Origin of the sequence: Curtobacterium sp. MCBD17_013 (genome assembly GCF_003234565.1) — a bacterium.
In the GTDB taxonomy this organism is placed as follows: Bacteria; Actinomycetota; Actinomycetes; order Actinomycetales; family Microbacteriaceae; genus Curtobacterium.
In genome coordinates, this window is record NZ_QKTU01000002.1 from 1 (window position 1) to 57,073 (window position 57,073).

General features: G+C 73.5%; 53 protein-coding genes (1 of these 53 cut by a window edge). 35 read left to right on the forward strand and 18 right to left on the reverse strand.

What is annotated here, in order from left to right; genetic code table 11:
* A partial coding sequence (locus DEI81_RS02600; protein ID WP_111008973.1) for an amidohydrolase family protein occupies positions 1 to 1,277 on the reverse strand: 1,277 nt, incomplete at its 3' end.
* Positions 1,278 to 1,423: 146 nt separating this feature from the next.
* Between DEI81_RS02600 and DEI81_RS02605 the strand changes: the two genes are divergently transcribed.
* Positions 1,424 to 2,053, forward strand: a complete 630-nt coding sequence (locus DEI81_RS02605) for a helix-turn-helix domain-containing protein (RefSeq protein WP_258368461.1) — start codon at positions 1,424 to 1,426, stop codon at positions 2,051 to 2,053.
* A complete protein-coding gene (locus tag DEI81_RS02610; protein ID WP_111008975.1) occupies positions 2,050 to 3,003 on the forward strand; it encodes a PDR/VanB family oxidoreductase in 954 nt (317 codons plus the stop codon). Before DEI81_RS02605 ends, DEI81_RS02610 begins: the two co-directional genes overlap by 4 nt.
* A gap of 78 nt (positions 3,004 to 3,081) precedes the next feature.
* Here the strand turns inward: DEI81_RS02610 and DEI81_RS02615 are convergent, their stop codons facing one another.
* Positions 3,082 to 4,728 carry an APC family permease gene (locus DEI81_RS02615; RefSeq protein ID WP_111008976.1) on the reverse strand — a complete coding sequence of 549 codons (1,647 nt, stop codon included), beginning with the start codon at positions 4,726 to 4,728 and terminating at the stop codon, positions 3,082 to 3,084.
* A gap of 115 nt (positions 4,729 to 4,843) precedes the next feature.
* On the opposite strand from DEI81_RS02615, the gene DEI81_RS02620 reads away from it, so the two are divergent.
* Entirely contained in the window at positions 4,844 to 5,368 is a 525-nt protein-coding gene (locus DEI81_RS02620; RefSeq protein ID WP_111008977.1) for an AAA family ATPase, read from the forward strand.
* Positions 5,369 to 5,408: 40 nt separating this feature from the next.
* On the opposite strand, the gene DEI81_RS02625 is transcribed toward DEI81_RS02620, so the two are convergent.
* Entirely contained in the window at positions 5,409 to 6,842 is a 1,434-nt protein-coding gene (locus DEI81_RS02625; protein WP_111008978.1) for an amidohydrolase family protein, read from the reverse strand.
* A gap of 134 nt (positions 6,843 to 6,976) precedes the next feature.
* Here DEI81_RS02625 and DEI81_RS02630 point away from each other — a divergent pair, with 134 nt between their 5' ends.
* A complete protein-coding gene (locus DEI81_RS02630) occupies positions 6,977 to 8,278 on the forward strand; it encodes an amidohydrolase family protein (protein ID WP_111008979.1) in 1,302 nt (433 codons plus the stop codon).
* Positions 8,279 to 8,305: 27 nt separating this feature from the next.
* On the opposite strand, the gene DEI81_RS02635 is transcribed toward DEI81_RS02630, so the two are convergent.
* Complete coding sequence (locus DEI81_RS02635; protein WP_111008980.1) at positions 8,306 to 8,758, reverse strand: hypothetical protein; 453 nt, start codon at positions 8,756 to 8,758, stop codon at positions 8,306 to 8,308.
* A 293-nt stretch (positions 8,759 to 9,051) separates the two neighbouring features.
* Positions 9,052 to 9,498 carry a hypothetical protein gene (locus DEI81_RS02640; protein ID WP_111008981.1) on the reverse strand — a complete coding sequence of 149 codons (447 nt, stop codon included), beginning with the start codon at positions 9,496 to 9,498 and terminating at the stop codon, positions 9,052 to 9,054.
* Between the two features lie 130 nt (positions 9,499 to 9,628).
* On the opposite strand from DEI81_RS02640, the gene DEI81_RS02645 reads away from it, so the two are divergent.
* On the forward strand, positions 9,629 to 10,183 hold the full coding sequence (locus tag DEI81_RS02645) for an AAA family ATPase (protein WP_111008982.1): 555 nt from the start codon (positions 9,629 to 9,631) through the stop codon (positions 10,181 to 10,183).
* Here the strand turns inward: DEI81_RS02645 and DEI81_RS02650 are convergent.
* Positions 10,077 to 11,081: a hypothetical protein gene (locus tag DEI81_RS02650; protein ID WP_111008983.1), complete on the reverse strand. Its 1,005-nt coding sequence runs from the start codon at positions 11,079 to 11,081 to the stop codon at positions 10,077 to 10,079. The genes DEI81_RS02645 and DEI81_RS02650 overlap by 107 nt on opposite strands.
* Before the next feature lie 79 nt (positions 11,082 to 11,160).
* Entirely contained in the window at positions 11,161 to 11,715 is a 555-nt protein-coding gene (locus DEI81_RS02655; protein ID WP_111009323.1) for a histidine phosphatase family protein, read from the reverse strand.
* A 290-nt stretch (positions 11,716 to 12,005) separates the two neighbouring features.
* Here DEI81_RS02655 and DEI81_RS02660 point away from each other — a divergent pair, with 290 nt between their 5' ends.
* On the forward strand, positions 12,006 to 12,809 hold the full coding sequence (locus DEI81_RS02660; RefSeq protein ID WP_111008984.1) for a ferritin-like domain-containing protein: 804 nt from the start codon (positions 12,006 to 12,008) through the stop codon (positions 12,807 to 12,809).
* A gap of 49 nt (positions 12,810 to 12,858) precedes the next feature.
* On the opposite strand, the gene DEI81_RS02665 is transcribed toward DEI81_RS02660, so the two are convergent.
* A complete protein-coding gene (locus tag DEI81_RS02665; RefSeq protein WP_111008985.1) occupies positions 12,859 to 15,645 on the reverse strand; it encodes a molybdopterin cofactor-binding domain-containing protein in 2,787 nt (928 codons plus the stop codon).
* Entirely contained in the window at positions 15,642 to 16,520 is an 879-nt protein-coding gene (locus DEI81_RS02670; RefSeq protein ID WP_111008986.1) for an FAD binding domain-containing protein, read from the reverse strand. Before DEI81_RS02670 ends, DEI81_RS02665 begins: the two co-directional genes overlap by 4 nt.
* A gap of 282 nt (positions 16,521 to 16,802) precedes the next feature.
* Here DEI81_RS02670 and allB point away from each other — a divergent pair, with 282 nt between their 5' ends.
* The 21 genes from allB to DEI81_RS02775 all read left to right on the forward strand — a co-directional run bounded on the left by allB (position 16,803) and on the right by DEI81_RS02775 (position 39,395).
* A complete protein-coding gene (gene allB / locus DEI81_RS02675; RefSeq protein ID WP_111008987.1) occupies positions 16,803 to 18,179 on the forward strand; it encodes an allantoinase AllB in 1,377 nt (458 codons plus the stop codon).
* A complete protein-coding gene (locus DEI81_RS02680; protein ID WP_375334755.1) occupies positions 18,172 to 19,356 on the forward strand; it encodes an acetamidase/formamidase family protein in 1,185 nt (394 codons plus the stop codon). Before allB ends, DEI81_RS02680 begins: the two co-directional genes overlap by 8 nt.
* On the forward strand, positions 19,346 to 20,992 hold the full coding sequence (locus DEI81_RS02685; protein ID WP_258368463.1) for an AtzH-like domain-containing protein: 1,647 nt from the start codon (positions 19,346 to 19,348) through the stop codon (positions 20,990 to 20,992). Before DEI81_RS02680 ends, DEI81_RS02685 begins: the two co-directional genes overlap by 11 nt.
* Positions 20,993 to 21,073: 81 nt before the next feature.
* A complete protein-coding gene (locus tag DEI81_RS02690) occupies positions 21,074 to 22,321 on the forward strand; it encodes an alanine--glyoxylate aminotransferase family protein (protein WP_111008988.1) in 1,248 nt (415 codons plus the stop codon).
* A complete protein-coding gene (locus DEI81_RS02695) occupies positions 22,318 to 23,595 on the forward strand; it encodes an allantoate amidohydrolase (protein WP_258368464.1) in 1,278 nt (425 codons plus the stop codon). Before DEI81_RS02690 ends, DEI81_RS02695 begins: the two co-directional genes overlap by 4 nt.
* Entirely contained in the window at positions 23,592 to 24,491 is a 900-nt protein-coding gene (locus DEI81_RS02700; RefSeq protein ID WP_111008989.1) for a MurR/RpiR family transcriptional regulator, read from the forward strand. Before DEI81_RS02695 ends, DEI81_RS02700 begins: the two co-directional genes overlap by 4 nt.
* Positions 24,478 to 24,972: a 2-oxo-4-hydroxy-4-carboxy-5-ureidoimidazoline decarboxylase gene (gene uraD, locus DEI81_RS02705; protein WP_111009327.1), complete on the forward strand. Its 495-nt coding sequence runs from the start codon at positions 24,478 to 24,480 to the stop codon at positions 24,970 to 24,972. The genes DEI81_RS02700 and uraD overlap by 14 nt, the downstream gene beginning before the upstream one ends.
* The gene (gene uraH, locus DEI81_RS02710) at positions 24,969 to 25,298 is read left to right on the forward strand and encodes a hydroxyisourate hydrolase (protein WP_111008990.1); all 330 of its coding nucleotides are present in this window, start codon (positions 24,969 to 24,971) and stop codon (positions 25,296 to 25,298) included. The genes uraD and uraH overlap by 4 nt, the downstream gene beginning before the upstream one ends.
* 4 nt (positions 25,299 to 25,302) lie before the next feature.
* The gene (gene pucL / locus DEI81_RS02715) at positions 25,303 to 26,223 is read left to right on the forward strand and encodes a factor-independent urate hydroxylase (RefSeq protein WP_111008991.1); all 921 of its coding nucleotides are present in this window, start codon (positions 25,303 to 25,305) and stop codon (positions 26,221 to 26,223) included.
* Positions 26,220 to 26,903 (forward strand): NTP transferase domain-containing protein, encoded by a 684-nt coding sequence (locus DEI81_RS02720; protein WP_258368466.1) that lies wholly within the window; start codon positions 26,220 to 26,222, stop codon positions 26,901 to 26,903. The genes pucL and DEI81_RS02720 overlap by 4 nt, the downstream gene beginning before the upstream one ends.
* Positions 26,904 to 27,115: 212 nt before the next feature.
* A complete protein-coding gene (locus tag DEI81_RS02725; RefSeq protein WP_181435308.1) occupies positions 27,116 to 27,925 on the forward strand; it encodes a BtpA/SgcQ family protein in 810 nt (269 codons plus the stop codon).
* 80 nt (positions 27,926 to 28,005) lie between these two features.
* Positions 28,006 to 29,223: an SIS domain-containing protein gene (locus tag DEI81_RS02730; RefSeq protein ID WP_111008993.1), complete on the forward strand. Its 1,218-nt coding sequence runs from the start codon at positions 28,006 to 28,008 to the stop codon at positions 29,221 to 29,223.
* The gene (locus DEI81_RS02735) at positions 29,216 to 30,139 is read left to right on the forward strand and encodes a carbohydrate kinase family protein (RefSeq protein ID WP_111008994.1); all 924 of its coding nucleotides are present in this window, start codon (positions 29,216 to 29,218) and stop codon (positions 30,137 to 30,139) included. Before DEI81_RS02730 ends, DEI81_RS02735 begins: the two co-directional genes overlap by 8 nt.
* Complete coding sequence (locus DEI81_RS02740) at positions 30,139 to 30,858, forward strand: aspartate/glutamate racemase family protein (RefSeq protein ID WP_111008995.1); 720 nt, start codon at positions 30,139 to 30,141, stop codon at positions 30,856 to 30,858. Before DEI81_RS02735 ends, DEI81_RS02740 begins: the two co-directional genes overlap by 1 nt.
* Entirely contained in the window at positions 30,855 to 32,411 is a 1,557-nt protein-coding gene (locus DEI81_RS02745; RefSeq protein ID WP_111008996.1) for an amidohydrolase family protein, read from the forward strand. Before DEI81_RS02740 ends, DEI81_RS02745 begins: the two co-directional genes overlap by 4 nt.
* Positions 32,408 to 33,313 (forward strand): polysaccharide deacetylase family protein, encoded by a 906-nt coding sequence (locus DEI81_RS02750; RefSeq protein ID WP_111008997.1) that lies wholly within the window; start codon positions 32,408 to 32,410, stop codon positions 33,311 to 33,313. The genes DEI81_RS02745 and DEI81_RS02750 overlap by 4 nt, the downstream gene beginning before the upstream one ends.
* Positions 33,310 to 35,187 (forward strand): ABC transporter ATP-binding protein, encoded by a 1,878-nt coding sequence (locus DEI81_RS02755; protein ID WP_220035618.1) that lies wholly within the window; start codon positions 33,310 to 33,312, stop codon positions 35,185 to 35,187. Before DEI81_RS02750 ends, DEI81_RS02755 begins: the two co-directional genes overlap by 4 nt.
* Positions 35,184 to 36,044, forward strand: coding sequence for an ABC transporter permease (locus DEI81_RS02760; protein ID WP_111008999.1), 861 nt, complete (start codon positions 35,184 to 35,186; stop codon positions 36,042 to 36,044). Before DEI81_RS02755 ends, DEI81_RS02760 begins: the two co-directional genes overlap by 4 nt.
* 5 nt (positions 36,045 to 36,049) lie before the next feature.
* The gene (locus DEI81_RS02765) at positions 36,050 to 36,976 is read left to right on the forward strand and encodes an ABC transporter permease (protein ID WP_111009329.1); all 927 of its coding nucleotides are present in this window, start codon (positions 36,050 to 36,052) and stop codon (positions 36,974 to 36,976) included.
* Positions 36,977 to 37,050: 74 nt separating this feature from the next.
* Positions 37,051 to 38,640: an ABC transporter substrate-binding protein gene (locus DEI81_RS02770; protein ID WP_111009000.1), complete on the forward strand. Its 1,590-nt coding sequence runs from the start codon at positions 37,051 to 37,053 to the stop codon at positions 38,638 to 38,640.
* Between the two features lie 74 nt (positions 38,641 to 38,714).
* Positions 38,715 to 39,395, forward strand: a complete 681-nt coding sequence (locus DEI81_RS02775; RefSeq protein WP_111009001.1) for a GntR family transcriptional regulator — start codon at positions 38,715 to 38,717, stop codon at positions 39,393 to 39,395.
* A gap of 40 nt (positions 39,396 to 39,435) precedes the next feature.
* Here DEI81_RS02775 and DEI81_RS02780 read toward each other — a convergent pair whose 3' ends face one another.
* Positions 39,436 to 40,926: a sugar porter family MFS transporter gene (locus tag DEI81_RS02780; RefSeq protein WP_220035620.1), complete on the reverse strand. Its 1,491-nt coding sequence runs from the start codon at positions 40,924 to 40,926 to the stop codon at positions 39,436 to 39,438.
* 462 nt (positions 40,927 to 41,388) lie between these two features.
* Here DEI81_RS02780 and DEI81_RS02785 point away from each other — a divergent pair, with 462 nt between their 5' ends.
* The 3 genes from DEI81_RS02785 to DEI81_RS02795 are packed head-to-tail and all read left to right on the forward strand — an operon-like array spanning position 41,389 to position 43,449.
* A complete protein-coding gene (locus DEI81_RS02785) occupies positions 41,389 to 42,105 on the forward strand; it encodes an MSMEG_4193 family putative phosphomutase (RefSeq protein WP_111009002.1) in 717 nt (238 codons plus the stop codon).
* Positions 42,106 to 42,139: 34 nt separating this feature from the next.
* Positions 42,140 to 42,679 carry a DUF3090 domain-containing protein gene (locus DEI81_RS02790; RefSeq protein ID WP_111009003.1) on the forward strand — a complete coding sequence of 180 codons (540 nt, stop codon included), beginning with the start codon at positions 42,140 to 42,142 and terminating at the stop codon, positions 42,677 to 42,679.
* Positions 42,679 to 43,449 (forward strand): SCO1664 family protein, encoded by a 771-nt coding sequence (locus DEI81_RS02795; RefSeq protein WP_111009004.1) that lies wholly within the window; start codon positions 42,679 to 42,681, stop codon positions 43,447 to 43,449. The genes DEI81_RS02790 and DEI81_RS02795 overlap by 1 nt, the downstream gene beginning before the upstream one ends.
* On the opposite strand, the gene DEI81_RS02800 is transcribed toward DEI81_RS02795, so the two are convergent.
* The 4 genes from DEI81_RS02800 to DEI81_RS02815 form a co-directional block, all read right to left on the reverse strand.
* Complete coding sequence (locus DEI81_RS02800; protein ID WP_111009005.1) at positions 43,446 to 45,512, reverse strand: VWA domain-containing protein; 2,067 nt, start codon at positions 45,510 to 45,512, stop codon at positions 43,446 to 43,448. The genes DEI81_RS02795 and DEI81_RS02800 overlap by 4 nt on opposite strands.
* A gap of 6 nt (positions 45,513 to 45,518) precedes the next feature.
* Positions 45,519 to 46,904 carry a magnesium chelatase gene (locus DEI81_RS02805; RefSeq protein ID WP_111009331.1) on the reverse strand — a complete coding sequence of 462 codons (1,386 nt, stop codon included), beginning with the start codon at positions 46,902 to 46,904 and terminating at the stop codon, positions 45,519 to 45,521.
* Between the two features lie 40 nt (positions 46,905 to 46,944).
* Positions 46,945 to 47,775, reverse strand: coding sequence for an oxidoreductase (locus DEI81_RS02810; RefSeq protein ID WP_111009332.1), 831 nt, complete (start codon positions 47,773 to 47,775; stop codon positions 46,945 to 46,947).
* A gap of 146 nt (positions 47,776 to 47,921) precedes the next feature.
* On the reverse strand, positions 47,922 to 48,923 hold the full coding sequence (locus DEI81_RS02815) for an SDR family oxidoreductase (protein WP_111009006.1): 1,002 nt from the start codon (positions 48,921 to 48,923) through the stop codon (positions 47,922 to 47,924).
* A gap of 185 nt (positions 48,924 to 49,108) precedes the next feature.
* On the opposite strand from DEI81_RS02815, the gene DEI81_RS02820 reads away from it, so the two are divergent.
* Positions 49,109 to 50,326, forward strand: a complete 1,218-nt coding sequence (locus DEI81_RS02820) for an MFS transporter (RefSeq protein ID WP_111009007.1) — start codon at positions 49,109 to 49,111, stop codon at positions 50,324 to 50,326.
* Between the two features lie 45 nt (positions 50,327 to 50,371).
* Here the strand turns inward: DEI81_RS02820 and DEI81_RS02825 are convergent, their stop codons facing one another.
* The 3 genes from DEI81_RS02825 to DEI81_RS02835 all read right to left on the reverse strand — a co-directional run bounded on the left by DEI81_RS02825 (position 50,372) and on the right by DEI81_RS02835 (position 53,847).
* Positions 50,372 to 51,355: a L,D-transpeptidase family protein gene (locus tag DEI81_RS02825; RefSeq protein WP_111009008.1), complete on the reverse strand. Its 984-nt coding sequence runs from the start codon at positions 51,353 to 51,355 to the stop codon at positions 50,372 to 50,374.
* 93 nt (positions 51,356 to 51,448) lie between these two features.
* Positions 51,449 to 53,623: a cation-translocating P-type ATPase gene (locus DEI81_RS02830; protein ID WP_111009009.1), complete on the reverse strand. Its 2,175-nt coding sequence runs from the start codon at positions 53,621 to 53,623 to the stop codon at positions 51,449 to 51,451.
* The gene (locus DEI81_RS02835) at positions 53,620 to 53,847 is read right to left on the reverse strand and encodes a heavy-metal-associated domain-containing protein (protein WP_111009010.1); all 228 of its coding nucleotides are present in this window, start codon (positions 53,845 to 53,847) and stop codon (positions 53,620 to 53,622) included. Before DEI81_RS02835 ends, DEI81_RS02830 begins: the two co-directional genes overlap by 4 nt.
* A gap of 76 nt (positions 53,848 to 53,923) precedes the next feature.
* Here DEI81_RS02835 and DEI81_RS02840 point away from each other — a divergent pair, with 76 nt between their 5' ends.
* Positions 53,924 to 54,226: a metal-sensitive transcriptional regulator gene (locus tag DEI81_RS02840; RefSeq protein ID WP_111009011.1), complete on the forward strand. Its 303-nt coding sequence runs from the start codon at positions 53,924 to 53,926 to the stop codon at positions 54,224 to 54,226.
* 46 nt (positions 54,227 to 54,272) lie between these two features.
* Positions 54,273 to 55,184: a zinc-ribbon domain-containing protein gene (locus DEI81_RS02845; RefSeq protein WP_111009333.1), complete on the forward strand. Its 912-nt coding sequence runs from the start codon at positions 54,273 to 54,275 to the stop codon at positions 55,182 to 55,184.
* A gap of 30 nt (positions 55,185 to 55,214) precedes the next feature.
* Here the strand turns inward: DEI81_RS02845 and DEI81_RS02850 are convergent, their stop codons facing one another.
* On the reverse strand, positions 55,215 to 55,841 hold the full coding sequence (locus tag DEI81_RS02850; protein ID WP_375334756.1) for a GIY-YIG nuclease family protein: 627 nt from the start codon (positions 55,839 to 55,841) through the stop codon (positions 55,215 to 55,217).
* Between the two features lie 203 nt (positions 55,842 to 56,044).
* Here DEI81_RS02850 and DEI81_RS02855 point away from each other — a divergent pair, with 203 nt between their 5' ends.
* Both DEI81_RS02855 and DEI81_RS02860 read left to right on the forward strand, forming a co-directional pair.
* Positions 56,045 to 56,449, forward strand: a complete 405-nt coding sequence (locus DEI81_RS02855) for a ribonuclease E inhibitor RraB (protein WP_181435093.1) — start codon at positions 56,045 to 56,047, stop codon at positions 56,447 to 56,449.
* A 152-nt stretch (positions 56,450 to 56,601) separates the two neighbouring features.
* Positions 56,602 to 57,073: the 5' portion of a histidine phosphatase family protein gene (locus DEI81_RS02860; RefSeq protein ID WP_111009013.1), read on the forward strand. Its footprint extends 167 nt past the window's final position; the window shows 472 of its 639 coding nt (coding positions 1-472); its start codon is at positions 56,602 to 56,604; its stop codon lies beyond the right edge, outside the window.

Sequence of the window (57,073 nt, forward strand, 5' to 3'; positions counted from 1 at the left end):
GCGGGAACGGTGTCGCCGGGGGCGGCCGGCGCGGGGGTGGGCGCGGCGACGGAGCGGTGGACCTCGGTGACCGCGACGAGCCGGCCGTGCGCGACGACGAGCCGGTCCGCGGGCGCCTCGGCGACGGCCTCGATGAGGCTCGACGCGGCGATGGCCAGGAACTCGGCCCGCGCACCCGGCACCGCCCCGGCGGGCGGGAGGCCCATCACACTGCGGGCGCCGTCGCTGACGAGCCGGTACGCCTCCTCCGGCGTGAGGTGTCCCGCGGTCACGAGCAGCGAAGCGGTCTCGAGCGCGTCCGACCGCCCGACCGGGTTGAACGGGTCCCGGACGTTGTCCGCTCCGGCCGCCACCCGGACGCCGGCGTCGAGGAGCGCCCGGAGCGCCGTCAGACCGCGCGGCGTCGACACCGGGTGCTGCCAGCCCTGCAGGTACAGGTTCGTGATCGGGAGTGTGATGACGCCGATGTCCGCGGCGAGCACGTCCTCGATCACCTCGGCGCGGCGCTGCGGCGACAGGGTGCCGAGACGCACGCAGTGTCCCGCCGAGTACTGCCGGTCCCGTGGCCAGTCCCGCACCGTCCGCGCGTAGCGGTCGAGCGTGACCGGCCCGTCGAGGCTCTCGTCGGCGTGCATGTCGACGCCGAGTCCGCGACGCGCCGCGATCGCGAGGAGGCGGTCGAGATCCGCGTCCGGGTCGTCGGCGAGGTGCGGGGCACCGCCGACGAGGTCCACCCCGAGGTCGAGCACCGCTTCGACGTGCGCGTCCGGCGCGCGGTGACCGGCGAGTGCGACGAGCTCGATGTCCATGAGGCCGGCGAGTTCACGCCGCACCCGGAGCAGCGCTCGTGCGCCGCGGGTGGCCTGGTCGGTCGTGGCCGTTCCGTCGCCGCTGAGCACGTCGACGTGCGTGCGGACCGCGGTCGTGCCCGTGGCGAGCATCGCGAGGGCCTGGGTGCGGGCCCGGTCGGCGATGTCGTCGACGGTCATGTCCGCCGCGTGGGCGATCCAGGCGCCGATGGCCGAGCCGAGGTCACCGAGCGGGGGGCGGATCCGGTCGAAGCTCAGCGCCTTGTCGAGGTGCGCGTGGGGCTCCGCGGGGGCCGTGAGGAGCAGACGCCCCTCGAGGTCGAGGGTGGCCTCGGCGTCCGCCGTGAGCGTGCCGGCCGGGGCGACCTCGGACACCGTGCCGCCCTCGATCGCGATGTCGACACGGCGCCCGTCGGGCAGCAGTCCGTGGCGCAGGAGTGCCAGTGGCCGGGGCAGTGTCGCGCTCACGGGATCCCTCCGCTCGTGTGCCAAAATGTTGATCGCATCAACATCGCCGATGCTAGGGCGGCCACGTTTCCCGCGCGTTTCGCCCCCGTTGCCGCATGTAACGACCCGCGACGCCGCCCGCAGCGGCCAGCACGATGGAGGAGCCCGTGGTCACCACCGAGGTCGTCGACCCCGGCGCCGCCGGCACGCGCGTCGTCGACGAGCAGGCCCGCCGGATCGGCCAGCACATCCGCGAACTCCGACGTGGCCGGTCCCTGACGCTCGTGCAGCTCGCCGACCGGAGCGGACTGTCGCACTCGTTCCTCAGCCAGCTCGAGCGCGGGCACACCCGGGCGAGCATGGTGTCGCTCGACCGGATCGCCGGCGCGCTCGGGACGAGCCAGGTCGCGCTGCTCGCCGCCGGTGACCCGCAGCTCCGCGAGCCCGACGACCCGCGCCCCGAGGTCGTCCGCGCCCACGAGGGTGCCCGGAGCCCGTTCGCCCTGGGATCGGCCCGCCTGCTCGTGCACGGCGGCAGCCACGCGTTCGAGCCCCTCGAGTGGATCGGCGCGAACACCGACCCCGGCGAGCACTACGAACACCACGAGGACGAGTTCCTCACCGTCGTGGCCGGGGCGGTGCTCCTCGACCTCGCCGGGGAGGTGACGCGGCTCGGCGTCGGCGACTCCGCGTACTACCGCGGCGGCACGCCGCACCGATGGTGCAGCGCCGACGGCGAGCGGTTCCACCTCATCGTCGTCAAGCAGACGCCCGCGCCGACCGGAGGTGCGGCATGAGCGCGCAGGAGGCCCGCATCGCCGTCCGGGTCGCGGCCAGGACCGCGGTGGCCCGGGACGTCGTCACCCTCGACCTCGCTCCGGTGGACGCGGCACCGCTGCCCGCGTGGACCCCGGGGGCGCACGTCGACCTCGAGGTGCGGCCCGGGCTCGAGCGGCAGTACTCCCTCGTCGCCACGACCGCGGACGGGCACTGGCGCGTCGCCGTGCTCCGCGAGCAGGAGGGCCGCGGGGGATCCGCCGCCGTGCACGACGTCCTCGTGCCCGGCGAGACCGTGGCCGTCCGCGGTCCGCGCAACCACTTCGCGTTCGACCCCGCACGCCCGGCGGTGTTCGTGGCCGGCGGCATCGGGATCACACCGATCCTGCCGATGATCGCCCTGGCCGAGGCCGACGGCACCCCGTGGACCCTGCACTACGCGGGACGGGATCGGGCGGGGATGGCGTTCGCGGCGGACCTCGCCGCCGCACACCCCGCCGAGGTCCGGCTCTACCCGGGCGACGAGGGCACCCGGCTCGACGTGCCGGGCCTGCTCGCGGGACCCTCGGACGCGGTCGTCTACGCGTGCGGGCCGCGGCGGCTCGTGGACGCGGTCGTGGCGGCCGGCGCCCACCGTGGCCCCGACGCCGTCCGCGTCGAGCGCTTCACGGCCGCCGATGACGCCACCGCACCGGGGGAGCCGTTCGAGGCGGAACTGGCGCTGTCGGGGATCACCGTCACCGTGCCTCCCGACCGGTCGCTGCTCGACGTCGTCGAGGACGCCGGCGTGCTCGTGCTGTCGTCGTGCCGCGAGGGCACGTGCGGCACCTGCGAGACCCCCGTGCTCGAGGGGGAGGTCGAGCACCGGGACACCGTGCTCAGCGCCGAGGAGCACGCCGAGGGGCGGACGATGATGATCTGCGTGTCGCGGGCGCGCGGCGGCTGCCCCCGGCTCGTGCTCGACCTGTAGGGCCCATCGCTGCCGGAGGGCGCGCGCCGACGACGACTGCGCTGTCGCTGCTCGGCGCGCTCGTCGTCCGCGCGCGCCCTACTGCTGTGACGGGGACGGCGCCGCGTCGATCCGCTGCGCGCGGAGCTCGTCGACGAGTTCGGGACGCGAGCGCATGTAGCGGATCCCGGACTGCGTGCCCCACACGTACAGGCCGGCCGCGAGCACCGCGAGCACGACGGAGTCCCACGGCGCCCCGATGAGGCCGAGGCCGCCGAAGCTCCCGATCGCCGACATGCCGTAGACGACGGCGAGGTACGCGACGAGCCAGATGCCGCCGACGACCTCACCCGCACCGTGGTGCTGCAGGGCGTACGTGACCGCGTACCAGATGAATCCGACGACGATGATCGGGATGGTGAGGACCAGCTCGGACCACGGCACCCAGTAGATGACGAGCGCGCTCACGACGAACGCGAACGGCGCGATCACCGACATCCCGGGCAGGCGTGCCGCGCGGTCAGCCAGACCCGACCGACGGAACGCGACGACCGACACCGATCCGATCGAGAACGTGAACGCGATGAGCGTGCCCGTCACGCCGATGATCGCGTGCCAGCTCGGCAGGGGGAGCAGGAACAGGATGCCCACCAGGAAGTTCGTGATGAGCGCCCGCCGCGGCACGCCGGATCCCGGGTGCACCTTGGCGAACCACGAGGGGAAGAACCGGTTCTTCGCCAGGCCGAACATGTTGCGCGCGTTCGACGCCGTGAAGACGATGCCCGACCCCGACGGCGAGACCATGGAGTCGGCGATGAGGACCCAGTACAGCCAGGTCATGCCCAGGAGCATGGCGAGCTGCGCGAAGGGCGAGTTGAAGTCGATGCCGCTCCAGCCCTTGCCGAGCAGGTGCTGCGGCACGCCGAAGATGAACGCGAGCTGCAGCAGCAGGTAGAGCGCGATCGCCGCGAGGATCGTCGTGACGAGTGAGGCCGGGATGTTCCGGTGCGGGTTCCGGGCCTCGCCCGACAGCTCGACGATGTTGCGGAAGCCGGTGTAGGCGAACACCATGCCCGCGGTCGCGATGGTGCCGAGGGCCGCGCCGATGCCGTACGGGGCGAACCCGCCGCCGGCGGCGAAGTTGTGCGTGCCACCCGCGCCACCGCTGTGCGTGAACCCGCTCGCGAACAGCATGACGATGGTCAGTGTCGGGATGCAGATCTTGACCGCGGTGACGATGTTGTTGCTGCGTGCGAAGAACTGCACACCGAAGTAGTTGACGACGACGAACACCGCCATGAGGCCGATGGCGACGAGGATCCCGGGGAACGTCAGCTGGCCGTGGCGGAAGAGCCCGGGGATGTACGAGCTGGCGTACTGGACGACCCCGGACGCTTCGGTCGGCGGGTTGGCGACGTAGGTGACCCACATGCTCCAGCCCACGATGCTCGCGGCGAAGCGGCCGTTCGAGTACAGCGGGTACCGGACCAGCCCACCGGATTCGGGGTGCACCATGCCGAGTTCGGCGAACACGAGTGCGACCGCGAGCATGACCGCGCCGCCGATCACCCACGCGATGAGCGCTGCCGGCCCCGCCGTCTGTGCGGCGTACATCGCGGAGAACAGCCAGCCCGAACCGATGACGCTGCCGATTCCCGTGGCGACCAGGGACCAGTAGCCGAGCCGCTGCTTGAGGTGGCTGTCCTCGCTCGTGGCGGACTGGGGGACCGGACTCGCGCTGACCATGCACCCGTCGTACCCCGATCCACGTCGGTTGGCACGACTCGAGCCGCCCGTGGACCACGGCGCGCCGACATCCGGGAGGTCCGTGTCGGCATGTGCGACCGGTACAGTCCCGCGCATGATCGTGTGGATCAACGGCACCCACGGTGTGGGGAAGACGACGACGAGCGCGCTCGTGCAGCAGATGCTCCCGGACGCGCGCGTCCTCGACGCCGAGAAGGTCGGTGAGGTCCTCATGGACATCCGACCGGGCCTCCCGGCGACCGACGACTTCCAGCACTGGGCGCCCTGGCGACCGCTCGTCGTCGAGACCGCCCGACGCGTGCTGCAGTACACCGGTGGGATCCTCGTCATGCCGATGACCGTCCTGGTCGAGCGGTACTGGCGCGAGATCAGCGACGGCCTCGCCGCGCATGACATCCCGGTCCGCCACTTCGTCCTGCACGCCGACCAGGAGACGATCCGCGACCGGATCCAGAACGACCCGGTCCTCGGCCCGTCGACGTTCCGCTTCTCGCGCCTGGAGCCCTACGCCGAGGCCGCTCGCACCTGGCTCCACGCCGAGGCGGAGGTGGTCGACACGACGCACATCGACCCGACGCAGGCGGCGCAGCGGATCGCCGCAGCGGTCCGCGCCGGCTAGGGCCGGAGGCCTGCGGACCCGTGCCCACGGGCCTCCCGATTCAGGGCCGCTCCGTGCCCTCGAGCGGGGCCCCGCCGAGCGCGGACAGCCGGGACAACCCCGCCTCGGCGACGAGCCGCTGGGCCAGCGGCCGAGCCCGCGCGACGGCCTCGGCCGGATCGACGCGCGTGACCTCGCCATCGGCGAGGCTCAGCTCGCCGTCGACCCACACGTCCTTGACCTCGCGGCTCCCGGCGACGAACACGACCGCCTGGTAGGGGTCGTGCACGTTCGCCAGCGCCGGGCTGTCGCCGTCGAACACGACGACGTCCGCGCGCTTGCCGGGCTCGAGCGAGCCGATCTCGCCGTCCATCCGCAGTGCCCGGGCGCCGCCGATGGTGCCCATCTCGAACGCTTCGCGGGCGCTCATCGCGGTCGCCTGCAGATCGCGGATCCGGGCGAGCAGCGCGGCGGTCTTCATCGCCTGCAGGAAGTCCTGGGAGTCGTTCGAGGCGGGACCGTCCACGCCGATGCCGACCGGGACGCCCAGGGCGCGGAGTTCGGCGACGGGCGCGATGCCGCTCGCCAGGATGCCGTTCGCGACCGGGTTGTGTGCGACGCCGACGCCGTGCTCCGCGTAGAGCTGCCGGTCCTCCCGGTCCACCCACACGCTGTGCGCGGCGATCACGGGGACGGCGAACATGCCGGTGGCCGCCGCGTGCCCGACGACGGTCTTGCCGGTGCGCTGTCGCGCCGCGGTGACCTCCTCGCGCACCTCGTGGATGTGGATGTGGATGCCGTGGCCGCCGTCCACCGCGTACCCGATGTGCTGCTCCCAGGCTGCGTCCGTGTAGCGGCCGATGGAGGAGATCCCGACGCGGAACGAGCTGTACCGGCTCGCGGCGGTTGCCTCCTCCAGCACACGGAGTTCGTCGAGGATCGGCGCGGGCCCGAAGTCCCGGTCGACGTCACCGGACCCGAACGAGAGCACGCCGCGGAGCCCCAGCTCGTCGAGCGCCTGGACGACGCCCGGCGTGGCGGGGTCGCCCGGGATCGGGTCCGAGCAGAACATGTCGTTCGCCGTCGTCACGCCGCTGCGGAGCATCTGGATGCCCTGGAGCATCGTCCCCGCGTACGCCTTGTCCCGCGTCATGACCGGGTTGACGGGTGCGATGAGTTCCTGCAGCCACTCCCACAGCGTGTACTGCGAGCCGATGCCGGTGATGAGCCCCTCGCTGAAGTGCCCGTGCGTGTTCACGAACCCGGGCGTCACGATGTCGTACGCCCCGCCGCGGACGACCGCGTGTGGGTTCGCCGCCCGCAGGTCGTCGTAGGTGCCGACCGCCGCGATGCGATCGCCGTCGACGAGGACGGCACCGTCACGGATCGCGGCGGGCGTCGGCGAGGCGTCGGAGTGTGCGGGGACACCGGCGACGGGGACGGACTCGGGCGCTCCGGTGAGCACCCACCCGCCACGGATCAGGGTCTGGGCCATGCCTGTGACCCTAGGGGCGACGTGTTCCGGGGATGTTTCCGATCGATCACGAGCGTCGGCGGGTCCCGCCCCCTCGTCATCGCGCCGAAACACACCGCCACCGCCCGGAAACACTGCGCTGCTACAACGGCCCCATGCTCACCGTCACCGGCGCCGTCCGTGTCCTCGTCGATCCCGGCACGGAGCGCGGCGGCGACGTCGTCCTCGAGGACGGCCACGCGGAGTCCTCCACCCTCGACGCGACGGGCTGCGTCGTCACGCCCGGACTCGTGAACGCACACCACCATCTGTTGCAGACGGCGTTCCGCACCCTGCCCGGAACGCGTGGGGTCCCGATGGCGGACTGGCTCCCCGCGATGGCCGCCGCCTACGGACGAGCGGGGCACGACCCCGAGCTGTACGGACTGGCGGCGACCGTGGGAGCCGCCGAGGGCCTCCTGAGTGGCGTGACGACCATCGCCGACCACCACCTCAACTGGCCCACCGACGCCACGCCCGAGGACACCGTCGCGCTCGCGCGGGCGACGGCCGACGCCGTCCGCGCACTCGGCGGCCGACTCGTCTTCGTCCGCGGCTCCGCTCGTGACGACCCGGAGCAGGCCGCGGCGTCGGCCGACGCGATCGTCGGCGCCCTGCTCGACCGGGAGGCCGTGGGCGGCGTCGACCCGGACGGTCGCCTCCAGGTCGCGGTCGGGCCGGCGGGCGTGCACTCCGACGCGCGCGAGACCTTCCTGGCACTCGGTGAGGTCGCCGCGCGCCACCGCCTCCGGCGGCGGACGCAGGCGAACGAACAGGTGGACACCGCGATCGCGCTCGAGCGGTCCGGCCGACGCCCCATCGACCTCCTGGAGGAGTGGGGCTGGCTCGCACCGGACGTCACCATCGCGCACCTCTGCGACGTCACGGACGACGAGATCACCCGACTCGCCGCGGCCGGTGTCACCGCGACGCACGCGCCGGGCTGCGACGTGCCGATGGGCTGGGGAATCGCGCCGGTCGCCCGGCTCGCCGACGCCGGGATCGCCGTCGGACTCGGGACGAGCGGTGGCGGGAGCAACGACGCCGGCCACCTGCTCGCCGACGCCCGTCTGGCCATGCAGGTGTCCGCGCTCGTCGGCCCGCAGCTCCCGGCCCGCCAGGTGCTCGGGATGGCGACCGCCGGGTCCGCGGCCGGTCTCGGTCGGCCGGAACTCGGTCACCTGGGTGCCGGGACCGCCGGTGACCTGTGCGTGTGGGACGTCTCGGGCGTCGCCGATGCCGGCGTCGACGACCCGGTCGCGGGCCTCCTCTGGGCGTCACCCGGTCGCCGTCCACGGCACGTCGTCGTCGGCGGCCGCGTCGTCGTCCGGGACGGGAGGCTCGTGGCCGCCGACGAGCGCGAGCTGGCGGCCCGGCTGCGGGAGCGGTTGGCTCGGACGCCTGCGGTGGTCGCCTGACCGGAGCGGCATCGGCCTCAGGTGCGCCTACCGATGAGATCGCCGGCGCCAGCGCTCCGCGAGGCGCTGGAGGTCGCCCCACTGACCGGCGAGCACCACCGCGAACGCTGGGAACCCCAGCGCGAGCACCGCTGGGGGAATCCACGTCTGGTCGATCCCCTCTTCGTCCCAGACCGTGGCAGGCAGGCCGTCGTCATCCGCGTCGAACGTCCGGTAGCCCGCGCGCGCGGCATCGCCGGGGTGGGCCCCGTCGTCGTCATCGAACCCGTCGAACTCGACGTCGTGCGCTACCGTGCCTCCGTCGTCGCTCGTCCATGTCCCGGTCGAGGTGCAGGTCCTGCCTTCGCGACCCACCGTGCACTCCCAGAGCGTCTCCCGATACGTGCCCCAGTGAACCGGTTCATCGAGTGCGGCGTGCTCCTGCACCGCTGTGAGAGCGAGGAACACGCCGGCCGCGAGGAGCAGTGTGTAGACGGTCATCGCCGCGATCGTGAGAACGAGCGGACGCCGGGAGAGCTCGCCGGAGTGGCGGCCCGATCGCGTGTGCCGACGATGCAGGGCCGGACCAGGGTCGAGCGATGACACCGGGTCAGTCTGCCGACCCGCGGAGGTCGGGGCGACCCTTCAGCACCGGCGTGGCGGCGGTCCGGACCCGGGCAGACCGAGCAGGGGTCATCACGCTGGAGTGTCGCGTACGGCTCGGACGGTGGCCACCGCGGTGACGGAGACCCTCCTGCGATGACCATCCCTCCGCTGACTGGTGGCGAAGCAGCTCAGGCGGGCAGCTCGCCGAGCACGCGCCGCCATGCCGTGGTGAGCGTCTGGTACTCGTCGTCCGGGATCAGGTCGCGGACGCCGGCCGCGAGTACCGCGGAACGGACGGCTTCCTGCGCGCCGTCCTCGGCGAGTTCGTCGTCGTGGATGTGACGGAGGTCGCGTGCAGCCGCACGGCCGGCGTCCTGCGCGGCTTCGATCTCGTCGACTCGGCCCGCGGTGCCCGCAGCGTGGAGCGCGTGCTCCCAGGCGGCGACGAGCTGCACGTTCGTGACGACGGGGACGTCGATGCCCCCCTGGATCTCGAACGCCCAGCTCGGCTCGGGCAGCACGATGTCCTCGTCGGCCTTCCACAGGCGACCGAGCGCCTCGGCCTCCTGCGCCGTGAGGGACCCGGCGCGCTCGATCATCGCCTGGAGGTGCTGCGCGTACGTCCGCTTCGACATCGTTGCCTTCCCGACCGCCGCCGGTGCGACGTGCCGTAGGTCATCCTGGCATCCCGACCAGCGAGGTGGCGGGAGACGGCGCCAGATCCGCGAGGACGAGGAACGCGGCGCCCTTGTCTAGGGTCGGGATGTGCTCGACTCCTCCGACCGCCTGACCCCGCCGCCCCAGCGCGTCCTGGTCGCCGGGCCGTCCGGCGCGGGCAAGACCACCTTCGCGCAGCAGATCGAACGCGTCGCCGGGTTGCCGCACACCGAGGTCGACGCGCTCTTCCACGGTCCGGGCTGGACGCCCCGACCTGACTTCGTCGAGGCGGTCGACGCGTTCACGCGCGAACCGAGGTGGGTCACGGAGTGGGCGTACACGTCGCAACTCGGCGACCTCGTGGTCTCGCGTGCGGACACGCTCGTCGCGCTCGACTACCCGGTGCTCCTGCACATGTCCCGCCTCGTGCTGCGGACGATCCGACGGTCGGTGCGACGCGTCGAGCTCTGGAACGGCAACGTCGAACCGCCGCTGCGGACGTTCTTCGGGAACCCCGAGCACATCATCCGCTGGGGCTGGAAGGGCCGCGCACGGATCAGAGCGAACGTCGTCGCCGCTGAGCGCGACTGGCCGCAGCTCCGTGTCGTCCGTCTCCGCTCGCAGCGCCAGGCGGACGCGTGGTTGCGGTCGCTCGCGCTCTGACGGACCGCACGACGATCAGCGCGACGGCGACGATGACGCCGATCAGGACCCCACCCCACACCTGCCACGACCGTGCCTCGTTGGTGAACAGGAGGACCGCGAAGTCCGCGAACTCGCTCGGCACCGTGAGCAGCGCGCGGGACCCGAGCGCGCCGGTCAGCGCCGCGATCGAGGTCGGTCCGATCCACGCCAGCCCGAACGCGACGACGGCCCCGACGATCTGCCGACCGAACGGGCGCTGCCAGAACGAGCCGACCGCGACACCGACGGCCAGCCCCGGCAACAGGTGGGACACGGACAGCAGATCCGCGGACCAGGTCGGCGGTGCCGTGGTCGGCCGGACGACGAGTGCGTCGGCCCAGTCCGTCAGCGTCGCCGCGGCGAGCGCGATGCCGATCACGGGCCCGGGGGCCGGAACAGCGACGACGAGCGAACAGGCGACGAGTGCGACCACGGTCGCCGACAGCGCGATGACCACCAACCCGAACAGGTAGACCTGCTCCGGGGTGACGAACGTCGACACGTACCCCGTCGGCCGACGGAGTCCGACCCCCGTGACGACGGCCGACTCGACGACCGCGACGAGGTCGAGCGCGAACACGCCGATCAGCGCGGCCAGCACCGTGCCGATCGTCCGTGGCACGCGCACGGCGCGGAACAGCACGCCGGCGAGTGCGCCGCCCACGACGAGCATCGACGCCATGAGCGCGACGTCGTACTGGCTGAACGGCAGGAGCGCGATCGGCATCTGGTGCGGCGAGGTCACGTCGGACGCCCAGAGGTTCTGCAGCGGCAGCCGCATGCCGGTGATGATCCACGGCAGCAACCCGACCGCGGCGGATCCGGCACCGACGGCGAGTGCGGTCGTGCGGCTCCGGCTGGTCGGTGCGACGGTCATCCGAGGACGCTAGCGGGACGGTGGCCGGCGCGACGTCCTCCGCCCGGTGGATCTGTGGGGCCGCCGACGACCGATCCCGTCAATCCAGCCGCTGCCACCCGGACAGGGCGCGCCATGTGCCGGGGTCGAACGTGAACCAGCTCCCGAGCCCGGGCTGGTCCAGGCCTCGGCTGATCGGTGCGCCGGTCAGGCTCGCCAGCAGGAGACCGCCCATGCCGCCGTGCGAGACGAACGCGACGGAGTCCCGCGTGTTCGTCAACTGCCTCCGGACGGCACGCTCGATCCGTCGTTGCGCATCGACCGCTCGTTCCCATCCTCGGATCGACGACGTGGGTTCGGCGAAGAAGGCGTCGACGGTCACGTCGAACTCGTCGGGCGGGAGGTAGCCGGTCGCGCTCCGGTCCATCTCGCCGAGTTCGCGGTCCACCACGACCTCGACGCCGAGGGCCGCGGCCAGGACGGTCGCCGTCTCCCGGGCCTTCCGCTCGGCGCTGCTGACGACGTGTGCAGGACGCGGAACGACCTCCACCGCATGGGCGGCGCGCGCCCGTCCCGCTGCCGAGAGGCCCCAGTCCTCGACGCGCGCCATCGGTTCGATCGTCACTTCTGGATGGGTGATGAACGTCCACGGCATGTGGAGACGGTACCGAGGCCGCGAGCACGCGGCGGTGGTGCTGCAGGCCTGTCGACTGACGTCCACTCGGTCGTCCGGCCGAGCGACCTCGTCCCGGCGGCTGACGACGGCGGGGTTCCCGACGACGACGATCGTCCCACCAGCGCCCGGTCCGACACCGGAGCGAGGCGCGTCGACGGAGCGGACCGGCAGCGGTCCGACGGAGGGGAGTTGTGATGGACGACAGGTCGAGCGCGGCGGGGACGACATGGACCGCAGCAGGCACCGAGCACCCTGCACGAACAGCGCTGGTGGATGCGCAGTCGTCGGGGTTCGACCCCTGGGTCGCGTACTTCGAGGCGAACACCGCGCGACAGCAGCGACTCGAACGGGACTGGGACCGGTCGGCTCCCGTCGTGCTGAGCGACCGGCAGCGGCGTGGGTTGGTGCGGTCGTTCCAACGCCTCGAGCTCGGTGAGGGCGGCGACGGGGTCCGGCTGCTGTCCAAGGCGAGGGCGGCCGGCGACCCGGTGTACACGCGGGCCCTGGAGCTGCTCGTGTCGGAGGAGCAGAAGCACTCCGCGCTGTTCGGCGTGGGCCTCCGCCGGATGGGCGCACCCTCGCTCCGGAGGCACTGGTCCGACTCGGCGTTCACCCGACTGCGACGTCTGCTCGGGCTGCGCACCGAGATCGCGCTGTTCATGATCGCCGAAGCGGTGTCCGTCGAGTACTTCGAAGCGCTCGCGGACCACGCTCCCGATCCGATCCTGCGCGGGATCGGCGAGCGCATCCGGACGGACGAACGCGAGCACCTCCGGTTCCAGGTCGACGGACTCCGAGCCGGGTTCGCCGACGCCTCCGACCTCACGAGGGCCGCCGTCGGGGTCGCGTGGTGGGTCGTCGCCGTCGGAGCTGCGACGGTGTTGTGCGTCGACCACGCCGAGGCGCTCCGTGCATGCGGACGGCGACCGCTCGGCTACTGGGGTCGTGCACTCCGGCGGTTCCGTTCCGTCGCGCGGTCAGCCCTCTGGAGCGGGCCCTCCCGCGAACCGTCGGAACCGGACGACCGTCCGCACCTGCTCGGCCCCGAGGTGGCGATCGACGCGGCGAGCTGACCCGCGCGCACCGTCAGGATCTTCCGTGATGCGATGCCGACCACCCCGCTCAGCCCGCCTCCCCGTTCGTGAGCGCCCAGACCCGGTCCCGCGTCATCGGGAGGCGGTGGGGACGGACGCCTATCGCGTCGCGGACCGCGTTCGCCACGGCCGGCGCGACGGGGTTGTAGGGTGCCTCGCTCATGGACTTGGCGCCGAGGGGCCCGAGGGGGTCGTGCGTGACGGCGAACACCACCTCGGTCCGCGGCACGTCGGAGATCTTCGGGACCCGGTAGTTCCGGAAGCTGTCGGTCGTGACGCGGCCGGTGTCATCGAGCACGACCTCTTCGTACAGCGACGAGCCGATCGCCTGCGCGGTGCCGCCCTCGACCTGGCCGCGGAGCTGTTCGGGGTTCATCACGGTGCCCGCGTCGACCGCCTGGACGCTCTGCAGGATCCGGACCTCGCCCGTCGGTCGATGCACCGCGACGCGGATCCCGTGCACCGTGAACGCCACGGATCGCGGCGTGCCGTCGTGGTGGCCGTGCGCGACGAGGGGACCGTCGGCGAGGAGCTCCGCGGCGGACACGAACTCGTGCCCGATCCGGACGCCGTCCGGTTCGACGGTCACGCTCGGTCCGAGGATGCCCGACGCCGTCCGCGGAGTCCGCGCTGCGACGACGTCGAGGGCCCGGGCCGTCATCGCCTCGCGCAGGTCGAGGGCGGCCGCGTACAGGGCCTTGCCCGCGACGACGACCCCGGCCGAGCCGAACGCACCCGTGTCGTGCCGGGCGGCGTCGGTGTCCGACTGGTGGATGTCGACGCGGTCGGGCGTGGTGGCGAGCGCCGTTGCGACGAGCTGCGCGTGCACCGTCGTCGTGCCGTTGCCGAACTCGGCCGTCCCGACGCCGATCCGGTAGCGCCCCTCGGGCGTCAGCGCCACGGTGGCGTGGGCGTGGTGGCCCCGCGGGGGCAGCGTCGCGATCGCCGCCAGCGCCATGCCCGATCCGAACGCCCAGTCGCCGGACGCGGGGTCGAGCGCGGGGCCGTCCATCCGCGGCACGAGGGCATCCCGCGCGGCGGTGTCGGGTCCGGTCCGCAGGGCGTCCTCGACCAGGTCGATGCACTGGTCGAGTCCGTAGCTGCCGTCGAAGTGCAGGTCGGACTCCTCGTCGGGGTCGGTGACGACGAGCGGATCACCCGGCACGATGACGTTCCTGCGGCGCATCGTGAACGGGTCGATGCCGAGGCGGCGCGCGAGTTCGTCCATGGCGGACTCGATCGCGAACACGACCTGCCCGAGTCCGTATCCGCGGAACGCCCCGCCGGGCAGGTTGTTCGTGTAGACGGACTCGGCGTCGACGCGCTTGGCCGCGCACCGGTACACGGCGACGGACTCGCTCACCGAGTGGAACATGACGCCGATGCCGTGGTTGCCGTAGGCACCGGTGTCCATGGTCTCGTCGACATGGAGGGCCGTGAGGACCCCGTCAGCGGTCGCACCGAGTCGGACCCGCACGCGCATCGGGTGCCGCGTCGGGGCGATCGTGAACTCGTCGCGTCGCGCGTACTCGTACTGCACGGTCCGACCGGTCCGGAGGACGGCGAGCGTCACGAGGTCCTCGGTCAACATCTCCTGCTTGCCGCCGAACCCGCCGCCCACCCGCTTGGCGAGCACCCGCACCCGCTCGGGGTCGAGTCCGAACACGCGGGCGATCTCGTCGCGGACCAGGAACGGCACCTGCGTCGAGGTCCGGAGCACGAGTCGGCCGTCGTCGTCGAACCACCCGCGGGTCGCGTGGGTCTCGAGCGCCGCGTGCGAGACCCGGCCGGTGGTCCACTCGCCCTCGACGGTCGCGGCCGACGCGGCCAGCGCGGCCTCGACGTCCCCGGTCTCGTCGTGGAACGCGGCGACGACGTTCCGACCCGGCTCCGCGATCCGGTGCTCGTCCGTGGTCTTGTCGCCGTGCAGGAGCGGCGCGCCCGGAACGCGGGCGGCGTCGGGGTCGTGCACGCTCGGCAGCACCTCGTACTCGACGTGGACCAGGGCGCACGCCTGCTCGGCGATGCGCACGCTGTCCGCCACGACGGCCGCGACGCGCTGCCCGCGGAACCGCAGCACGCGGTCGAACACGCGGGTGTCGTCCGGGTCGTCGAGCCGCGACTCGTGGCGTCCGGTGGAGAACAGGACACCGGGGTCGTCGTGGTGGGTGAGGACCGCGTGGACGCCGGGCAGGGCCTCCGCGTCCGTGACGTCGATCGCGGTGATGCGTGCGTGGGGGTGGGGGCTGCCGAGCACCGCGACGTGCAGGAGCGCCTCGGTCTTCCGGACGTCGAGCGTGTACTCCTCGCGGCCCGTCACGATGCGCATCGCCGCCGGGGCGGCCACCGAGGTGCCGACGGCGTCGCCGGTGGTCGGCGTGCAGGTGTTCCGCACACCGGCGAGCGCGTCCTCGATCGCCCGGTAGCCGGTGCAGCGGCAGAGGTTGCCCTTGAGCTTCCGGTGCAGGTCGGCGTGGTCGTCCTCGGTCAGGGTCGACGCGGTGACGACGAACCCGGCGGTGCAGAACCCGCACTGGAACGCGGCCGCGTCTGCGAAGGCACGCTGCACGGGGTGCGGGTCCTCCGGCGTCCCGAGCCCCGCCGCGGTGGTGACGGTCGCACCGTCGAGCCGATGGGCCGGCGTGATGCACGCGTGCACGGGTGTGCCGTCGACGAGGACCGAGCAGGCACCGCAGTCGCCGGAGTCGCAGCCCTTCTTGACGGCCGTCACGCCGTGCTCGCGGAGCAGGGTCCGGAGGACCTGACCGGGCTGCGGGGCGACCTCGAGCTCGGCGCCGTCCACGTGGAGCCTCACGACGCCTCCCCGGTCCGGCCGGTGGGGCAGCCGACCGACGCGGCGGCCTCGTCCCGGAGTTCGTGTGCGAACCGCACGCTGACCGCGCGGCGCCACGCGGGGCTCCCGTGTGGGTCGTCGTACCAGTCGGTGACGTCGGCGAGCACGGCGGCCAGCGCGTCGTGCGATGGGACCGCGGCGAACCGGAGCACGACCGGGCGCGGTGTCGCGGCGGTGACGACGAGCGTGAAGCCGCCGGGGACGCCGGAGGACCCGGGCGGGCCCGACCGACCCGGACGCCCCCAGCGCGCGGTGGCGAGCGCCCCCGACCGTCCGTGCGGGCTGAGCGACACCCGTCGGTACCCGGTCTCGTGGCGGAGCGCGGCGACCGGGACCTCGAACGCCCGCAGCACCTCGCCGTCCCGCAGGTCGAGCGTCCGCACGCCCTGCACGAGGTGCTCGACGGCCGTCCGGCGCTCGGCCCCGTCGCGGGTCCACACGACGGCCGTCGCGTCGAGCGTCGCGAGGAGTGCGATCATCGCTCCCGCGGGGAGCCCGACCGCGACGTTCCCGCCGACCGTCGCCGCGTTCCAGATCTTGAACGAGGCCAGGAGCGCGTTCGCGCACCGACCGACGAGCGGCCACGCGGTCCAGTCCGGGTCGGGGGCGGTGCGGACGAGGGTGGCGATCGTGCAGGTCGCGGCGATCGTGAGCGTCTCACTCGTGCGTTCCACGTCGGGCCAGCCGAGCGTCGTGAGGTCGACGAGCCCGGTCAGGCCCGGCTGCTCCTCCGAGTAGAGCCAGGTGCCGCCGCCGAGCGGTCGCTCACCGGGTGCGAGGGCGAGGTCGTCGCGGTGTGTGGGTGTCCGCACGGTGCGGACGGTGACGAGGTCCATGGACGGATCCGATCTGCGGGAGGGGGACGGGGACGCGCGGGACGACCGGACCTCGGCCGTGCGCGATCATGCCCCGGTTCCACGCCGCGAGCGGTCGTCGGTGCGTGACCATGGCGACCTCCCGTCCCGGATCCGGGCTCGCCGCCGGACCTCGTGTGCAGCGACGCTACGGTCGGCGTGTTTCGGCCGAGGGGTCGGCGTGTTTCCGCCCGGTTACGGCTGGCGGGGTGTCGGCCCACCCGCCGAGACATGCCGGAAACACGGCTGTGCGATCCTCCCGACATGCAGCCTCAGCGAACCGATCCGGGAGGCACGGTGCACGCGACCGCGCCGGTCGCCGTCCGCGGCCACCGCGTCTGGACGGACGGCGCGTTCCGTCCGGCCACGGTCCTCGTGCGGGACGGCCTCGTCGACGCCGTGCTGCCCCTCGACGCACCGGTGGAGGTGCCGGTCGTCGAGGTCTCGGCCGGCCGCGTGCTGCTCCCGGGGCTCGTCGACACGCACGTGCACGTGAACGAGCCGGGCCGGACGGAGTGGGAGGGCTTCGCGTCGGCCACCCGTGCCGCGGCGCTCGGCGGTGTCACGACCATCGTCGACATGCCGCTCAACTCGGTGCCTCCGACCACCACCGTCGACGCACTCGCCGTCAAGCGGGAGCGGGCCGAGGGTCGGGTCGCGGTGGACGTCGGGTTCTGGGGCGGCGCCGTCCCCGAGAACCTCGGTGCGCTCCGGCCCGTGTGGGACGCCGGCGTGTACGGCTTCAAGAGCTTCCTGGCACCCTCGGGCGTCGACGAGTTCGGCCACCTCGACGCCGACCAGCTCCGGCGTGCACTGGCGGAGATCGCCGCGTTCGACGGCGTGCTCATCGTGCACGCCGAGGACCCCGCGCACCTCGCGGACGGCGGAGCCCTCGGCACCGGGTACGGCGCGTTCCTGGCGTCGCGGCCACCGGCCGCCGAGGAGGACGCGATCGCCCGGGTGATCGACGGCGTCCGCGCGACCGGGGCACGGGCGCACGTCCTCCACCTGTCCGACGCCGGGGCGCTGCCGATGCTCCGCGCCGCCAAGGACGAGGGCCTGCCGATCACGGTCGAGACCTGCCCCCACTACCTGACGATCGACGCGGAGTCCGTGCCGGACGGCGCGACCGAGTTCAAGTGCTGCCCGCCGATCCGCGAGGCGGGCAACCAGGACGCCCTGTGGGCGGGCCTGCTCGACGGCACGATCGACATGGTCGTCACCGACCACTCGCCGTCGACGGTCGACCTCAAGCGGGGGAGCGGCGGCGACTTCGGCCTCGCCTGGGGTGGCATCGCGGGCCTCCAGGTCGGGTTCCGCGCGACGTGGACCGAGGCGGCCCGGCGAGGTGTGCCGCTGGAGCGGATCGTGCCCGCGTTCACCACCGGGCCGGCCGCCCTCGTCGGCGTGACCGACCGTGCGGCGATCGCGCCCGGCGCCGTCGCGCACCTCGTCGAGTTCGACCCCGACGCCGAGGACACCGTGCACGTCGAGGCGCTCGAGCACCGCAACCCGATCTCGGCCTACGACGGACGGACCCTCCGTGGCCGCGTCACGCGCACGTGGCTGCACGGCGCGCAGGTCGCGACCGCCGACCAGGGCGTGACCGCGGTCGCAGGACGGCTGCTCCGCCGTGCCTGAGCCGCAGGGGGGACGCGCCGTGGAGCGGGCGGACGTGACGGAGTGGGGGACGGTCCTCCCGGACGGCGTCCTGCAACCCGGGACCGGACCGGTGCGGGGCGACCACCTCGTCGAAGCGCGACCGGGCGACGTGCTGTGGGGGCGCCTCCCGGCGCGTGACGACCGGCCGGTCACGACCGTGCAGCCCGGCGACACCGTGACGTTCGACACCGTGAGCCACGAGGGGATCCTCGCGGACCAGGGCGGCGATCCGGTGGCGTTCTTCGCCCGGCACGGCGTCCCGCGGGAGTTCGTGCTCGACGACGCCGTCGCGATCACCGAGGAGCTCCGTCGCGACCCGGTCGACGGGCCGCACGTGGTCTCGCGGCCGGTCGCCGTCGCGGGCGCGGAGCCCGGCGACCTCGTGTCGATGACGCTGCTCGAGGCGCTGCCCCGCGTGCCGTACGGGATCGTGTCGAACCGGCACGGCCGCGGGGCGCTCCCGGGCGAGATGCCGCGCGGCGAACTCCCGGTGAGCGTGTTCGCGGACGTGGTCGAGCGCGACGGCGAACTGCGCGGCCGTCTGCCGGTCGCCGAGGACGGTCCGCGCCTCGTGACGTTCCCGCTCCGGCCGTTCCTCGGCATCGTCGGCGTGCAGGTGTCCGACGACCTCCGCCCGCACTCGGTGCCGCCCGGCCCGCACGGCGGCAACCTCGACATCGCGCTGCTCACCGCCGGGACGACGCTGCACCTGCCCGTGCAGGTCCCGGGCGCCGGGGTGTACGTCGGCGACCCGCACTTCGCGCAGGGGGACGGCGAGGTCGCGCTCACCGCCATGGAGGCCTCGCTCCGCGCCACGTTCCGGGTCGACGTCGTGCCGCGCGAGCGTGCGCTGCAGGAGTTCGGTGAGCTCGCCGGACCGCTCGGCGAGACCGCGGAGTACCTCGTGCCCACCGGCCTCGACGCCGACCTCGACGAGGCAGTCCGGCGATGCGTCCGCCAGGCGATCACGCTCGTCCGTGCCCGGTGGGGTGTCGACGAGCACATCGCGTACGCGTACCTCAGCGCCGCGACCGACTTCCGCGTGTCGCAGGTCGTCGACCTCGTGTGCGGGGTGCACGCGACGATCCGCGTGGCCGACTTCGCCGCGGTGCCCCGTGCCGCGGTGCCCCGTCCGGCGGTGCCCCGTGACCGGTGAGGTCGGCGGGGTCGACCCGCGCGCGACGGTGACCGGACCGAGCTGGCCCGAGGGCCTGCACGCGGCGTTCGACCGCTACGAGGCGGCGCTGCTCACCGACGACGTCGCGGTCCTCGACGCGCTCTTCGAGCCGGGGCCGGAGACCCTCCGCGCCGACGCGGCCGGGCTGCTCGTCGGACACGACCGGATCAGCGCCTTCCGCTCGGCGCGTGGCGGTGTGCCCGGGCGGAGCATCGGACGGACCGAGCTGCGACCGCTCACCGACGACGTCGTGCTGGTGGTGGCCGAGTCGCACCTCGACAGCGGCGGCCGGGGCATCCAGACGCAGCTCTGGCGCCGCACGGAGGGCTCCTGGCGCATCGCCGCCGCGCACGTGACCGGCCGGGCACCCGCGTTCGACCGGACGATCTGGCGCGTCGTCGGCGACCCCCTGGTGCCCGGGGCGTCGGTGCCGACGCCGGACCGAGGAGCACGGGACCCAGCGCTCCCGCTCGCCGGTACCGCGCTCCCGCTCGCCGGCGTCCGGGTCGCGGTCAAGGACCTGTTCGCCGTCCGCGGGCAGGTCGTCGGTGCGGGGAACCCGGTGTGGGAGCGCGAGGCCCCGCCGGCGACCACCCACGCTCCGGCCGTCCGTGCCCTCCTCGACGCGGGCGCCTCGATCACCGGCATCGCCCGGACCGACGAGTTCGCCTACAGCATCGCGGGCCGCAACGCGCACACGGGCACCCCGCCGAACGGCGCGGCGCCGGACCGCATGCCGGGCGGCTCGACCTCCGGCCCGGCGGCCGCCGTCGCGCTCGGCCAGGCGGATCTGGCGCTCGGCACCGACACGGCCGGGAGCGTCCGCGTCCCCGCCTCGTACCAGGGGCTCTGGGGGCTCCGGACGACGCACGGTCTGGTGGACCGGGAGGGACTGCTCCCGCTCGCGCAGGCGTTCGACACGATCGGGTGGCTGGCCCGGGACGCCGCGACCGTCCGCGCCGCCGCGGTCGCGTCCGGTGCATCCGGCCCCGCCGATGCGCCGCCGGACCGGGACGCCGCCGACCCGCCCCTCGACGCCGCCGACCTGGTCGTGTCTCGAGCGCTCCTCGACGCCGTCCAGCCCGCGACCGGCGCTGCCTTCCGGCGGTGGCTCGCGGCGGCCCGGCTCGAGCCCGACGAGGTCGCGCTGCCGCCGCTCGACGAGCTCGCCGAGACCCTCCGCGTCGTCCAGGCCGCCGAGGCGTGGCGGAACGACGGCACCTGGGTGACCGCGCACCGCGACGCCCTCGGCGTGAACGTGCTCGCACGCTTCGACGCGGCCGCCGCCGTGGACGCCGCTGCCGAGGCCACGGCCCGCCGCCGACTCGCCGAGCTCCGCACCGCGGTCCGGACCGCGCTCGACGGACGGGTCCTGTGCCTCCCGACCGTGCCCGGCCCCGCGCCGCTGCGCACGGCCGACGCGGCGGACGTCCAGGTGCTCCGTACCGCGACGCTCCGCATGACGGCCGTCGCCGGGGTGGGCGGTCTGCCCGCGGTGTCCGCACCGTTCCTCATGGTCGACGGCGCACCCGTGGGCGTCTGCCTCGTCGGCCCACCGGGACGCGACGTGGCGCTGATCGACCTCGCCGTGTCGCTCGGCACGCCGCGGCGCTGAGCGGCAACCGAGTGGCGGCACCTGTTACACGCCTGAAACGACCGGCCCAGTAGCGTCGACCGTGGAACGGAAGGAACACACATGCAGCCAGTCGACCCGCCCGCACGACTCCTCATGGGTCCCGGCCCGGTCAACGCGGACCCGCGCGTGCTCCGGGCGATGTCGACCCCGCTCGTCGGGCAGTACGACCCGTGGATGACCGCGACGATGACCGAGACGCAGGGCCTGTACCGCCAGGTGTTCGGCACCGACAACGACGCCACGGTGCTCGTCGACGGCACCTCGCGCGCCGGGATCGAGGCCGCGCTCGTGTCCCTGCTGGCGCCGGGTGACCGGGTGCTCGTGCCCGTGTTCGGGCGCTTCGGCCACCTGCTCGTCGAGATCGCCACCCGCGCGCAGGCCGAGGTGCACACGATCACGACCGACTGGGGCCAGGTGTTCCCGCCGTCCGTGATCGAGGAGGCGATCATCGCGACCCGGCCCACGGTCCTGGCGATCGTGCAGGGCGACACGTCGACGACGATGAACCAACCGCTCGACGAGCTCGGCGCGATCTGCGCCCGGCACGGCGTCCTGCTCTACACGGACGCCACGGCGAGCCTCGGCGGCAACGCGTTCGAGATGGACGCCTGGGGGATCGACGCGGTCACCGCGGGCCTGCAGAAGTGCCTGTCCGGTCCCTCGGGCAGTGCGCCCCTCAGCCTGTCCGACGCCGCCGTCGCGGTCGTGCGGTCACGGCACTCGGTCGAGGCCGGCATCCGCGAGCCGGGCGACGACGTGCAGGACGACCCGATCCGGTCGAACTACTTCGACCTCGGCATGGTTCTCGACTACTGGGGGCCGCGACGCCTCAACCACCACACCGAGGCCACGAGCATGCTCTACGCCGCGCGGGAGTGCGCCCGTGTGCTGCTCGACGAGGGGCGCGATGCCTTCGCCGCCCGGCACGCCCTGGCCGGCGCCGCGATGCTCGAGGGGGTCCGCGCGCTCGGACTCAGGGTGTTCGGCGACGTCGCCCACAAGATGCACAACGTCGTCGCGGTCGAGATCCCCGAGGGCGTCGTCGGCGACCGGGTCCGCTCCGCCATGCTCGAGGACCACGGCATCGAGATCGGCACCTCGTTCGGGCCGTTGCACGGTCGTGTCTGGCGGATCGGCACGATGGGGGTGAACGCCCGGAAGGACGCCGTCGTGACGACCCTCGCCGCGCTCGAGCAGTGCCTCCGTCGTGCGGGCGTCGCGGTTCCGCAGGGGGGCGGCGTGGACGCCGCGCTCGACGTCTACGCGGGCGTGCGCGCGACGCCGACCGTGGACCGGGAGGCACGGTGACGGAGCCGACGCGCGCCTCCCGTCCGGCGGCGGCACGGGCCGCGACGATCGCCGACCGCTGCGACGAGCTCGCCGCCGTGACCTCGATGGAGGGCGGCATCCGCCGCGTGTACCTGTCCGCCGAGCACGCGCGGGCGAACACGATCGCGGCCGGGTGGATGGAGCAGGCGGGGCTGCGGACGTGGCAGGACGCCGCGGGCAACCTACACGGACGGGTGGCGGCGCTCGGTGCCGACGGTGATCCCCGACCGGTGCTCCTCGTCGGCTCGCACCTCGACACCGTGGTGGACGCCGGACGGTACGACGGCATCGTCGGCGTGCTCATGGGCATCGCGCTCGTCGAGCTGCTCGGTGACCGCGTCCACGACCTGCCGTTCGCGATCCAGGTCGTCGCGTTCTCGGACGAGGAGGGCACCCGCTTCGGCAAAGCGCTCCTCGGCTCATCCGCGGTCGCCGGCGTGTGGAACGACGCGTGGTGGGACCTCGCCGACGGAGACGGCACGACGCTGCGCGACGCGTTCACCGCGTTCGGGCTCGACCCCGCCCGGGTCGGGGAGGCCGCCGTCGACGCCGGATCGCTCGCCGGGTACCTCGAGGCCCACATCGAGCAGGGCCCGTTCCTCGACCGGTCCGGGCAGGCACTCGGTGTTGTCACGAGCATCGCCGCTGCGCGACGGTTCAGCGTCGAGGTCGTCGGGGAGGCCCGGCACGCGGGCGGGACACCGTACGAGATGCGCCACGACGCGCTGCTCGGCGCGGCCGAGGTGGCCCTCGCGGTCGAACGGACCTGCGTGGCCGAGCAGCACATCGGTACCGTCGGCACCATGACGGTCGAACCCGGCGCGGTGAACGTCATCCCGGGGCACGCGCGGCTCTCCGTCGACCTCCGGGGCGAGTTCGACGACGGACGGGACCGTGTGTGGGACGCCCTGGTCGCGGAGTTCGACCGGATCGCGGAGCGCCGCGGCCTGACGATCACGCCGACCGAGGTGCACGCCGCGCCCGCCGTGTTCTGCGCACCGCGGCTCATGGACGCCGTCCGGACGGGCATCCGGGCGACCGGCGAACCGACCCCACCGGAGCTGTTCTCGAAGGCGGGCCACGACGCGATGTCGCTCGGCCTCGTGACGGACGTCGCGATGCTGTTCCTCCGGAACCCGGACGGCATCAGCCACCACCCCGACGAGTTCGTGTCGGTGGCGGACATCGCCCTCGGGCTCGACGCGCTCGTCGCCGCGGTCGAGGCGCTGGCGGCGGCGGAGGTCGGCCCGTGACGGCGCCGGACCTCCGGAGCCGGATCGCCCGGGTCTGGGACGACCTCACCCCGGCCGAACGACGGGTGGCGGCCGTGGTCCGGGACGACCCCGAGCTCCTCGTCCTCCGCACCTCGGCGGAGACCGCGGCCGAGGCCGGCACGTCGAAGGCGACCGTCAGCCGGCTCGTCCGCGCGCTCGGCTACCGCGACGCCGCCGACGTCCGCGAGGCACTCATGGCAGCCCGCGGTGCCGGCCTGCCGTGGTCCGCCGAGGACGCCGCGCACGTCAACGCGCGCGAGGTCGAACGCCGGAACCTCGACGCCGCGTTCGCCTCCCTCGGCCGGGCGGACCGCGCGGGACTCGCGCGCCGCATCGTGCACGCCCGACGCGTCACCGTGGTCGGGGTCCGCAACGCCCATCCGATCGCGCTCCAACTGCGCGCCCAGCTCGCCCAGGTCCGCGCCGACGTGCGACTCGCTCCCTCCGCGGGCCAGAGCGTCGGAGAGGACGTCGCCGACGTCGGGGCCGAGGACCTCGTGGTGGTCGTGACCGTGCGTCGGCACGCCGCGGTGGTCGGCGCGCTCGTCGAGCAGTGCGTCGCGAACGGTGCCGACGTCGTCGTCATCGCCGACCCGACCGCCGCGGTGCTCGCAGCGTCCGCACGCACCCTCGTGCTGTGTCCGGTCGACTCGCCGTCCGCCTTCGACAGCCTCGCCGCGATGGCGGCGGTCGTCGCGGCCATCGCGAACGACGTGTACGACGCGAGCGGCCCGGCGGGACGCGACCGCGTCGCCGCCATCGCCAGCACCTACGCCGCGCTCGGCGAACTCGACGAGGGCGACCGTCGGCGCCCCACAGGACGACCGGGAGGTCCGCAGCGGCACCCGGGGGAGGACCGCCATGGACGTGACTGAGTTCGACGCCCTCGACCCGGACGCCGCCGCGGCGCTCGTCCGGAGCTGGGCCGACGTCCCGCGCTGGGTGGACGCGGTCGTGTCCGCCCGTCCGTACGCGACGACCGCCGCGCTCGCGCAGCACGCCGGCGACCTCGCGGCCGGCTGGACCGACGACGAGGTCGAGGCCGCGTTGGCCGACCACCCCCGCATCGGCGACCGGGCGACCGGCACCGGCGCGAGCGCCGCGGCGTCGCGGACTGAGCAGGCCGCCTCCGCCGACACGGATGCCACGACCGCGGCCGCGATCCGCGAGGGCAACGTCGCGTACGAGGCGCGGTTCGGCCGGGTGTTCCTCATCCGTGCCGCCGGCAGGACGGGTCCGGAGATCCTCGCCGAGCTCCGGCGGCGACTCGACGACGACGACGACACCGAGCGGGCCGAGGTCGCGGAGCAGCTCCGCGCGATCGCCCTGCTCCGGCTCGAACGGAGCGTCGCATGAGCCACGTGACCACCCACGTCCTCGACACGACGCACGGGAGGCCCGCCGCGGGCATCGCCGTCACGCTCACCGACGCCGCCGGCTCCGTGGTCGCGGTCGGCACGACGGACGAGGACGGCCGGGTCGGGGACCTCGGCCCGGACCTCCTGCCGCCCGGCGCGTGGACGCTGACGTTCGCCACGGGGGAGCACTGGGCGCGACTCGGGCTCCCCGTATTCCACCCGCGCGTCGACGTCACCTTCGTCGTGCCCGAACCCCCGGCGGGCCACTACCACGTGCCCCTGCTCATCAGTCCGTTCGCCTACTCCACCTACCGAGGGAGCTGACCCCATGACCGACACATCCAGCGTGCACCTGGGCCCGAACCAGTACGGCAAGGCCGAGGTCCGCCTCGTCCGCGTGACGCGGGACACCGACCGGCACGAGATCGAGGACCTGACGATCACGACGCAGCTCCGCGGTGCCGCCCTCGCCGACTCGTACACGTCGGGCGACAACGCGAAGGTCCTGGCGACCGACACGCAGAAGAACACGGTCTACGCGTTCGCCCGCGAGCACGGCGTGCACAGCCCCGAGGAGTTCCTGCTCCGTCTCGGCCGACACTTCACGACGGCGTTCGACTGGTACGAGGGCGCGACGTTGACCGCGGACCAGCACGGGTGGGCGCGCATCCCGGTGGACGGCCGCGACCACGACCACGCCTTCGTCCGCGCCGGCAGCGGCACCCGCACCGCGGTCGTGCAGGTCGACGGCGACGACGTCCACGTCCTCGCGGGCGTGACCGACCTGACCGTGCTCAAGTCGACGGGGAGCGAGTTCCACGGATTCCCCCGCGACCGCTACACCACGCTCGCCGAGACCGACGACCGGATCCTGGCGACCTCGGTGACGGCGCGCTGGCGGTACCTGCCCGAGGCGGTCGAGGCGGGCATCGACTGGAACGCCACCCACGCGGGTGTCCTCGAGCGCACGCTCGCGACCTTCGCGGACCTGCACTCGTACGCGCTGCAGCAGACGTTGTTCGCGATGGGCCGCGCCGCCATCGAAGCCTTCCCCGAGATCGCCGAGGTCCGCTTCTCGATGCCGAACAAGCACCACTTCCTCGTCGACCTCGCGCCGTTCGGCCTCGACAACCCGAACGAGGTGTTCTACGCCGCCGACCGCCCGTACGGACTCATCTCCGGCTCGGTCGTCCGCGACGGTGTCGCCGAGGCCCCCGCCGCGTGGACGTCGGTACCCGGGTTCGTGTGACCACCGACGCGACCGGGGAGCGTTCCGGCAGCACGGTCGTCGGCCTCGTGCTCGCCGCCGGCGCGGGCTCCCGCATGGGCCGACCGAAGGCACTCGTCCGGGGTGCCGACGGACGCCCCTGGGTCGAGCGCGCCGTCCGGACCCTGCTCGACGGTGGCTGCGGGACCGTCGTCGTGGTCCTCGGAGCGGCCGCCGATGTCGCACGGCCGCTCGTACCCGACCATCCGGCCGTCCGGGTCGTCGTCGCCGACGCCTGGGCGGAGGGGCTGGGGGCGTCGCTCCGCGCCGGACTGGTCGCGGTCGCCCACGGCGACCGCGCACCCGACGACCGCTCGTGTGACGACGACGGCGCACGAGGCGGCGCCGACGCGGTCCTCGTGACCCTCGTGGACCTCCCTGAGCTCCCCGTCGCTGCCGTCCGACGCCTGCTCGAGGTGGACCCGCCCGGTCCCTGCGGACCGCACGGAGGCCGCCGTGCCCGCCTCCGGCAGGCGGTGTTCGGCGACCGACCGGGGCATCCCGTGCTCGTCGGGCGCGCACACTGGGCACCGCTCGCGGCGTCCCTGCACGGCGACCGCGGGGCCGGAGCGTACCTCCGGCAGCACGGGGTGGAGCGGGTCGAGTGCGGCGACCTCTGGGACGGTGCCGACCACGACCGGCCGGCCGGATCGACGCCCTGACCCGGTTCCTCGTATACACGACATCGCGATCCTGACCGCTCCGCCGAGCTCCTGACGGCGGCTTGAAACTGCTCCTCAGCAGGGGTTTCCCTCGCGCCCCGGTACCGCGTCCAGCATCGCTTCACGAGCCGGTAACGCGCGTTCACACCCCGGAAACACGGTTCTGTATACCGTTTGGTCACCCCACCCCTCCACCCCGAGGAGCGCCCCGCGTGACCGACTCCCTGCGCCACCCCGACGCCGACCCGACCGGCTTCCGCCTGGTCGGCGTCCTGCACCTGCCGCCGCTCCCGGGAGCCGTGAACCACACGGGCGTCCCGGTCGCCGACATCGCGGTGCGCGCCGCGGAGGACGCCCGCGCCCTGCAGGACGCCGGCTTCACCCACGTCATGGTGCAGGACGCGAGTGACATGCCCCAGGCCGTGCGTGTCGACGCCCCCACGGTCGCGGCGCTGTCGGTCGTCGGTGCCGCGGTCGTCGACGCCGTCGGCGTCCCGGTCGGTGTCGTCGTCGGCCACAACGACGGCCCGAGCGCCGTCGCGATCGCCCACGCGATCGGTGCCACGTTCGTCCGCGTCAAGGTGCTCACCGGCGTCTCCGTCGGTCCGACCGGCTGGATCGAGGGCTGCGCGTACGAGGTCGCCGCGATGCGCCAGCGCCTCGGCAGCGACGTCGAGGTCTGGGCGGACGTGCACGAGGCGACGAGCCTGGCACTCGCGGGCAGCACCGCGTGGGCCGCGCAGGAGGCCCGCGCCTTCGGCCGCGCCGACGTCCTCGTCGTCACCCGGGACAGCGGCGTCGGTGACGCGCTCGACGACATCGACCTCCTCCGGCCGACCGCCGGGGACACGCCCTTCGTCGTCGGTGGCCGCGTCGGGCTCGACACCATCGCGCAGACCGTCACCCGGGCGGACGGCGCGATCCTCGGCAGCGCGATCAAGCGGTCGAGTGCCCCGGACGCCCGCGTCGACCCCGCGATCGCCGCCGCCTTCGGCCGCGCGCTCGTGCCCGCCGCCGCCTGACGCCCGGCGACACCGACCCCGCACCTCGCCCGCACGGCCCCCCCACACCAGCACCAGCGCCGGACCCCAGGACAGGAACCATGACCACCACCCCGCCCAGCCCGTTCATCGGCCCGGACAGCCCGCTCGACGCGCGCCAGCAGCAGATCGTCGAGCGCGTGTCGGCCGCGGAGCACGCGTCGATCGTCGCCCTGCCGACGGACCACCCGCTCGACCCGAAGCGGCGTGCGCGGGACGAGGCCACCTACCCGGAGCTCATCGCGCAGCCCGACCGCATCCGCGAGACCCTGGCCGCCAACGACGCCGCCCTCGACGAACTCGCGGACCGGATCGCCGCGATGGACGTCGACCGCGTGTTCGTGACCGGCGCGGGGGACTCCCTCGCGGTGGCGATCGCCGCGCGGCAGACGCTCGAGCTCATGCTCGGGGTCCCGGTCGAGCCGGTCCAGAGCCTCGACCTCGCGTACTACCTCGCACCGCTCGTGACGACCCGCAGCGTCGTCGTCGCCCTCTCGAGCTCGGGGGAGACCACCCGGACGGTCGAGGCGGCCCTAGTCGCCCAGCACATCGGCGCCCTGACCGTCGCGATCACGAACACGGCGGGTTCCACGCTCGACACGGAGTCCGAGCGCACCCTGCTCCTCCGAGCCACCCGGGTCGGCTGGCCCACCCAGTCCTCCACCACGGCGCTCGCGCTCCTCGTCGACCTCGCCATCCGCGTCGGTGCGCTCCGCGGGCACGCGGCCGCCCCCGCACTCCGGCAGGCGCTCGACACGGTGCCCGCGCTCATGGAACGCGTCATCGCCGAGACCGAGCCCCGCCTGCGCGCCATCGCACAGCGAGAGCAGGCCGCCGACGCGTTCCTGTTCTCGGCCGCCGGCCCCTCGTGGGGCGCGGCGATCATCGGCGCCGCCAAGGTCAAGGAGTGCACCCCCGACCACGCCGAGGCGATCCAGGTCGAGGAGTTCCACCACTACAACTCGCTCAAGGCGGGGGAGCCCATCTGGGTGATCGCGCCCGCCGGGCCGTCCGTGCCGCGCGCCGTGCACACCGCGAGCGAGGCGAAGCGCTTCGGCGGCAGCGTCACGGTGGTCACGACCGAGGGCGTGCACGACTTCGACGACGTCGCCGACGACGTCGTGACCGTCCCGGCGGTCCCGGAGCCGATCAGCCCACTCCTCACGGTCCTCCCGGCCCAGCTCACCGGCTACCTGCTCGCGATGGAGCAGTTCGCCACGGCCGAGGCCGCGGTGGCGGCCGAGGCGGGGACGACGACCACGGCGGCGACGCATGCGTGAGGACGCGGCCGCGCCGAGCCTCCTGTGCGTCGGCAACCTGACGATCGACGACTCCGTCATCGACGGCGTGACCACCACCGCACTCGGCGGCGACGCGCTCTTCGCGGCGCTGGCCGCGCGACGCGTGCTCGACGACGTCCGCATGCTCGCACCGGTCGGGACGGACCTGCCCGCCGCGCTCCTCCAGGACGTCGCCGACGCGGGGATCCGCGTCGAGTCGGCACGGCCGCGCGACGGACGCACCGTCCGCAACCGGGTCACCTACGCCGCGGACGGCACCCGCACCTGGGACCTCCTCGACGGCGAGGACGCGTTCGACGCGATGTCGGTGTACCCGGACGACGTCACCCCCGCCGCGCTCACGGCCAAGGGCGTGCTCGTCTCCGCCATGAGCCTCCGGTCACAGCTCGCCCTCGGCCCGTGGCTCCGCACCGCGACCGCGGCGACCGTCTACCTCGACCTGCAGGAGGACTACGTCGCGGGCAACGAGGACGCGCTCCTCGCGCTCCTGCCGACGTGCGACGTGTTCCTGCCGAGCGAGGTCGAGGCGGTCGCCCTCGCGGGGACCGACGACCTCGTCGCGGCAGCCGCGGTGTTCCGCGCCGCCGGGGCGGACCTCGTCGTGATCAAGACGGCCGAGCGCGGCTGCGTCCTGGCGACGGCGGACCGGACGCTCGTCGTGCCGACCGACGTCGTGACCGCCGTCGACGCCACCGGCGCGGGCGACGCGTTCTGCGGCGCCTTCGCCGCTGCGCACCAGACCGGCGCGGACCCGGTCACCGCAGCCCACGTCGGCGCCGCCGCCGCCCGCGTCGCGATCAGCGCACACGGCGTCACGGCGCTCCTCGCCGAGCGCACCGCGGCCGCCGCCGCACCGAGTGGCGCGCCGACCGCCGCGACGACCGGGGCCGCCTGATGCACGTCCGACTCCTCAACCCGAACACGAGCCTGCCGATGACCGACGCCGTCCTCGCCGCCGCCCGCGCGGTCGCGCGCCCGGACACCGTCCTGACCGCGAGCCACTCCAGTGGTGCGCCGGCGACCGTCGAGACCCACGTCGACGAGGTGTTCGGCGCCGCCGGTGTGCTCGCGCAGGTGGAGCAGGGCGAACGCGACGGGGTCGACGGCTACGTCGTCGCCTGCTTCGGCGACACGGGCCTCCCGGCCGCTCGTGAGCGCGCCCGCGGACCGGTCGTCGGCATGACGGAGGCAGCGCTCCAGACCGCCGCGCTCCTCGCCCACCGGTTCACCGTCATCACGATGCCCCCGCGGACCATCGCGATGACCGACCGCGTGGTCGCGTCGCTCGGCCTCGGGCACCGCTGCGTCGTCCGCGCCGTCGACGTGGCGGTCGAGGAGATCGAGACCGGCGCCGGTCCCGCCTTCGACGCGTTCGCCCGGGAGGCACGGCACGCGCTCGTCGCGGACGGTGCGGAGGCCATCGTGCTCGGCTGCGCAGGACTCACGGACCTGGTGTCCGGCCTCGGGGACGCGCTCGGCGTGCCGGTGGTCGACGGTGTCGCCGCCGCCACGACCGCGGTCGAGGGGCTGCTCGCGCAGGGGCTGACGACCTCGCGTGCGAACACCTGGGCCGCGCCGACGGGGTCCCCGACCACGAGCGAGGTCTGGGCATGAGCGTGCTGTTCACCGACGTGTTCGTCTGGGCACCGGAGACACCCGCAGGCATGGTCGGTCCGACCGATCTCCTGGTCGTCGAGGACACCGTGCGTGCGATCGGCCCGGCGGCTCGGCAGCAGGCTCCGGCGGACGCGCGGATGGTCGCCGGTGGGGGGCACCACGTCCTCGTCCCGGGACTGGTCAACGCGCACTTCCACTCGCCGGCGAACCACCTCAAGGGCGCGTTCCCCAGTCGTCCGCTCGAGACCTTCATGCTCTACGAGTCGCCCGCGGACCCCGACCTCGCCCCGACCCCGCGCGAGGCGTACCTCCGGACGATGCTCGGCGCGCTCGAGATGCTCCGGACCGGGACGACGAGCGTGCAGGACGACGCGTTCCTCATGCCGGCGCCCGATCCCGACGTCATCGACGCCGTCATGCAGGCGTACGAGGACAGCGGCATCCGCGCGAGCGTCGCCCTGGACCAGCCGGAGCTCGCCGACGCCGACAAGCTCCCGTTCCTCGACGACGCCGACGACGCGCTGGCCGCGGCACTCCACGCGCCGGCACCGGCCGCGGCACCGGAACTCCTGGCCGCGTACGACCACCTGTTCCGGCGGTGGCACGGCGCTGCCGACGGCCGGCTCACCGCAGCGGTGTCGATCTCGGCGCCCCAGCGGGTGAGCCCGGAGTACTTCGGTGCGCTCGACGACCTCAGCCGTACGCACGACGTCCCGCTCTTCGCCCACATGCTCGAGACACGCACGCAGCGTGCCCTCTCCGCGCCGGGCAGCGGGCAGGAACGGTTCGCCGGGCGGAGCCTCGTCCGGTACACCGCGGACCTCGGGCTGCTCAGCGACCGCGTCAACGTCATCCACGCGGTGTGGGTCGACGAGCACGACCTCGACCTCATCGCCGCAGCGGACGCCGTCGTGGCGCACAACCCGGTGAGCAACCTGCGGCTCGGCAGCGGCGTCATGCCGTTCCGCGCCATGCGCGACCGCGGCATCCGGATCGCGCTCGGCGTCGACGAGGCGATCTGCGACGACACCGTCAACACCTGGGGCGTCGTCAAGCAGGCCGGTCTCATCCACAACGTCGCCGGGCTCGACGCGGACCGCTGGCCGCTCCCGGCCGAGGTCCTCGACGCGCTCTGGGAGGGCGGCGCCGCCGCGATGCGCCGCGACGGGCGGAACGCCGAGCGCGGCCGGATCGGCCGCGTCGCCGAGGGCGCGCAGGCGGACCTCGCGCTGCTCGACCTGCACGCGCCGGCGTTCACGCCGTTCAACGACCTCCGCGGCCAACTCGTCTACTGCGAGTCCGGCGGCAGCGTCCGGATGACGGTCGTCGCCGGTCGGATCGTCGCCGAGGGCGGCCGCGTGGTCTCGGTCGACGAGGCCGCACTCCTCGCGGAGGCCCGGGAGCTGCACGCAGCCCGGCGTCCCGCGCTCGAACGCACGTGGGCCGCGGCCGACGCCCTGTACCCGGCGTACGACGCCGTGGTGCGGCGGGCCGCCCGCACCGACGTGGGCATGACCAGGTGGATCGCCACGGACAGGACGACAGCATGACGCACGACGACACCCGCACCGACACGGCCCCGGGTCACGGCTTCTGGGACTACCGGCCGATCACCGACGCGCCCGGCCGGGACTGGCCCGACGGCCGACGCCTGGCCGTCTACGTCGCCGTCGGACTCGAGGAGTACCGCTTCGGCGTCGGAGCGACCGAGGACATCGTGCCGGACGTCACCGCGCCGGACCTCGTCAACACCTCGTGGCGGGACTACGGCAACCGCGTCGGGGCGTTCCGCCTGCTCGAGCGTCTCGACCGTGCGGGCATCCCACCCACCGTGCTCCTCAACACCGCCGTGTACGACGCCGCGCCGGACCTCATCCGCGCCGCCCGGGCCCTGGGCGCGGAGTTCGTCGGGCACGGCATCTCGAACTCCGACTCGCTCGGGGCCATGTCGAGCGCCGAGGAGGCCGCGTACGTCGCCGCCGTGGCCGACCGGATCGCCGCCGAGGAGGGCGAGGCGCCGGGCGGCTGGTCGAGCCCCTGGCTGACCCACACGCCCTCGACGCTCGACAACCTCGTCGCGAGCGGGTACCGCTACCTCCTCGACCTGCGTCTCGACGACCGCCCCGTGCCGATCACGACCGCTGCCGGCCAGATCGTGGCGCTGCCGTACGCGCTCGAGGTGAACGACAGCACGACGATCGTCGGCCGCGGCGCGTCGGCGTCGGAGTTCGCCGACATGGTGGTCGACGAGTTCGACGAGCTCCTGGAACGCTCCGAGGAGCAGCCGCTCGTCATGAGCGTCGTCGTGCACTCGTTCATCTCCGGCGCCCCGTTCCGCCTCCGTGCTCTCGACCGGGCCCTGCAGCACATGACCGCACACCGGGACCGCGTCTGGTTCACCCAACCGCGGGCGATCGCGGCGCACCTCGCGACGACGGAGGTGACGGCGTGAGCGACCCCATGGACACCCCGAACGCTGGAGGCACGGCCACGGGCGCGGCGGCCACGACGGGCGGCGTGACGGCGTCGATCCGGGACCTGCACGTGTCGCTCGAACGTGACGGCGCCCGCAGCGCGGTGCTGCGCGGCGTCGACCTCGACATCGCCCGCGGCGAGATCGTCGGGCTCGTGGGGGAGTCCGGCTCCGGCAAGAGCATGCTCGCCATGAGCCTGCTCGGGCTCCTGCCGGACGCCGCCCGTCCGCACATCAGCGGCGAGGTCCGGGTGCAGGGCACCGACATGGCCCACGGCACCGACGCCGAACGCGCTCGTGCCCGGCGCACCGCGCTCGGCGCCGTGTTCCAGGACCCGATGACGTCGCTCAACCCGACGATGCGCGTCGGCCGTCAGATCGTCGAGGCCGGGCAGGACCGCGCCGGCTCGATCGCCCTCCTCGACGCGATGGGCGTGCCCGACCCCGCGATGCGGTTCAGCGTCTACCCGCACGAGCTCTCCGGTGGCCTCCGCCAGCGCGTCATGGCGGCGATCGCGATGGCCGGGAGGCCCGCCCTGGTCGTCGCGGACGAGCCCACCACCGCGCTCGACGTCACCGTGCAGGCGCAGCTGCTCGACCTGCTCCGCGAACTCCGCGACGAGCAGGGCTGCAGCGTCCTCCTCATCACCCACGACCTCGGCGTCGCGGCCCAGATCGCCGACCGGATCGCCGTGATGTACGCGGGACGCCTCGCCGAGGTCGGTCCCACGGACGCCGTGCTCACCGCCCCCGCGCACCCGTACACGGCCGGCCTCATGCGGTCCCGCCTGTCGCTCGGTCTCGACCGCGACGTCCGGCTCCCGACCCTGCCACCGGACACGCTGACGCCCGAGCAACGCCTCGTCGGCTGCCCGTACCGCGCACGGTGCCCCCTCGCGTTCGACCGGTGCGTCGCCGAGACCCCCGGGCTCGACGCCTCGGTGCCCGCGTCGGGCCACGCAGCCGCGTGCTGGGCCCCGGCCGAGGTCGTGCGCACCGACGCGGCCACGCCGCGGACCGCCGCGGTCGCACCCGGCCCGGGCCGCGCCTCCCGGCCGGTCGCCACCCGCGCTGCACCGGCCGGTGCCGCCCGCGTCGGTGACGGCACGGCCCCCGCCCCGGCGGTCGTCGTCGACGACGTCGTCTGCACGTACGTCACCGGCCACGGTCGACGGCGACGCACGGTGGAGGCCGTGCGCGGCATGCGCTTCGACGTCGCCGCCGGTGCGTCACTCGCGATCGTCGGCGAGAGCGGTTCGGGCAAGTCGACGATCCTCCGCGCGATCGCCGGCCTCGTGCCCGTCCGGTCCGGACACATCCGGGTCGCCGACGGCGGCGCGCAGATGGTGTTCCAGGACGCCGGGTCGTCACTCACCCCGTGGATGACGGTCGGCGAGACGCTCGCCGAGCGGCTCCGCCCGCAGCGGCTCGGCCGCACCGAGACCGACCGACGCGTGTCCGAGGCCCTCGACGCCATCGGTCTCCCCGCATCGGTCGCACGGCTCCGCCCCTCCGACCTGTCCGGTGGGCAACGGCAGCGCGTCGCGCTCGCCCGAGCGACCGTCGTGCGGCCCGCCGTGCTCCTGTGCGACGAACCGACGAGCGCGCTCGACGCCTCGCTCGCCGCGACCACCCTCAACCTCATCCGGGACATGCGGGAGGAACTCGCCATGACCGTCCTGTTCGTCACGCACGACCTCGCGGTCGCCCGGCTCATGGGCGACCGGATCGCCGTCGTCGAGCGCGGCCGCATCGTCGAACTCGGCGCCGCCGACGCCGTCATCGGCGACCCACGTGAGCCGTACACCCGCACGCTCGTCGCGTCGGTCCCCGAGATCGCGGTGGCCCGGTGAGCGCCGTCGTCGCGACCCGCCGGTTCTCACCCGCGGCGTTCACGAGCGGCGTGCACGCCGGACGCACCACGGCATGGGTGCTCGTCGGGCTGCTCGGCGCACTCACCGTCGTCGCGATCGTCGCCCGCCTCATCGCGCCCGACGACCCGATCCAGCCGGTCGGCGGCGTGCAACTCCCGCTCGGGTCGCCGGGACACCTGCTCGGTACCGACTCGATCGGGCGCGACATCCTCTCGCGCACGCTGTACGGCCTCCAGACGTCCTGGTTCTCGGCACTCGCCGTCGTCGCGGTCGGCCTCGTCGTCGGCGGCGTGGTCGGCGTGGCGGCGGGCGTCGCCGGCGGGTGGGTCGACAGCGTGCTCATGCGGGTCACCGACCTGTTCCTCGCGCTGCCGTCCACGCTCGTGGCCATCGCGATCGTCGCGGCGCTCGGACCCGGCATCACGAACACGCTCATCGGCATCTCGGTCGTGTGGTGGCCCTACTACGCACGCATCATCCGGTCCGAGATCCGCGCCACCGTCGCCCGTCCCCACGTCGAGGCGGCCCGGGTGGCCGGGGTCGGCCGGACACGGCTCGTGTTCCGGCACGTGCTCCCCGCCGCCGTGCCGACCGCCATCGTCACCGCGAGCCTCGACATCGGCAACGTCGTGCTCCTGCTCGCCGGGCTGTCGTTCCTCGGTCTCGGCGCGCCGTCACCCGCACCCGAGCTCGGCGCCGACACCGCCGCGAACACGCAGCTGCTCCTCAGCGCGTGGTGGGTGCCCGTCGTCCCCGGCGTCGCCGTGCTCGTCCTCAGCCTCGTCGCGAACCTCGCCGGCGACGGCATCCGCACGCTCGTCGGGTCCAGGAGGTGACGAGCGTGATCCGCTTCCTGCTCCGTCGTCTCGGGTCCCTCGTGGCCGTGCTGCTCGTGCTCAGCGCCGTCGTGTTCCTGCTCCAGCAGATCTCGCCCGGCGACCCGGCCCGCGCGGCACTCGGCGCGAACGCGTCACGGCAGGCCGTCGACGCGGAACGCCACCGCCTCGGCCTCGACGACCCGCTGCCGGTGCAGTTCGTGCGGTTCATCGCCGGGGCCCTGCACGGTGACTTCGGGACGTCGTACCGGACGCACCGGGCCGTCGCCACCGACCTCGCATCGGCGTTCCCCGCGACCGTCGAGCTCGTGCTCGCCGCGTTCGTGATCGCGCTCGTGCTGGCCGGGCTGTTCGCGGCCTCCGCGGCCCTCCGCTGGCCGTTCGCGGGCGTCTACCGGGGAGCGCTGCTCCTCGCGGCGACCGCACCGCCGTTCCTGCTCGCACTCGGCGGGATCATCCTGTTCTACGCGCAGCTCGACTGGCTCCCCGCCTCCGGGCAGGGCACCGGCGGGGTCGGGTCCGCGGTGTCGCACCTCGTCCTGCCCGCGACCGTGCTCGCGATCGCACCGGCACTCGCGATCGGGCGCATCCTGCGGGCCGGCCTCGAGACGACGCTCGTGGCCGACCACGTCCGGACCGCTCGGTCGAAGGGCCTCGGCGAGGGGGCCGTGCTCGCCCGGCACGTCGTGCGGAACGCGATCGGTCCCGCCCTGGCGATGGCGGGCCTCCAGCTCGGGTTCATGTTCGCCGGCGACGTCGTCGTCGAGCAGGTGTTCAGCTGGCCCGGCATGGGCAACTACCTCGCCAACAGCATCCCGACCTCCGACTACCCGGCCATCGCCGCGGTGACGCTCGTGCTCGGCGCGGTCTACGTCGTCGTGAACACGGTCGCCGACGTCCTCCAGACCGCTGCGGACCCGCGTCTCGCCTGACAACGCGAGCGACCTCGGCCAGCTCCACCCCATCCCACCCAGAACGCACCACCCCATCCCATGAAGGAGACACCGTGAGGCTCAGCTCACTCCGTCGGCGGACCCGCATCGCGCTGGTCGCGGCCGCGGCCGTCCCGCTCCTCGCCCTCGCGGCCTGTTCCGGAGGTGGCGGCTCGAGCCCGAACGCCGCACCGGAGAACGGCACGCTCACCGTCGGTCTGCTGGGCGACATCGGCCAGCCGCCGGACCCCGACATCTACTACGCGAACAACGGCCTCGCGATCGTGCTCAACACGTACGAGGGGCTCGTGCAGTACGCGAACGACACCGACTCGGTGAAGATCGCGCCCCGCCTGGCGACGTCGTGGACCGTGAGCGGCGACAACACCGTCTACACGTTCCACCTCCGCAAGGGCGTCACCTTCCACGACGGCACCCCCTTCACCTCGGCGGCGGTCAAGGTCGCCTTCGACCGACGCATCGCCGTCAAGGGCGGCGCCGCGTACATGGTGCAGGGCGTGGAGAGCGTCGCGACGCCGGACGCCTCGACCGCCGTGGTGACCCTCGACGCCCCGAACTCGGCGTTCCTGGACTACCTCGCCTCGCCGTTCGGCCCGAAGATGGAGTCGCCGACCGCGCTGCAGAAGCACGCCGGATCGGACGACGCGCAGACCTACCTGCAGACCCACGACGTCGGGACGGGTCCGTACGAGATCAGCTCGGCCGACCCCGGCACCTCGTGGACCCTGTCCCGCTACGCCGGGTACTGGGGCACGAAGTCGCCGTTCACCACGGTGAAGCTGCCGATCTACTCGGACGCCTCGGCGCTGCAGCTCGCGTTCGACCGCGGGGACGTGTCCGCGATCGTCGCCGCACTGCCCTCGTCGAGCCTGTCCAAGTACGAGGACAGCAAGCAGTACGCCAGCTACATGCTCCCCACGCTGCAGTCCGCCCTGGTCACCGTGAACCCGACCAAGTCGTTCTTCAGCAGCAAACAGGCCCGACTCGCGTTCCTCGAGAGCATCGACCAGAAGTCGATCGTCAAGCAGGTGCTCGGCAGCCGCTCCGAGCCGGCGACGACCCTCTACGCCAAGGGCATGATCCCGGGCGGCAAGGACGAGCAGACGATCACGTACGAGCCCTCGGCGATGAAGTCGTACGCGAAGACGCTGCCGTCCGGCACCACGATGACCATCGGCTACGCGAGCGGCAACACGAACGCCCAGCAGATGGCGAACATCCAGGCGGCGAAGCTCCAGGCCGACGGCATCACGGCCACGGCGAAGTCGTACCCGACGTCCCAGGTGTTCGGGTGGATCAACGACCCGACCACGGGCCCGGACGCGTTCTTCGACGGCAACAACGGGCCGGACGGCGGCTCCCCGTACATGTGGGGCCACGTCTTCTGGGACAAGTCGGGCGGCATCGACTACTTCGGCTGCGACGTCCCGGCGGTCGACCAGAAGCTCGACCACGCCGTGCAGACCGGCGACGTCAGCGCGTACGTCGCCGCGGCCGAGCAGTACGCCCAGACCGGCTGCTACTACAACCTCTCCTACAACAAGGACTGGGTCGTCGCGCAGAAGTGGCTGACCGGCGTCGCGAAGTCGCACAACATCGGCGCGAACGAGCTGGACTTCAGCAAGCTCGGCATCGCCGGGTGAGGTCCGCGGGCGCCGGTGCACGCCGGCGCCCGCGTCCCTTCCCCCCGTCCACCGCTTCCAGGAAGATCGACCTGATGACCCCTCCCGAGATCGCCGCCCTGGCCACCGTCCCCGCCGCGCCGTCGCTCCCACTGCGGATCCACGCGCGCCTCCGCGAGGCGATCATCCGCGGCGAGTACCCGCAGGGGCAGAAGCTGCCCGAGGTCCGGATCGCCGACGAGCTCGCGGTCTCCCGCGTCCCGCTGCGCGAGGCCGTCCCGATGCTCGAGTCCGAGGGGTTCGTCGTCACGACGCCCCGACGCGGAGCGGTCGTCGCGACGTGGACCTCCCGCCTCGTCCACGACCTCTTCGACCTCCGTGAGGTCCTCGAGGTCGGGGCGGCCCGCCACGCCGCCCGCGCCGTCGCGGGTGGTGCCTCCGTCGACGCACTGCACGAGGCGCTCGAGCACTCGCACGCCGTGGTCGACGACGGGGACCCGTACGCGATCGCCGCGGCGAGCACGCGGTTCCACGAGGTGATCGTGGAGATGACCGGCAACACGCTCATGCAGGCCTCGATGCGGTCGGTCTCCGGTCGCGTGCAGTGGCTGTTCTACCTGACGAGCGAACTCGACGTGCACGACGCGTTCCACGACCACGTCGAACTCGCCGCCGCGATCGAACGCGGCGACGAGCGGATGGCGGAGGCGCTGGCGTACTCCCACATCGAGCGCGACCGGATGCCGTCGATCGCCGCACTCCACCCACGCGACTGACCGCCGCGGGCCGTGTCGCGCGCAGGTCAGCGCGCCGGCGTCACGACGCCGCGGCGCCCTCCGCATCCCGCGCCGCCTTCCGCCGCCCCACACGGGGCAGGAACACGCCGTCGCGCAGGGACCGCTCGATGTCCTCGAGCGACCGGTTCTTCGTCTCGGGCAGGCGGAAGAAGATGAACACCCAGGCGACCACGTTGAGCCCCGCGTAGACCCACATCGCGCCGCCGAGCCCGAGCCACAGCACGAGCGTCAGGGCCGTGACGGTCACGAGCAGGTCGGAACCCCACAGCGTCATCGCCTGCAGACTCGTCGCGGCCGGTCGGACGGTGAGCGGGTAGAGCTCCGATTCGAGCAACCAGCCGATGACCTGCAGACCCCCGGACTGGAAGAACATGAACAGGAGCAGGAACAGGAGACTGAGCACCGGGTTGAGGTGGTCGCCCCCGAACAGGAACAGCGCCCCGAACGCCGCCAGGCTCGCCGCCGAGAACGGGAGCGTGAGCAGGGGGAGCCGCCGACGGCCGATCCGGTCCACGAGCCGACTGCCGATGAACGTCATGAGCAGGTACACCGCACCCACCCCGACGTTCGCCCAGAGTGCGAACGCATGCGGGAACCCGGCCTGCGTCAGGATCGTCGGCGTGTAGTAGATCATCATCTCGAGCCCGGTGATCTGCGTCAGGATCGCGACGCCGACCCCCGCGACGAGCGCGGGCCGCACCCACCGCTCCCGGAGCTGCGACCACGCCGCGCCCCCGCCGGTGCCTCCGTTCTGCTCACGGTCGGCGACGGACCGGATGTCGTCGAGCTCGTCACCCGCGTCGGCGGGGGACCGCCGCACCCACCGGAGGACCGTCCCCGCGTCGTCGTCCCGGCCCGCGTGAACGAGCCATCGGGGGCTCTCGGGGAGCACGAACATGCCGAGCAACAGCACGATGGCGGGCACACCGGACAGCATGATGAGCCAACGCCAGGACAGCACGTCGTCGAGCGCGACGTTGACGAACGCGGCCGACAGGATGCCGATGCCGATGGCACAGCTGAACAGGGTGACCATCCGCCCGCGCCGCTCCCGGGGCGACAGCTCGGCGACGTACGTCGGGATGACCTGCGTCGACCCGCCGACGGCGAGGCCGAGGAACAGGCGGCTGAGCACGAGGGTCGTGGGGCCGGGGGAGAGCCCGGCGAACACGACGCCGAGCACGAACACGGCCGCCACGATCATGATCGTCCGACGCCGACCGATGCGACGTGAGAGCCAGGAGCTGCAGAACGCGCCGAGGACGGCACCGGCGAGGATCGCCGCCGTGATGAGCTGTTTCACCCCGTTGCCGATCCCGAAGTCCTTGCCGATCGAGATCAACGTCCCGGAGATCACACCGGTGTCGTAGCCGTAGAGCAGACCGCCGAGCGCCGCGATCAGCGCGATGCGCCGGACGTGCCCGCGCGTGGCGGACGCCACCTCGTCGTCGGACCGGCCCTCGCGATCGATCTCGTCGGGGATGCCCCTGCCCTTGGTCGCGGTCGTCACCGCGCACACGGTACGGCGGTCCGGCCGAGCGCGGTCACGGCCGGGAGGCCCGGGCGCCGCGTCGCGCGCCGCCGCCGCCCGGCGTCAGGCCGAGTGGGCGGGCCGTCGCGTGTGGTCGCCGCGGCCGGATCGTGTTCGGGTCTGCTCGGCGCAGTGGAGTGCGGGGTTCCGCGGAACACCGGCGAACCGGTCGGAGTCGGTGAGGAAGGAACGGACGGCGGTCATGCGACCAGCCCTTCACGAGGCTGTGGACACCTCATCGCTGCCGGACCGCCTCGCTGTGCCAGCGTTCCGCGGATCGCGGAGGCCGTCGTGGCGACGAGACTGCTGAACAGCCCGGTTCCACGACTCTACGATCTGCGATCGGGAGGCCCAACTCCCTCCACCGGACCATCCGGATCGCGCGGTCCACGCCCTTGCATGCATCTCCACGACCACGGCGCGCCGCTTAGGCTGGACCGCATGGCCACCGTCATCCTCGTCCGCCACGGCCGCACCACCGCCAACGCCTCCGGTGTCCTGGCGGGGCGGGCGGCGGGCGTGGCGCTCGACGACGTCGGACGGTCGCAGGCGCGACGCACGGCCGAGCGACTCGCCGTCGTGCCGCTCGTCGGCGTCGTCACCAGCCCCCTCGAGCGCTGCCGTCAGACGGCGCGGGCCGTGACGGACCTCCAGACCGGATCACCCACCACCCTGGCGGACCGTGGCATCACGGAGTGCGACTACGGGGACTGGCAGGGGCGCGCCCTCGGCGAACTCGCGAAGGAGGCTCTGTGGTCGGTCGTGCAGTCGCAACCGTCGGCCGCGGTGTTCCCGGGCGGCGAGTCCATGGCGGCGATGCAGGCACGCGCCGTCGCGGCGATCCGGCGCCACGACGCCCGGTTCGAGGCCGAGCACGGTCCGGGCGCGGTCTGGGCGGCGGTGAGTCACGGCGACGTCATCAAGTCCGTGATCGCGGACGCCCTCGGCATGCACCTCGACCTCTTCCAGCGGATCTCGGTCGGGCCGGCGTCGGTGTCGATCATCCGGTACGGCACCGCCCGTCCGGACGTCGTCGCCACGAACACGGACTCGGGTGACCTGTCCTGGTTGCGCGCGCCGGCACCCGCCGCGGACGCCCCGGTGGGCGGCGGTGCCGGGCATCCGGAACCGACGGCCGACGGCCCCGCCCCTCGCTGACCGGGGTCCGACCGGACGCTCGTAGGATGGACGCATGCCCACCATCGTGCACGGGTTCGACTGGCCCGATCGCGTCGTCGTCGGCACCGTCGGCCGACCGGGATCGCGCTCGTTCTACCTGCAGGTCCGGTCCGGCTCGCGGGTCGTCAGCGTCGCCCTCGAGAAGGAACAGTCCGCTGCCCTCGCCGAGAAGATCGGCGAGATCCTCGACCAGCTGATGACGACGGCGGGCAACCCCGTCAGCGTCCCTTCGGGGACACCTGTCGAGCTCGTCGACAACGAGCCGCTCGACCAGCCCGTGGAGCCGGAGTTCCGAGCCGGTGCGATGACGCTGGGGTGGGACCCGACGACGTCGCAGGTCGTGATCGAGGCGTTCCCCATCGACACCGCGGACGACGACGACGTCCCCGACGAACCCGCCGAGATGCTCGTGGTGCGCATCCCGGTCGGGACGGCGCGCGCCTTCGCCGAGCGCACGCTCGAGGTCGTCGGCGCCGGTCGAGCGATGTGCCCGTTCTGCGGCACCCCCATGGACCCGGACGGGCACGTCTGCCCGGTGCTCGGCGAGCGCTGATGCCCGAGGGGCCCGACCTCCTCACCGCGGACCTCGAGATCAGCGGGCGCATCACGACCGCCTCGAACGCCACCTTCCTGGGGACCATCGGCGACACCACGGTCGTGTACAAGCCGGTGTCGGGGGAGCGCCCGCTGTGGGACTTCCCGGACGGCGACCTCGCGCACCGCGAGGTCGCGGCCTACCTGGTGTCCGAGGCGTTCGGATGGGACGTCGTCCCGCGCACGTGGCTCCGCGACGGCCCGCTCGGCGCGGGGATGGTGCAGCTCTGGCAGGACGTCGACCCGGACCAGGACCCGGTCGACCTCGTCCCCTCGGACCAGGTCCCGGACGACGGCTGGCGCGAGGTCCTCGACGGGGACGACGAGACCGGCCGACCCGTGACCCTCGTCCACGAGGACTCCGTCGCACTCCGGCGCATGGCCGTGTTCGACGTCGTCGTCAACAACGCGGACCGGAAGGGCGCGCACGTCCTCGCGATGCCCGACGGTCATCGCCACGGGGTGGACCACGGGTTGACCTTCCACCAGGAGCACAAGCTCCGGACCGTGCTCTGGGGCTGGGTGGGCGAGGAACTGACGGACGACGAGCTGGCCGGTCTCGACCGCGTCCGCGCCGGGCTCGAGGGCGACCTCGCCGAGACGCTCATCGCGTACCTGAGCGCCGAGGAGATCGGGGCGTTCGCCGGCCGGTGCGCCCGCTTGGCGGCGCGTGGTCGCTTCCCGGCGCCGCACGGGCCGATGCCCGCGCTGCCCTGGCCGCTGTTCTAGCGGTCCCAGCCGCCGCGCCCCTGCTGTCCGCGCCCCCAGCCGCCGCCGAAGGCGTCGTCGAACCCGGCGGCGCCGAAGCCGCCGCGTCTCGAACCGAGGTAGGACCCGACCACCGCGGCCCCGAGGTCGTCGGCCTCCGGTGCGACGACGGTCCCGCCCGCGCGCTTCGCCATGGCGTCGATGAACCGGGCGAGCCCGGGGTCGTCGCCGAGACGGAAGAAGCTCGTGTGCGCTCCCAGGCGCGTCGACGTGTCGAGTTCGCGGATCGCGTGGGCGATCGTCAGCGGATCCGGCGGGTAGGCGAAGTACACCTCACCGCCCGGCTCGAGGTGCGAGGTCGGCTCGCCGTCCGTCACGACGAGCAGCACCGGTTGCGCGTTCGGGTGCTTCCGGAAGTGCCGGTTCGCCAGGAGCAGCGCGTGGTGCAGGTTCGTGCCCTTGTCCCACTGCGCGTCGAGCCCCACGAGCTGCTCGATCTCCATGACCTCGGCGGTCCTCCCGAACCCGATGAGCTGCAGGTCGTCGCCGCGGAACCGGCTCGTGATGAGCGTGTGCAGGGCCAGCGCGGTGCGCTTCATCGGCACCCAGCGGTCCTCCATCGCCATCGAGAACGACGTGTCGACGAGGAGCGCCACGCACGCCTGTGTCCGCGCTTCGGTCTCCTGCACCTCGACGTCGTCGATCGTCAACCGGACGCCGGAACCGATCGCGCGCCCCTCGCCAGCGGTGCGCGTCAGGGCGTTCGTCATCGTGCGCGTGACGTCCCACGGCTCGGTGTCCCCGAACGCCCAGGCCCTCGTCGCGCCGGAGCGCTCGCCCGCGGCTCCAGCGCTCCGCAGGTCGCGGCCTCCCGTGCGGCCGCTCATCTTCTCGGCGACGTCGCGGAGCAGCGCCGTGCCGAGCTGTCGCATGGCCTTGGGTGTCAAACGGAGTTGCCCGTCGAGTCCGCGCTTGAGTGCCCCGGTGTCGCGGAGGGCCTTCTCGAGCTGCTGCAGCGTCCGTGCGTCGACCGCGGACTCCTCACCGAGCTGCCGCCGGAGCGCGTCGAGGTCGAGGTCGTCGAGCTGTGACCCGTTGTGCGACTGCGCGAGCTGGTCGGCGAGCTGGTCGAGGTCCGCCAGGTCCTGGAACACTCCGGTCCCGTCGCCGAGCCCGAGACCCTCGTCGCCGTCCATGCGCTCGCCCCCGCCCCAGTCCTCGCCCGGACGGAGCGCGCGGAGGTTCCCGTCGAGTTGCGCGAGGGACTGCATCAGGTCGGGGGAGCCGAAGGCCTGGGCCGCCAGCGCGTCGAGCTCGTCCCGCTGCTCCCGGGTCATCGAGTTCCGCATGCGCTGGGCGGCCGCGGCTCGGGCGGCGAGGGCGTCGAGCAGTTCGTCGATGTCCACCGGCGCCTCGGGGAAGAACGCCCCGTGCTTCGCCATGAAGTCCTCGAACTGCTCCGGCGTGTCGGCCCCCCGCGCGTGCGCGTCGAGCAGTTCGTTCAGGTCGGTGAGCATGTCGTTGATCGCGGCCCGGTCGGCGTCGGTGGCGTTCTCGAGCGCCTGCTTCATCCCGGCGAACCGCTGGTCGAGCATCTCGCGCCCGAGCAGGTCCTTGATCCGCCCGTAGGCCGCGGCCGCCTGCGGACTCTGCCACCGGTAGTCGCTGAGCTCGCTCACCGCCGCGGCGGGGGAGGACGGGAGGCTGTCCAGCTGCATCTGGGCGAGGGCGCGGACGCCGTCGTCCATCTCCACGTCACGCGCCAGCTGGCCGCGCTCCTGCGTGACGGCCTGGTCCAGCAGCTCGCGGATCTCCTCGAGCGTGCCGTCGAGGTTGTGCTTGCGCGTCAGTTCGCGTCGACGCTCGGCGACACGGCGGGCGAGGTCGTCGAGCCCGGCCTGGTCACGACCACCGCGGCGGAGGAACTCCCGCATCGCGCGCTCGGGTGAGTACCCGGCCATGACGTCCTGACCGATGGCGTCCATGGCCTCGCTCGTGTCGACGGGCGGCGCGAGCGGGTCCGGGCCGCCGGCGTACTTCCGGTACCGGGCGTCGCGGGCGAGCCGCCGGTTGGTCCCCGTCATGCGACCTCACATCCCATACGCTGCTTCGCCCCCGCCGGTCTCCTTGCTCACGCGACGGGCCAGGTACAGCCCCTCGAGCGCGAGTTCGATCGCCCCGGCGCGCTCGCCGTCGGTGTGCGCACCGAGCCGGTCGGCGACCTGGTCGTACAGGTCGGACTCGCCGAGTGACGGCAGGCCGGACAGGAAGTCCCGCGCGGTCACCTGCTCGCCCGTGGTGACCATCCCGCCGCGTTCGAGCGCGTCGACGAGCACGCCGAAGTCGATGCCTCGGAAGTGCGCGCGCACCGTCTCGGCGGTCGCCGTGCGGAGCAGGTGCTCGAGGACGTCGTCCGCGCGGTCCTCTTCGCCCGACTCGAACTCGATCTTGCCGCCGAGCACGTCGACCGCGGTCTCGAGGTCGATCGGGCGCGCCACGGCCTCGTCCTCGCCCTGCCGTGTCGCGCGGTGGACCGCCGCGGCGGCGATGGTCTCGGCACCGGCGATCGCGAACCGCGCGCTGACGCCGCTGCGCTGGTCGACCGCGCTCGACTCGCGGAGCGCGCGGGTGAACCGGGCCAGGATCTCGACGAGCACGTCCGGCACGTCGGCGGTGAACTCGGCCTCCTGCCGGATGACCGCGATCTCGTCGTCGAGCTCGGTGGGGTAGTGGGTGCGGATCTCGGCACCGAAGCGGTCCTTGAGCGGGGTGATGATGCGCCCGCGGTTCGTGTAGTCCTCGGGGTTGGCGCTCGCGACGACGAGCACGTCGAGCGGCAGGCGGAGCACGTACCCGCGGATCTGGATGTCGCGTTCCTCCATGACGTTGAGCATCGCGACCTGGATCCGCTCGGCGAGGTCCGGGAGTTCGTTGATCGCGACGATCCCGCGGTGGCTGCGGGGGATGAGCCCGAAGTGGATCGTCTCGGGGTCACCGAGGCTGCGGCCCTCCGCGACCTTCATCGGATCGACGTCGCCGATCAGGTCCGCGACGCTCGTGTCGGGCGTCGCGAGCTTCTCGACGTACCGGTCCTCCCGGCGCCGCCACTCGATCGGCAGGGCGTCGCCCAGCTCCGCCGCCCGGCGCACGCTCTCGGTCGTGATCGGCTCGTACGGGTGCTCCCCGAGCTCGGAGCCGGCGATGACGGGCGTCCACTCGTCGAGCAGGCCGGCGAGCGTCCGGAGGATGCGCGTCTTGCCCTGGCCACGTTCCCCGAGCAGCACGACGTCGTGACCGGCGATGAGCGCACGCTCGAGCTGCGGGATCACCGTCGACTCGAACCCGTGCATGCCCGGCCAGGGATCCCGACCGGCGCGCAGGGCGGCCAGGAGGTTGTCACGGATCTCGGCGCGGACGCTCCGGGCCTGGTGGCCCGAGGCGCGGAGATCGCCGACGGTGGTCATCGTTGGACGCATCACCCCGTCAACGGTACGCCCGCCCCCCGCGGGCGGGCGGTCAGTCGTCGAAGTCGGTGCTGCGGCTGACGGCTTCCCAGGTGTCCGCGTCCGCGCGCAGCGCGTCGAGGGCGGATCGGAAGCCGTCCGACGCGTCGTTGCCGAGCAGGAGCATGAACGGCGGCTCGTCCGACTCGACGGCGGTGATGAGCGCCTCCGCCGCCTTGGCCGGGTCGCCCTTCTGCGTGCCGTGGACGGTGTCGTGTTCCTTCCGGCGTCTGCCGGCGGTCTCGGCGTAGTCCGCGATCGGCTCGGCCGACTGGGTCAGCGAGCGTCCGGCGAAGTCCGTCCGGAACCCACCGGGCTCGACCACCATCGCGGTGATGCCGAGCGGCGCGACCTCTGCGCGGAGCGACAGGGTCAGGGCCTCCATCGCCGCCTTGACCGCGGCGTAGTAGCCGGATCCGGCGGGCGAGATGCGGGCGCCGATCGACGAGATGTTCACGATGGTGCCGGATCGGCGGCCGCGCATGCCGGGCAGCACGGCCTTGATCGTGCGGACGGTTCCGAACACGTGGGTGTCGAAGAGGGTCTGGACGGGTCCTTCCTCGCCCTCCTCGACCGCCGCCCGGTACCCGTACCCGGCGTTGTTGACGAGGACGTCGACGGCACCGAACCGGTCCTCCGCGGCCCGCACGGCGGCGGTGACCTGCGCGTCGTCCGTGACGTCGAGCGCGAGCGCGAGCGCGGAGTCGGGGTGGTCGCGGGCGATGTCCTCGACCTTCGTCACGTCGCGCGCGGTGACGACGGCGTTGTGACCGTGGGCGAGCACGGCCCCGGCGAACGAGCGCCCGAGTCCGGTCGAGCAGCCGGTGATGAGCCAGGTGGCCATGGTGGGTCCTTCCGTGGTGGTGGAGATGGTGGTCGTGGTGGTGGACCCGGCGCCGCCGCGGGGTCGGACCCAGTGCGGCTGCGCGAGGACTCCGTGCGGGTCGACCGACGCGGCGACGCGGCGGAGGCGGGCGGTGTTGTCCCCGCTCACACGACCCGCGGCGCGTAGGCCTCGGCGAGGCGGTCCATGAGCGCGTCCTTCTCGGGGTCGACCTGCTGGCGCTCGGGGTGCGCGTCGTACCAGGCGACGATCTCGCGCGCGCCCTGCCGGAACGTCGTGCGCGCCGCGAACCCGGGCACGAGCGTTCGGATCTTGGCGTTGTCGAACACCATCGTGTTCGCCTTGTCGCCGATCACCCCCGCACCCCACGCCGCGTCGTTCGCGAGGATCGCCTCGGTCGGCACGTGCACGAGTTGCGGCTCCGGCGCGTCCGCAGCGGCCGCCACCTCGGTGAACAGCTGGTTCCACGTCGGGGTCTCGTCGCCGGTGATGTGGAACGCCTCGCCGATCGCCTCGGCGCGGTCGAGGACGCCCGTGAACCCGACGGCGAAGTCGCGGCTGTGGGTGATCGTCCAGAGCGAGGTGCCGTCGCCCGGGACGACGACCGGCTTGCCGGCCCGCATCCGGGCGATCACGGTCCAGCCGCCGTCGAACGGGATGAGCGTCTCGTCGTAGGTGTGCGAGGGTCGGACGATGGTCATCGGGAAGTCGTCGTCCCGGTAGGCCTGCAGCAGGAGCTCCTCGCAGGCGATCTTGTTCCGCGAGTACTCCCAGTACGGGTTCTTCAGCGGGGTCGACTCCGTGATCGGCAGGTGGGTCGCCGGCGTCTGGTAGGCCGACGCGGAACTGATGAAGACGTACTGGCGGGTCCGTCCGGCGAACACCTCGATGTCCTGACGGACCTGGTCCGGCGTGAACACGACCCAGTTCACGACCACGTCGAACTGCGCGTCTCCGAGCGCCGCCTCCAGCGCCTCCCGATCGGCCGTGTCCGCGGTCAGCCGGGTGACCTCGTCGGGGATCGCCCGCAGGTCGCTCGATCCGCGGTTGAGCACGGTCACGTCGAACCCCTGCCGCACGGCCTCCCGCGTGCAGGAGGCGCTGATCGCGCCGCTCCCGCCGATGAACAACACCCTGGCACCCGTCATCGTCCGCTCCTTCGCGTCCGCGCCCGTGGTCCGGGCGCACGCTCCCAGCCTGGCACCCGCCGGGAGGCACGGTCCAGGTCCGGCGGTCCGGCCCGGCGCGGTCCGGCCCGGCGCGGTCCGGCCCGGGCGCAACGGGAAGGGGTCCCGCCGACGTCGGAGGGCCGGAGCGGGGTAGCGTCACTGCCGTGCTCCACCGCTCCACCTCGCCCTCACGGGTGCTCCGTCCCGGCCTCGTCCTGGTCGGCCTGCTGCTCGTCGCCGCGAACCTCCGCGCCGGGATCACGTCGGTCGGGCCGGTGCTCGCCGACGTGCAGCAATCGGTGCACCTTCCCTCGGCGACGGCGTCGGCGCTCATCAGCCTGCCGTTGCTCGCGTTCGCGGCCGTCGCACCGGTCGCGCCCGCGATCGCACGCGCCCTCGGGATCGAGCGCACGCTCGGGGTGTCCTTGGCCGCCCTGGCGGTCGGGATCGTCCTCCGCTCGGTGCCCGGACCGGCGCTGCTGTGGGTCGGCACCGTCCTGCTCGGCGTCGCGATCGCGGTGGTGAACGTCGAACTGCCCGCGCTCGTCAAGCGGGACTTCCCCGACCGCATCGGGCAGGTCACGGGTGCCTACTCCGCCGTGCAGTCGACGTTCGCCGCGATCGCGGCCGGGATCGCGGTCCCCGTCGCCGGGTCCGACGGCTCGGGCTGGCGGCTCGCGCTCGGGCTCTGGGCGGGTCTCGCGCTCGTCGCGCTGGCCGTCTTCGCGCCGCAGCTCCGGGCCCGGACGGTCGTGCCGCCGGCCGCGGACGACGTCGCGCTCGACGACGTCCGGCACCCGGACCCGACCCACCGGTCACCGTGGCGCTCGGCGCTCGGATGGCAGGTCACGGCGTTCATGGGCCTCCAGTCGGTCGGCTACTACGTCGTCATCACGTGGCTGCCGACGATCGAACGCACCGCCGGGGTGAGCGCCGCCGCGGCGGGCGTGCACCAGTTCCTCCTCAACGCGTTCGCCATCGCGGGCAGCCTCCTGTGCTCCGCCGCGCTGCCGCGGTTCCGGGACCAGCGCATCCTGGCGTCGGTGAGCCCGCTGTTCTTCGTGGCGGCGATGGCGGGACAGCTCGTGGACCCGCACCTCGCCGCGGTGTGGGACAGCCTCATCGGTGTGTCCGGTGGAGCGTGCATCGTGCTGGCCCTGTCGTTCTTCGGCCTCCGCACCGAGCACCACCGACAGGCGGCTGGGCTGTCCGCGATGGCGCAGACCGTCGGGTACCTGTTGGCCGCGGCCGGACCGATCGCCGTGAGCGCCCTCCACGACGCGGTCGGTTCCTGGCGACCGGCACTCGTGGTGCTGCTCGTGCTCGAGGTCGCGCTCGCCGGGCTCGGCCTGCTCGCCGGGCGCCGCCGGGTCATCGGCTGATGCTCCCCGCCCTGGCGACCAGCACGACGGCTGACCGCACGGCCGTCAGGTGAACTGGATCGGCGTCCCCACCGGCAGGGTCGCGAGCGCGGCGGTCATCGCGGCGGAGATCCGGACGCAGCCGTGGGAGCTGCCCGTGGGGTCCGGGTAGTAGTGCAGCGCCGTCAGGGCGGAGTTCCCCCCGTACCCGGGAAGCAGGGCGGAGTGCGCCCCGGTCAGGGCGATCGGGTGGCCCTCGGTGTACGCGATCCTCGTGTCGACGTAGTCCGCCTCCATGTACGTCGAGGTGGCGGCGGGCGTCGGATCGGTCGGTGTGCCCAGCCGGGCGGCCTCGCTCGTGGCCGTCGCACCGCTCTCGGTGACGATCGCGATCGTCGAGGTCGCGTTGTCGACCCGGATCATCCGGTCCGTCCGGGTCAGGGTGAAGTCGGCCGCCCGCGCCCACGCGAAGGTCGCGCTCGGGGCGGTGGCCACACCGTTCGTGCCAGGGGTGCTCTTCCGTGACGGCGTGGACACCAGGACCATCCCGCCGTCGGCACCGGGGGAGCGTCCCCAGACCGCCGTGGCCGCTGGCCGGTTGACGGTCGGCACGGTGGCGCCGAGCGCTGCGATCGGCGCGCTGTCGGCGGCGGGGCTGGCGTACAGCGGCACGAGCGCCTGCCTCGGTGTCGCGATCTCCCACTGGTTCGCGGGGTGGGCCGTGGTGCCGTCGAGCAGGCCGGGGATGACGGCGTCGTAGTACGCCAACGGCAGCGCCGCGAGGGCCTGGGGACCGACCGGCGGCGGCACGGCCGCGAGGGTGGGTGTCGGCGCGGGCGTCGGGGTGATGCGGCGTGCCTCGGCGGTGGGGGTCGTCACGGGCGTGGCCGGACGCCCGTGGGTGACGCCGACCCCGATGCCCACCGCGACGAGCCCGACGACGACGACGCCCACCGCGACGAGCAGCGGACGCTGCCGCCGCCTCGACCGGGAGGCCCGCAGCGCGTCGGCCTGGTCGCCCGGCTCGTCGACGTGATCGGTCGTGTCCACTGTTCCCCCTCCGGCACGAGGGGCCCTCGACCCTCGTGCGCCAGGTCCATTGTCGTCCGCGGGTGCCCCGTCGTCCGCCGCCGCTCCGGACGGTCAGGCGGGCCGGAACCGGCGGAGCCGCAGACTGTTGCCGACGACGAACACCGAGGACGCGGCCATGGCGGCACCCGCGATCATGGGGTCGAGCAGCCCGGCCATGGCGAGCGGGAGCGCGGCGACGTTGTACGCGAACGCCCAGAACAGGTTGCCGCGGATCGTCCGGAGTGTCCGTCGGCTCAGGGCGATCGCATCCGCCGCGGCCGCCAGGTCACTCCGGACCAGGACCACGTCCGCGGCGTCCATCGCCACGTCGGACCCCGTGCCCATCGCGATGCCGAGGTCCGCGGCGGCGATCGCGGCCGCGTCGTTCACACCGTCCCCGACCATGGCGACGACCGCCCCGGCACGTTGCAGGTCGGTCACGGCGCGGTGCTTGTCCTCGGGTCGCACCTCGGCGACCACCTCGTCGATGCCGACCTCGGTGGCGACGGCACGGGCGACCTCCTGCCCGTCGCCGGTGAGCAGGACCGTCCGGAGACCCATGCGTCGCAACCGCTCGACCGCGGCGCGACTCGTCGGGCGGACCGCGTCGGCGACGAACACCAGGCCGAGGACGTGGCCGTCGCGTGCGACCGCCACGACGGTCCGCCCGGTCGCGGTCGCCCGCTCGACGTCGGCCACGAGTGCTGCCGGCAGGGGTGTCGCTCCGAGCCCCGTGACCCAGCCTGGACGACCCACGCGGACCACGGCGCCGTCGACCACGGCCTCGACGCCGGATCCCACGGTGGAGCGGAAGGCCGAGACGGTCGCAGCGGTGTCGTGACCCGCGCGCTCCACGAGGGCGCGCGCGACCGGGTGTTCGGACCGACGTTCCACGGCGGCGGCCAGGGCGAGCACGGTCTCCTCGTCGGTCCCCGTGCCGGGCGCGAGCACGACCTCCCGGACCTGCATGCGACCGGTGGTGACGGTGCCGGTCTTGTCGAGCACGACGGTGTCGACGCGCCGGGTGACCTCGAGCACCTGCGGGCCCGTGATGAGCACCCCGAGCTGCGATCCACGGCCGGTCCCGACGAGCAACGCCGTGGGCGTGGCGAGACCGAGGGCACAGGGACAGGCGATCACGAGCGTCGCGACGGCGGCGGCGACCGCCGGACCGGTTCCGGACCCCATCGCGAGCCAGCCGACGAGCGCGACGAGCGCGAGGCCGATCACGACGGGGACGAACACCGCGGAGACCCGGTCGGCGAGCCGTTGCACGGACGCCTTCCCCGTCTGGGCGCGGACGAGGAGGCGACCGATCCGCGCGACCTCGGTGTCGGCGCCGATGCTCGTCGCGGCGACGACCAGGGCCCCGCCGACGTTCACGGTGGAGCCGGTCACGGCGTCACCGACCGCGACCTCGACGGGCACGGACTCGCCCGTCATGATGCTCGTGTCGACGGCGGAGGTCCCCTCGACGACGACACCGTCGGTGGCGATCCGGTCGCCGGGACGGACGACGAACCGGTCGTCGACGCGGAGCGCCGTCGTGGGCACCTCGACCTCCCGACCGTCGCGCAGCAGGCGGGCGGTCGGGGTGCCGAGGTCGAGGAGCGCCCGCAACGCGGCCCCCGAGCGACGACGGGCCCGGAGCTCGGCCACGCGGCCGGCGAGCAGGAACACGGTCACGACCGCGGCCACCTCGGCGTAGGAGTGCGTCCCGGCCCCGTCCCGGCCGGCGAGACCGGCCATCAGGGACCAGACCGACCAGAGCAGGGAGGCGGTCACCCCGAGCGACACGAGCGTGTCCATCGTCGCGGCGCCGTGTCGGGCGTTCACGACCGCCGACCGGTGGAACGGCCACGCGCCCCACGCCGCGATCGGGAGCGCCAGGACGAGCGCGACCCAGGTCGACCCGGGGAACCGCAGGACGGGCACCATCGACAGCGCGACCACGGGCAGGGCGAGCGCGGCGGAGACAGCGAGTCGGCGACGCAGGGGGAGGGCGGGGTCCCGTTCCTCGACGTCCGGTTCGGGCAGGTGCGCGTGGTACCCGGCGGCCTCGACCGTCCGGATCGCGTCGGGGACCCCGATCTCCGGCGGGAGGAGGACCGTGGCGGTCTCGGTCGCGTAGTTGACGCTCGCCGCCACGCCGGGCAGCTTGTTGAGCTTGCGTTCGATGCGGTTCGCGCACGATGCGCAGGTCATGCCCTCGATCGCGAGGTCGACCGGTGCGGCGGTGTCGCTCATGCCTCCGCCAGCGCGTACCCCGCGTCGTCGACGGCGGCCGCGACCTCGGCGTCGCCGAGCGGACGCTCGCTCGTGACCGTCGCGGTCGAGATCCCGCCGACCTGCAGGTCCACCACGACGCCGAGGACGCCCGGGAGCTCGCGGAACGCCTCGTCGACGCTCATGACGCAGTGCTCGCAGGTCATCCCGCTGATCCGGTAGTCGGTCGTCGTCGGCTCGGTCATGCTCGTCTCCCTCGGTCATCGCGATACCCTGGCGGGGTACCGCACCACGATACCGCCAACGACCGGGAGGCACGGCATGACCGACGAGACCACGCACCACCACGGGTACATCTCCGCGAAGGACGACTACCTGAAACGGCTCCGGCGCATCGAGGGGCAGGCGCGCGGCCTGCAGCGGATGGTCGACGAGGAGCAGTACTGCATCGACATCCTGACCCAGGTCTCCGCGATGACGAAGGCCCTGCAGTCGGTCGCCCTCGGACTGCTCGACGACCACCTCGCGCACTGCGTCGCCGACGCCGTCGCGGAGGGCGGTGATGCCGCGGACGAGCGCATCCGAGAGGCATCGGCGGCGATCGCGCGACTCGTGCGCTCCTGATCGGGCGCGGCCGCCGGTGACGGTGGTGCTCCCTACGCTGCAGTCCGTGGCCGAACCGGTGGGTGTGTGGTGGGCGCGACGGCAGTGGTCGCGCGGGCGCGACGTGCCCTACGCCGTCGGTGAGTTCCGCGAGGCATGGCGTTCCTTCCCGGTCCTCGTGCGCCAGTACCACCCCGACCGCAACAGCGGCATCGTCCTTAGCCAGATCCCGCCCGCCGCCGACGTCTTCCTGTGTTGGGAGTGTGACGCCGGCCACGTGTTCGTCGCCACACCGAGCGAACAGCGGTCCCGTCCCGGCCGGGAGCGCCGGCGGTCCTCGTGGTGTCCCGAGTGTGCCGCGCAAGCCCGACCCCGCGGACCGCTGACCCTGCTGCACCCCGCCGTGGTGTCGGCCACGGGTCGGGGCGGGGTCACCGGGCCGGCATCCGACGCACCACGTGCGCCCGCTCCGCTCGCGACGCGTCCGGCTCGACCCACACGTCGTGGCCGGGACGTCTGCACCCGGACCCCCGACCTCCCGGCGGGGACCCCGTTCCGCAGTGCGTGCGCCCCGCGCCCGGCGTCCGCGGTGGAGGCGCAGCTGCGTGCCGACCTCCGCGCGCGGCTCGAGCACACCGAGGGCGACAACGCGGTGCGTCTCGCCCGACCCTTCTTCGACCACCTCGAGGCGTGGCCCGACGTCGTGCTCCCGGAGCTCCGCGTCGCGATCGAGTACGACTCGACGGGACGCCACGGTCTCGAGCACGTGGGCCGCCGTGAGGACGCCGACCGCCGGAAGGACCGTGCCCTCCGAGCCGCGGGGTGGGAGGTCATCCGCATCCGGACCGGACGGCTCCCGGCACTCGGGCCGCACGACATCGAGGCCGGCGGGTGGTCCCGGCGGACGCTCGCCCGGCTCGTGGACGAACTGCGGGCGGTGCGCGGGGACCTGCTCGTCGACGCCTACCTGCGCGACTGACACCGGGCACGGTCCGCACGGGGCCCGAGATCAGGTCCGGAGCGCGACGGCCTCGCTCACCCAGCGCGTGTAGAGGTCCCACGGCGCCGGCTGGCCGTCCGTCACGCGGCCGACGTGCTGGCGGAGGTCGTCCTCGATCCTGAACCACTCCGACCCGGGGTACCGCAGGTGCGCGAACCGGTGGTGTCGGGCGCGTTCCAGGGCGCGCCCACCCCGTTCGAACCCGAGGAGTTCCTCGTGCCAGAGCCGGGCGAGCCGCTGGCGGGGGTTGGCGGAGGTGCCGATCTTGATGCGCTCCTCGAAGCGGATGTAGTAGACCACGTCGACGCGTGGCGGACGTGCCTCGCCGTCGGGCACCGCCCCGACGCGCCACTCGCACACCCCGCAGACCCACCCAGACGGATACCGCACGCCGGTCCGTGCTCCGCAGGCGGCGCACGGCGCGGGGAGGACGTCGTCGACACCGCCCGTGGCGCCGGCCCACTCGGCCGCCACGGCCAGGTGCTGCGCGCAGAGCGCGACGGGCGCGTCCGGAGGGACCGGGCGGCGGCAGGACGAGCCGCACACCGGACCCGCACAGGCGGCCGCTCGTGTTCCCAGCGAGCGTCGCGCGGCGGTCCCGTGGCCACGGTCGTCGATCCCGTCGTGGTTCGTCACCCTCGCACGGTACGGCGGACCCCCGACGCGACGGCGCTCCCGCACCCGATGTGCACGGCACGGCGGTCCGTTCCACTCCGCTCGGAAATGGCTGGGAATCGGATTGCCGTACGGAGTCCAGGAAGGCCGACTCCCGCGGAAACACGGGGACCGGGAAAGCATACCGAGTATCCTTTTCCTGAACCATGCTCACGCATGGTTGTATGACGGCCATGGGGAAGATCTGGGAGTTCGGTCGGCGCACGAGCGGCAGCGCGGGGGAGGCGCTCCTCACCGCCGCTGACCGCGCGTCGCTCGCGACCGTGTCGGGCGCGGTCACCACGGCACGACCGTGGTTGCACTTCTGGTACTGCGACACCGAGCGGGACGCCCGAGCAGCGGCCGACCGCATGCGCGAGTCCGGATGGGGCATCCGTCGCCTCGGCCGGGCCGTCGGTGAGGACGGATGGGCCGTGATCGCGGTCCGCACCGTCTCCGTGATCGACGAACGCACGGTGTCCGACGCCCGGCGGTTCTTCACCGACCTGGCCCGTCACCACCACGGTGACTACGACGGCTGGGAGTACGGCGTCGACGCGCCCGCTCCCTCGCATGCACTTCGGCTCTGACGACGACGTCGACCGACCACGACACCGCTGATCGCGACCGGGCCCGAGGCGGCCGCGCGCGGCGGGGAGCACGGCGCCGGGAGGTCCTCCGGCGCCGACACGCGGAAGCGGCGGCGCGCACACCGCGCCGCCGCTTCCCTACGCTGTCCCTCGTGCAGCTGTTCCTGATCCGCCACGGGGAGACCCCCACGAACGTCGTCAAGCGCCTCGAGACCCGCGTCCCGGGTCCGGACCTCACCCCGACGGGACGCGAGCAGGCCGACGCCCTCGCGGCATCGTTCGTGAGCCGCAGGCTGGACGCCGTCTACGTCTCACCGCTCGTCCGGACGCACCAGACCGCGGCCCCGCTCCTCCAAGGGCGTGACCTGGTCGCGGTGGAACTCCCGGGCCTGCTCGAGATCGAGGCGGGTGAGCTCGAGGGTCACGACGACCGTGCCGCCGTCGAGCGGTACCACGGCACGATCGGTGCGTGGGTCGCGGGGGACCTCGACCGTGCGATGCCCGGCGCCATCACGGGCCGCACCTTCCTCGACCGATTCGACGGTGCAGTGGAGCGCATCGCGACCGCCGGCGACGAGGTCGTGGTCGCCGTGAGCTCGGGCGCGGCCATCCGGGCGTGGGTCG

Bases quoted from the DNA above. Each gene is read 5' to 3' on its own strand.
- DEI81_RS02610 (WP_111008975.1), top strand. From the start codon at position 2,050: ATGAGCGCGCAGGAGGCCCGCATCGCCGTCCGGGTCGCGGCCAGGACC.
- DEI81_RS02615 (WP_111008976.1), bottom strand. From the start codon at position 4,728: ATGGTCAGCGCGAGTCCGGTCCCCCAGTCCGCCACGAGCGAGGACAGC.
- DEI81_RS02620 (WP_111008977.1), top strand. From the start codon at position 4,844: ATGATCGTGTGGATCAACGGCACCCACGGTGTGGGGAAGACGACGACG.
- DEI81_RS02625 (WP_111008978.1), bottom strand. From the start codon at position 6,842: ATGGCCCAGACCCTGATCCGTGGCGGGTGGGTGCTCACCGGAGCGCCC.
- DEI81_RS02630 (WP_111008979.1), top strand. From the start codon at position 6,977: ATGCTCACCGTCACCGGCGCCGTCCGTGTCCTCGTCGATCCCGGCACG.
- DEI81_RS02635 (WP_111008980.1), bottom strand. From the start codon at position 8,758: ATGACCGTCTACACACTGCTCCTCGCGGCCGGCGTGTTCCTCGCTCTC.
- DEI81_RS02640 (WP_111008981.1), bottom strand. From the start codon at position 9,498: ATGTCGAAGCGGACGTACGCGCAGCACCTCCAGGCGATGATCGAGCGC.
- DEI81_RS02650 (WP_111008983.1), bottom strand. From the start codon at position 11,081: ATGACCGTCGCACCGACCAGCCGGAGCCGCACGACCGCACTCGCCGTC.
- DEI81_RS02655 (WP_111009323.1), bottom strand. From the start codon at position 11,715: ATGCCGTGGACGTTCATCACCCATCCAGAAGTGACGATCGAACCGATG.
- DEI81_RS02670 (WP_111008986.1), bottom strand. From the start codon at position 16,520: ATGGACCTCGTCACCGTCCGCACCGTGCGGACACCCACACACCGCGAC.
- allB (WP_111008987.1), top strand. From the start codon at position 16,803: ATGCAGCCTCAGCGAACCGATCCGGGAGGCACGGTGCACGCGACCGCG.
- DEI81_RS02690 (WP_111008988.1), top strand. From the start codon at position 21,074: ATGCAGCCAGTCGACCCGCCCGCACGACTCCTCATGGGTCCCGGCCCG.
- uraD (WP_111009327.1), top strand. From the start codon at position 24,478: ATGGACGTGACTGAGTTCGACGCCCTCGACCCGGACGCCGCCGCGGCG.
- uraH (WP_111008990.1), top strand. From the start codon at position 24,969: ATGAGCCACGTGACCACCCACGTCCTCGACACGACGCACGGGAGGCCC.
- pucL (WP_111008991.1), top strand. From the start codon at position 25,303: ATGACCGACACATCCAGCGTGCACCTGGGCCCGAACCAGTACGGCAAG.
- DEI81_RS02730 (WP_111008993.1), top strand. From the start codon at position 28,006: ATGACCACCACCCCGCCCAGCCCGTTCATCGGCCCGGACAGCCCGCTC.
- DEI81_RS02735 (WP_111008994.1), top strand. From the start codon at position 29,216: ATGCGTGAGGACGCGGCCGCGCCGAGCCTCCTGTGCGTCGGCAACCTG.
- DEI81_RS02740 (WP_111008995.1), top strand. From the start codon at position 30,139: ATGCACGTCCGACTCCTCAACCCGAACACGAGCCTGCCGATGACCGAC.
- DEI81_RS02745 (WP_111008996.1), top strand. From the start codon at position 30,855: ATGAGCGTGCTGTTCACCGACGTGTTCGTCTGGGCACCGGAGACACCC.
- DEI81_RS02750 (WP_111008997.1), top strand. From the start codon at position 32,408: ATGACGCACGACGACACCCGCACCGACACGGCCCCGGGTCACGGCTTC.
- DEI81_RS02775 (WP_111009001.1), top strand. From the start codon at position 38,715: ATGACCCCTCCCGAGATCGCCGCCCTGGCCACCGTCCCCGCCGCGCCG.
- DEI81_RS02785 (WP_111009002.1), top strand. From the start codon at position 41,389: ATGGCCACCGTCATCCTCGTCCGCCACGGCCGCACCACCGCCAACGCC.
- DEI81_RS02790 (WP_111009003.1), top strand. From the start codon at position 42,140: ATGCCCACCATCGTGCACGGGTTCGACTGGCCCGATCGCGTCGTCGTC.
- DEI81_RS02795 (WP_111009004.1), top strand. From the start codon at position 42,679: ATGCCCGAGGGGCCCGACCTCCTCACCGCGGACCTCGAGATCAGCGGG.
- DEI81_RS02800 (WP_111009005.1), bottom strand. From the start codon at position 45,512: ATGACGGGGACCAACCGGCGGCTCGCCCGCGACGCCCGGTACCGGAAG.
- DEI81_RS02805 (WP_111009331.1), bottom strand. From the start codon at position 46,904: ATGCGTCCAACGATGACCACCGTCGGCGATCTCCGCGCCTCGGGCCAC.
- DEI81_RS02810 (WP_111009332.1), bottom strand. From the start codon at position 47,775: ATGGCCACCTGGCTCATCACCGGCTGCTCGACCGGACTCGGGCGCTCG.
- DEI81_RS02815 (WP_111009006.1), bottom strand. From the start codon at position 48,923: ATGACGGGTGCCAGGGTGTTGTTCATCGGCGGGAGCGGCGCGATCAGC.
- DEI81_RS02830 (WP_111009009.1), bottom strand. From the start codon at position 53,623: ATGAGCGACACCGCCGCACCGGTCGACCTCGCGATCGAGGGCATGACC.
- DEI81_RS02835 (WP_111009010.1), bottom strand. From the start codon at position 53,847: ATGACCGAGCCGACGACGACCGACTACCGGATCAGCGGGATGACCTGC.
- DEI81_RS02840 (WP_111009011.1), top strand. From the start codon at position 53,924: ATGACCGACGAGACCACGCACCACCACGGGTACATCTCCGCGAAGGAC.
- DEI81_RS02855 (WP_181435093.1), top strand. From the start codon at position 56,045: ATGACGGCCATGGGGAAGATCTGGGAGTTCGGTCGGCGCACGAGCGGC.